General features: G+C 47.4%; 82 protein-coding genes (2 of these 82 cut by a window edge). 19 read left to right on the top strand and 63 right to left on the bottom strand.

The window, feature by feature from the left end; translation table 11 throughout:
* The 24 genes from NGAR_RS01685 to NGAR_RS01585 form a co-directional block, all read right to left on the bottom strand.
* A protein-coding gene (locus NGAR_RS01685; protein WP_015017855.1) for a hypothetical protein crosses the window boundary here: on the bottom strand, positions 1-431 show its 5' end (the start). It extends 457 nt beyond the left edge of the window; 431 of the gene's 888 nt are visible here — the first part of the coding sequence; it begins with the start codon at positions 429-431; its stop codon lies off the left edge, out of view.
* A complete protein-coding gene (locus NGAR_RS01680; RefSeq protein ID WP_015017854.1) occupies positions 432-638 on the bottom strand; it encodes a hypothetical protein in 207 nt (68 codons plus the stop codon).
* Positions 635-1342, bottom strand: a complete 708-nt coding sequence (locus NGAR_RS01675; protein WP_015017853.1) for a hypothetical protein — start codon at positions 1340-1342, stop codon at positions 635-637. The genes NGAR_RS01680 and NGAR_RS01675 overlap by 4 nt, the downstream gene beginning before the upstream one ends.
* Before the next feature lie 169 nt (positions 1343-1511).
* Positions 1512-1694: a hypothetical protein gene (locus NGAR_RS01670; RefSeq protein WP_015017860.1), complete on the bottom strand. Its 183-nt coding sequence runs from the start codon at positions 1692-1694 to the stop codon at positions 1512-1514.
* Between the two features lie 2 nt (positions 1695-1696).
* Positions 1697-2491: a hypothetical protein gene (locus NGAR_RS01665; RefSeq protein WP_015017852.1), complete on the bottom strand. Its 795-nt coding sequence runs from the start codon at positions 2489-2491 to the stop codon at positions 1697-1699.
* Positions 2492-2508: 17 nt separating this feature from the next.
* Positions 2509-3186 carry a hypothetical protein gene (locus NGAR_RS17040; protein ID WP_187147615.1) on the bottom strand — a complete coding sequence of 226 codons (678 nt, stop codon included), beginning with the start codon at positions 3184-3186 and terminating at the stop codon, positions 2509-2511.
* Positions 3187-3195: 9 nt separating this feature from the next.
* Complete coding sequence (locus NGAR_RS01655) at positions 3196-3522, bottom strand: hypothetical protein (protein WP_148680808.1); 327 nt, start codon at positions 3520-3522, stop codon at positions 3196-3198.
* 33 nt (positions 3523-3555) lie between these two features.
* The gene (locus NGAR_RS01650; protein WP_015017849.1) at positions 3556-4569 is read right to left on the bottom strand and encodes a hypothetical protein; all 1014 of its coding nucleotides are present in this window, start codon (positions 4567-4569) and stop codon (positions 3556-3558) included.
* Positions 4570-4581: 12 nt separating this feature from the next.
* Positions 4582-4704 carry a hypothetical protein gene (locus NGAR_RS18635; RefSeq protein WP_266190375.1) on the bottom strand — a complete coding sequence of 41 codons (123 nt, stop codon included), beginning with the start codon at positions 4702-4704 and terminating at the stop codon, positions 4582-4584.
* Positions 4705-4792: 88 nt separating this feature from the next.
* Positions 4793-4975, bottom strand: a complete 183-nt coding sequence (locus tag NGAR_RS01645; protein ID WP_015017848.1) for a hypothetical protein — start codon at positions 4973-4975, stop codon at positions 4793-4795.
* A complete protein-coding gene (locus tag NGAR_RS01640; protein WP_015017847.1) occupies positions 4972-5676 on the bottom strand; it encodes a hypothetical protein in 705 nt (234 codons plus the stop codon). The genes NGAR_RS01645 and NGAR_RS01640 overlap by 4 nt, the downstream gene beginning before the upstream one ends.
* On the bottom strand, positions 5673-5909 hold the full coding sequence (locus tag NGAR_RS01635) for a hypothetical protein (protein ID WP_015017846.1): 237 nt from the start codon (positions 5907-5909) through the stop codon (positions 5673-5675). Before NGAR_RS01635 ends, NGAR_RS01640 begins: the two co-directional genes overlap by 4 nt.
* A gap of 34 nt (positions 5910-5943) precedes the next feature.
* Positions 5944-6828 (bottom strand): hypothetical protein, encoded by an 885-nt coding sequence (locus NGAR_RS01630; protein ID WP_015017845.1) that lies wholly within the window; start codon positions 6826-6828, stop codon positions 5944-5946.
* A 5-nt stretch (positions 6829-6833) separates the two neighbouring features.
* Positions 6834-7010, bottom strand: coding sequence for a hypothetical protein (locus NGAR_RS17035; RefSeq protein WP_015017844.1), 177 nt, complete (start codon positions 7008-7010; stop codon positions 6834-6836).
* Between the two features lie 15 nt (positions 7011-7025).
* Positions 7026-7253 carry a hypothetical protein gene (locus tag NGAR_RS01625; RefSeq protein WP_187147614.1) on the bottom strand — a complete coding sequence of 76 codons (228 nt, stop codon included), beginning with the start codon at positions 7251-7253 and terminating at the stop codon, positions 7026-7028.
* Positions 7254-7321: 68 nt separating this feature from the next.
* The gene (locus NGAR_RS01620) at positions 7322-7942 is read right to left on the bottom strand and encodes a hypothetical protein (protein ID WP_015017842.1); all 621 of its coding nucleotides are present in this window, start codon (positions 7940-7942) and stop codon (positions 7322-7324) included.
* Between the two features lie 225 nt (positions 7943-8167).
* On the bottom strand, positions 8168-8887 hold the full coding sequence (locus tag NGAR_RS01615; RefSeq protein ID WP_015017841.1) for a hypothetical protein: 720 nt from the start codon (positions 8885-8887) through the stop codon (positions 8168-8170).
* 2 nt (positions 8888-8889) lie between these two features.
* Positions 8890-9195, bottom strand: a complete 306-nt coding sequence (locus NGAR_RS01610) for a hypothetical protein (RefSeq protein WP_148680806.1) — start codon at positions 9193-9195, stop codon at positions 8890-8892.
* 483 nt (positions 9196-9678) lie between these two features.
* Positions 9679-9855 (bottom strand): hypothetical protein, encoded by a 177-nt coding sequence (locus NGAR_RS17030; RefSeq protein ID WP_015017839.1) that lies wholly within the window; start codon positions 9853-9855, stop codon positions 9679-9681.
* Positions 9856-10246: 391 nt separating this feature from the next.
* Complete coding sequence (locus tag NGAR_RS01605) at positions 10247-10441, bottom strand: hypothetical protein (RefSeq protein ID WP_148680805.1); 195 nt, start codon at positions 10439-10441, stop codon at positions 10247-10249.
* Complete coding sequence (locus NGAR_RS01600) at positions 10438-10860, bottom strand: hypothetical protein (RefSeq protein WP_015017837.1); 423 nt, start codon at positions 10858-10860, stop codon at positions 10438-10440. The genes NGAR_RS01605 and NGAR_RS01600 overlap by 4 nt, the downstream gene beginning before the upstream one ends.
* Positions 10857-11654, bottom strand: a complete 798-nt coding sequence (locus NGAR_RS01595) for a hypothetical protein (RefSeq protein WP_015017836.1) — start codon at positions 11652-11654, stop codon at positions 10857-10859. The genes NGAR_RS01600 and NGAR_RS01595 overlap by 4 nt, the downstream gene beginning before the upstream one ends.
* 7 nt (positions 11655-11661) lie before the next feature.
* Positions 11662-13221: a winged helix-turn-helix domain-containing protein gene (locus NGAR_RS01590; RefSeq protein ID WP_015017835.1), complete on the bottom strand. Its 1560-nt coding sequence runs from the start codon at positions 13219-13221 to the stop codon at positions 11662-11664.
* Positions 13222-13376: 155 nt separating this feature from the next.
* On the bottom strand, positions 13377-13556 hold the full coding sequence (locus tag NGAR_RS01585) for a hypothetical protein (protein WP_015017834.1): 180 nt from the start codon (positions 13554-13556) through the stop codon (positions 13377-13379).
* A 124-nt stretch (positions 13557-13680) separates the two neighbouring features.
* Here NGAR_RS01585 and NGAR_RS01580 point away from each other — a divergent pair, with 124 nt between their 5' ends.
* Positions 13681-14091, top strand: coding sequence for a hypothetical protein (locus tag NGAR_RS01580; RefSeq protein ID WP_015017833.1), 411 nt, complete (start codon positions 13681-13683; stop codon positions 14089-14091).
* 24 nt (positions 14092-14115) lie between these two features.
* Here the strand turns inward: NGAR_RS01580 and NGAR_RS01575 are convergent, their stop codons facing one another.
* The 22 genes from NGAR_RS01575 to NGAR_RS01480 form a co-directional block, all read right to left on the bottom strand.
* A complete protein-coding gene (locus NGAR_RS01575; protein WP_015017832.1) occupies positions 14116-14556 on the bottom strand; it encodes a retropepsin-like aspartic protease in 441 nt (146 codons plus the stop codon).
* Positions 14522-14896 (bottom strand): DUF5678 domain-containing protein, encoded by a 375-nt coding sequence (locus NGAR_RS01570; protein WP_015017831.1) that lies wholly within the window; start codon positions 14894-14896, stop codon positions 14522-14524. Before NGAR_RS01570 ends, NGAR_RS01575 begins: the two co-directional genes overlap by 35 nt.
* Before the next feature lies 1 nt (position 14897).
* Complete coding sequence (locus NGAR_RS19180; RefSeq protein WP_407637214.1) at positions 14898-15287, bottom strand: helix-turn-helix domain-containing protein; 390 nt, start codon at positions 15285-15287, stop codon at positions 14898-14900.
* Positions 15288-15786: 499 nt separating this feature from the next.
* On the bottom strand, positions 15787-16422 hold the full coding sequence (locus NGAR_RS01560) for a hypothetical protein (RefSeq protein ID WP_015017858.1): 636 nt from the start codon (positions 16420-16422) through the stop codon (positions 15787-15789).
* Positions 16422-16718 carry a hypothetical protein gene (locus NGAR_RS01555; RefSeq protein WP_015017857.1) on the bottom strand — a complete coding sequence of 99 codons (297 nt, stop codon included), beginning with the start codon at positions 16716-16718 and terminating at the stop codon, positions 16422-16424. Before NGAR_RS01555 ends, NGAR_RS01560 begins: the two co-directional genes overlap by 1 nt.
* Positions 16706-17251, bottom strand: coding sequence for a hypothetical protein (locus NGAR_RS01550; protein ID WP_148680809.1), 546 nt, complete (start codon positions 17249-17251; stop codon positions 16706-16708). The genes NGAR_RS01555 and NGAR_RS01550 overlap by 13 nt, the downstream gene beginning before the upstream one ends.
* Before the next feature lie 21 nt (positions 17252-17272).
* Complete coding sequence (locus NGAR_RS01545; protein WP_015017855.1) at positions 17273-18160, bottom strand: hypothetical protein; 888 nt, start codon at positions 18158-18160, stop codon at positions 17273-17275.
* On the bottom strand, positions 18161-18367 hold the full coding sequence (locus NGAR_RS01540) for a hypothetical protein (protein ID WP_015017854.1): 207 nt from the start codon (positions 18365-18367) through the stop codon (positions 18161-18163).
* On the bottom strand, positions 18364-19071 hold the full coding sequence (locus tag NGAR_RS01535) for a hypothetical protein (RefSeq protein ID WP_015017853.1): 708 nt from the start codon (positions 19069-19071) through the stop codon (positions 18364-18366). The genes NGAR_RS01540 and NGAR_RS01535 overlap by 4 nt, the downstream gene beginning before the upstream one ends.
* A gap of 169 nt (positions 19072-19240) precedes the next feature.
* Positions 19241-19423 carry a hypothetical protein gene (locus NGAR_RS01530; protein WP_015017860.1) on the bottom strand — a complete coding sequence of 61 codons (183 nt, stop codon included), beginning with the start codon at positions 19421-19423 and terminating at the stop codon, positions 19241-19243.
* Positions 19424-19425: 2 nt separating this feature from the next.
* Complete coding sequence (locus NGAR_RS01525; RefSeq protein ID WP_015017852.1) at positions 19426-20220, bottom strand: hypothetical protein; 795 nt, start codon at positions 20218-20220, stop codon at positions 19426-19428.
* 17 nt (positions 20221-20237) lie between these two features.
* On the bottom strand, positions 20238-20915 hold the full coding sequence (locus NGAR_RS17025) for a hypothetical protein (RefSeq protein ID WP_187147615.1): 678 nt from the start codon (positions 20913-20915) through the stop codon (positions 20238-20240).
* A gap of 9 nt (positions 20916-20924) precedes the next feature.
* On the bottom strand, positions 20925-21251 hold the full coding sequence (locus NGAR_RS01515; RefSeq protein ID WP_148680808.1) for a hypothetical protein: 327 nt from the start codon (positions 21249-21251) through the stop codon (positions 20925-20927).
* A 33-nt stretch (positions 21252-21284) separates the two neighbouring features.
* Positions 21285-22298 carry a hypothetical protein gene (locus NGAR_RS01510; RefSeq protein ID WP_015017849.1) on the bottom strand — a complete coding sequence of 338 codons (1014 nt, stop codon included), beginning with the start codon at positions 22296-22298 and terminating at the stop codon, positions 21285-21287.
* 12 nt (positions 22299-22310) lie between these two features.
* On the bottom strand, positions 22311-22433 hold the full coding sequence (locus tag NGAR_RS18630; RefSeq protein WP_266190375.1) for a hypothetical protein: 123 nt from the start codon (positions 22431-22433) through the stop codon (positions 22311-22313).
* Positions 22434-22521: 88 nt separating this feature from the next.
* The gene (locus NGAR_RS01505; RefSeq protein WP_015017848.1) at positions 22522-22704 is read right to left on the bottom strand and encodes a hypothetical protein; all 183 of its coding nucleotides are present in this window, start codon (positions 22702-22704) and stop codon (positions 22522-22524) included.
* Positions 22701-23405: a hypothetical protein gene (locus NGAR_RS01500; protein WP_015017847.1), complete on the bottom strand. Its 705-nt coding sequence runs from the start codon at positions 23403-23405 to the stop codon at positions 22701-22703. Before NGAR_RS01500 ends, NGAR_RS01505 begins: the two co-directional genes overlap by 4 nt.
* Entirely contained in the window at positions 23402-23638 is a 237-nt protein-coding gene (locus tag NGAR_RS01495) for a hypothetical protein (RefSeq protein ID WP_015017846.1), read from the bottom strand. The genes NGAR_RS01500 and NGAR_RS01495 overlap by 4 nt, the downstream gene beginning before the upstream one ends.
* Positions 23639-23672: 34 nt before the next feature.
* Positions 23673-24557 carry a hypothetical protein gene (locus NGAR_RS01490; protein ID WP_015017845.1) on the bottom strand — a complete coding sequence of 295 codons (885 nt, stop codon included), beginning with the start codon at positions 24555-24557 and terminating at the stop codon, positions 23673-23675.
* Between the two features lie 5 nt (positions 24558-24562).
* Entirely contained in the window at positions 24563-24739 is a 177-nt protein-coding gene (locus NGAR_RS17020; RefSeq protein WP_015017844.1) for a hypothetical protein, read from the bottom strand.
* Positions 24740-24754: 15 nt separating this feature from the next.
* Positions 24755-24982, bottom strand: coding sequence for a hypothetical protein (locus tag NGAR_RS01485; RefSeq protein ID WP_187147614.1), 228 nt, complete (start codon positions 24980-24982; stop codon positions 24755-24757).
* Between the two features lie 68 nt (positions 24983-25050).
* Positions 25051-25671: a hypothetical protein gene (locus NGAR_RS01480; protein ID WP_015017842.1), complete on the bottom strand. Its 621-nt coding sequence runs from the start codon at positions 25669-25671 to the stop codon at positions 25051-25053.
* A 227-nt stretch (positions 25672-25898) separates the two neighbouring features.
* Here NGAR_RS01480 and NGAR_RS01475 point away from each other — a divergent pair, with 227 nt between their 5' ends.
* Positions 25899-27116 (top strand): hypothetical protein, encoded by a 1218-nt coding sequence (locus NGAR_RS01475; protein WP_015017779.1) that lies wholly within the window; start codon positions 25899-25901, stop codon positions 27114-27116.
* Between the two features lie 114 nt (positions 27117-27230).
* Here NGAR_RS01475 and NGAR_RS01470 read toward each other — a convergent pair whose 3' ends face one another.
* The 8 genes from NGAR_RS01470 to NGAR_RS01440 form a co-directional block, all read right to left on the bottom strand.
* Positions 27231-27950: a hypothetical protein gene (locus NGAR_RS01470; RefSeq protein WP_015017841.1), complete on the bottom strand. Its 720-nt coding sequence runs from the start codon at positions 27948-27950 to the stop codon at positions 27231-27233.
* Between the two features lie 2 nt (positions 27951-27952).
* Positions 27953-28258, bottom strand: coding sequence for a hypothetical protein (locus NGAR_RS01465; RefSeq protein ID WP_148680806.1), 306 nt, complete (start codon positions 28256-28258; stop codon positions 27953-27955).
* Between the two features lie 483 nt (positions 28259-28741).
* Positions 28742-28918: a hypothetical protein gene (locus NGAR_RS17015; protein ID WP_015017839.1), complete on the bottom strand. Its 177-nt coding sequence runs from the start codon at positions 28916-28918 to the stop codon at positions 28742-28744.
* 391 nt (positions 28919-29309) lie between these two features.
* A complete protein-coding gene (locus NGAR_RS01460; protein ID WP_148680805.1) occupies positions 29310-29504 on the bottom strand; it encodes a hypothetical protein in 195 nt (64 codons plus the stop codon).
* Complete coding sequence (locus NGAR_RS01455) at positions 29501-29923, bottom strand: hypothetical protein (RefSeq protein ID WP_015017837.1); 423 nt, start codon at positions 29921-29923, stop codon at positions 29501-29503. The genes NGAR_RS01460 and NGAR_RS01455 overlap by 4 nt, the downstream gene beginning before the upstream one ends.
* Entirely contained in the window at positions 29920-30717 is a 798-nt protein-coding gene (locus tag NGAR_RS01450; protein ID WP_015017836.1) for a hypothetical protein, read from the bottom strand. Before NGAR_RS01450 ends, NGAR_RS01455 begins: the two co-directional genes overlap by 4 nt.
* 7 nt (positions 30718-30724) lie before the next feature.
* Positions 30725-32284 (bottom strand): winged helix-turn-helix domain-containing protein, encoded by a 1560-nt coding sequence (locus tag NGAR_RS01445; RefSeq protein ID WP_015017835.1) that lies wholly within the window; start codon positions 32282-32284, stop codon positions 30725-30727.
* 155 nt (positions 32285-32439) lie between these two features.
* The gene (locus NGAR_RS01440; protein ID WP_015017834.1) at positions 32440-32619 is read right to left on the bottom strand and encodes a hypothetical protein; all 180 of its coding nucleotides are present in this window, start codon (positions 32617-32619) and stop codon (positions 32440-32442) included.
* 124 nt (positions 32620-32743) lie between these two features.
* Here NGAR_RS01440 and NGAR_RS01435 point away from each other — a divergent pair, with 124 nt between their 5' ends.
* Positions 32744-33154 carry a hypothetical protein gene (locus NGAR_RS01435; RefSeq protein WP_015017833.1) on the top strand — a complete coding sequence of 137 codons (411 nt, stop codon included), beginning with the start codon at positions 32744-32746 and terminating at the stop codon, positions 33152-33154.
* Between the two features lie 24 nt (positions 33155-33178).
* Here NGAR_RS01435 and NGAR_RS01430 read toward each other — a convergent pair whose 3' ends face one another.
* The 3 genes from NGAR_RS01430 to NGAR_RS19175 are packed head-to-tail and all read right to left on the bottom strand — an operon-like array spanning position 33179 to position 34350.
* A complete protein-coding gene (locus NGAR_RS01430; protein ID WP_015017832.1) occupies positions 33179-33619 on the bottom strand; it encodes a retropepsin-like aspartic protease in 441 nt (146 codons plus the stop codon).
* Positions 33585-33959 (bottom strand): DUF5678 domain-containing protein, encoded by a 375-nt coding sequence (locus tag NGAR_RS01425; protein ID WP_015017831.1) that lies wholly within the window; start codon positions 33957-33959, stop codon positions 33585-33587. Before NGAR_RS01425 ends, NGAR_RS01430 begins: the two co-directional genes overlap by 35 nt.
* Before the next feature lies 1 nt (position 33960).
* Positions 33961-34350: a helix-turn-helix domain-containing protein gene (locus tag NGAR_RS19175; RefSeq protein WP_407637214.1), complete on the bottom strand. Its 390-nt coding sequence runs from the start codon at positions 34348-34350 to the stop codon at positions 33961-33963.
* A gap of 553 nt (positions 34351-34903) precedes the next feature.
* On the opposite strand from NGAR_RS19175, the gene NGAR_RS01415 reads away from it, so the two are divergent.
* The 7 genes from NGAR_RS01415 to NGAR_RS01390 all read left to right on the top strand — a co-directional run bounded on the left by NGAR_RS01415 (position 34904) and on the right by NGAR_RS01390 (position 39613).
* Positions 34904-35986, top strand: coding sequence for an LLM class flavin-dependent oxidoreductase (locus NGAR_RS01415; protein WP_015017829.1), 1083 nt, complete (start codon positions 34904-34906; stop codon positions 35984-35986).
* Between the two features lie 549 nt (positions 35987-36535).
* Positions 36536-36931, top strand: a complete 396-nt coding sequence (locus tag NGAR_RS01410) for an IS110 family transposase (RefSeq protein ID WP_148680801.1) — start codon at positions 36536-36538, stop codon at positions 36929-36931.
* A 100-nt stretch (positions 36932-37031) separates the two neighbouring features.
* Positions 37032-37244 carry a hypothetical protein gene (locus NGAR_RS17010; RefSeq protein WP_015017827.1) on the top strand — a complete coding sequence of 71 codons (213 nt, stop codon included), beginning with the start codon at positions 37032-37034 and terminating at the stop codon, positions 37242-37244.
* Complete coding sequence (locus NGAR_RS01405) at positions 37238-37564, top strand: IS110 family transposase (RefSeq protein WP_015017826.1); 327 nt, start codon at positions 37238-37240, stop codon at positions 37562-37564. The genes NGAR_RS17010 and NGAR_RS01405 overlap by 7 nt, the downstream gene beginning before the upstream one ends.
* A 281-nt stretch (positions 37565-37845) precedes the next feature.
* Entirely contained in the window at positions 37846-38481 is a 636-nt protein-coding gene (locus tag NGAR_RS01400) for a hypothetical protein (protein WP_015017824.1), read from the top strand.
* Between the two features lie 92 nt (positions 38482-38573).
* A complete protein-coding gene (locus NGAR_RS18210; protein ID WP_228369250.1) occupies positions 38574-39080 on the top strand; it encodes a hypothetical protein in 507 nt (168 codons plus the stop codon).
* 248 nt (positions 39081-39328) lie between these two features.
* Positions 39329-39613 (top strand): hypothetical protein, encoded by a 285-nt coding sequence (locus tag NGAR_RS01390; protein WP_015017822.1) that lies wholly within the window; start codon positions 39329-39331, stop codon positions 39611-39613.
* Here the strand turns inward: NGAR_RS01390 and NGAR_RS01385 are convergent.
* On the bottom strand, positions 39610-40449 hold the full coding sequence (locus NGAR_RS01385; protein WP_148680799.1) for a hypothetical protein: 840 nt from the start codon (positions 40447-40449) through the stop codon (positions 39610-39612). The genes NGAR_RS01390 and NGAR_RS01385 overlap by 4 nt on opposite strands.
* Before the next feature lie 15 nt (positions 40450-40464).
* Positions 40465-41298 carry a hypothetical protein gene (locus NGAR_RS01380; RefSeq protein WP_015017820.1) on the bottom strand — a complete coding sequence of 278 codons (834 nt, stop codon included), beginning with the start codon at positions 41296-41298 and terminating at the stop codon, positions 40465-40467.
* A gap of 340 nt (positions 41299-41638) precedes the next feature.
* Here NGAR_RS01380 and NGAR_RS01375 point away from each other — a divergent pair, with 340 nt between their 5' ends.
* From NGAR_RS01375 to NGAR_RS01365, 3 genes are all read left to right on the top strand, one after another.
* Positions 41639-42439: a hypothetical protein gene (locus NGAR_RS01375; protein WP_015017818.1), complete on the top strand. Its 801-nt coding sequence runs from the start codon at positions 41639-41641 to the stop codon at positions 42437-42439.
* Positions 42440-42563: 124 nt separating this feature from the next.
* Positions 42564-43295 carry a hypothetical protein gene (locus tag NGAR_RS01370; RefSeq protein WP_015017817.1) on the top strand — a complete coding sequence of 244 codons (732 nt, stop codon included), beginning with the start codon at positions 42564-42566 and terminating at the stop codon, positions 43293-43295.
* A gap of 44 nt (positions 43296-43339) precedes the next feature.
* The gene (locus NGAR_RS01365; RefSeq protein WP_148680798.1) at positions 43340-43981 is read left to right on the top strand and encodes a hypothetical protein; all 642 of its coding nucleotides are present in this window, start codon (positions 43340-43342) and stop codon (positions 43979-43981) included.
* Positions 43982-44215: 234 nt separating this feature from the next.
* On the opposite strand, the gene tpiA is transcribed toward NGAR_RS01365, so the two are convergent.
* Both tpiA and fbp read right to left on the bottom strand, forming a co-directional pair.
* On the bottom strand, positions 44216-44875 hold the full coding sequence (gene tpiA, locus NGAR_RS01360) for a triose-phosphate isomerase (protein ID WP_015017815.1): 660 nt from the start codon (positions 44873-44875) through the stop codon (positions 44216-44218).
* Positions 44872-46029: a fructose-1,6-bisphosphate aldolase/phosphatase gene (gene fbp / locus NGAR_RS01355; RefSeq protein WP_015017814.1), complete on the bottom strand. Its 1158-nt coding sequence runs from the start codon at positions 46027-46029 to the stop codon at positions 44872-44874. Before fbp ends, tpiA begins: the two co-directional genes overlap by 4 nt.
* A 159-nt stretch (positions 46030-46188) precedes the next feature.
* Between fbp and tuf the strand changes: the two genes are divergently transcribed.
* Both tuf and rpsJ read left to right on the top strand, forming a co-directional pair.
* The gene (gene tuf / locus NGAR_RS01350; RefSeq protein ID WP_015017813.1) at positions 46189-47502 is read left to right on the top strand and encodes a translation elongation factor EF-1 subunit alpha; all 1314 of its coding nucleotides are present in this window, start codon (positions 46189-46191) and stop codon (positions 47500-47502) included.
* A gap of 11 nt (positions 47503-47513) precedes the next feature.
* Positions 47514-47825, top strand: a complete 312-nt coding sequence (gene rpsJ / locus NGAR_RS01345; RefSeq protein ID WP_015017812.1) for a 30S ribosomal protein S10 — start codon at positions 47514-47516, stop codon at positions 47823-47825.
* Between the two features lie 410 nt (positions 47826-48235).
* Here the strand turns inward: rpsJ and NGAR_RS01340 are convergent, their stop codons facing one another.
* Entirely contained in the window at positions 48236-49153 is a 918-nt protein-coding gene (locus NGAR_RS01340; RefSeq protein ID WP_015017811.1) for a cobalamin-binding protein, read from the bottom strand.
* A 127-nt stretch (positions 49154-49280) separates the two neighbouring features.
* On the opposite strand from NGAR_RS01340, the gene NGAR_RS01335 reads away from it, so the two are divergent.
* The 3 genes from NGAR_RS01335 to NGAR_RS01325 all read left to right on the top strand — a co-directional run bounded on the left by NGAR_RS01335 (position 49281) and on the right by NGAR_RS01325 (position 51278).
* Positions 49281-50105: a cupredoxin domain-containing protein gene (locus tag NGAR_RS01335; protein WP_015017810.1), complete on the top strand. Its 825-nt coding sequence runs from the start codon at positions 49281-49283 to the stop codon at positions 50103-50105.
* 124 nt (positions 50106-50229) lie between these two features.
* Complete coding sequence (locus tag NGAR_RS01330; protein ID WP_015017809.1) at positions 50230-50733, top strand: hypothetical protein; 504 nt, start codon at positions 50230-50232, stop codon at positions 50731-50733.
* Between the two features lie 5 nt (positions 50734-50738).
* Positions 50739-51278 carry a hypothetical protein gene (locus NGAR_RS01325; RefSeq protein ID WP_015017808.1) on the top strand — a complete coding sequence of 180 codons (540 nt, stop codon included), beginning with the start codon at positions 50739-50741 and terminating at the stop codon, positions 51276-51278.
* Here NGAR_RS01325 and NGAR_RS01320 read toward each other — a convergent pair.
* Positions 51275-51943, bottom strand: coding sequence for a hypothetical protein (locus tag NGAR_RS01320; RefSeq protein ID WP_148680797.1), 669 nt, complete (start codon positions 51941-51943; stop codon positions 51275-51277). The two genes, NGAR_RS01325 and NGAR_RS01320, sit on opposite strands and share 4 nt — an antisense overlap.
* Before the next feature lie 158 nt (positions 51944-52101).
* Between NGAR_RS01320 and NGAR_RS01315 the strand changes: the two genes are divergently transcribed.
* Positions 52102-52837: the beginning of a copper resistance CopC/CopD family protein gene (locus NGAR_RS01315; protein ID WP_015017805.1), read on the top strand. Its footprint extends 2186 nt past the window's final position; the window shows 736 of its 2922 coding nt (coding positions 1-736); the start codon lies at positions 52102-52104; its stop codon lies off the right edge, out of view.

Below are 52837 nucleotides of genomic sequence, written 5' to 3'. Positions count from 1 at the left end.
ATTGCGTCGTTGGTCAACGCATCGGCGTCGGCTTCAATGTTTCCGATTTTAGTGTTTACGCTTGCAAGTGTCGTCTCGCTAGCACGAGTAGATAGTGCTGTGTCAAGGTTTGGCGGATTCTGTATTTTTAGCGCATTACCAACATCAAAGGATAGTTTGTCAGTCTGTGTTTTGACGCCCGATAGCGTGGCCTCTGTAGCACGAGTAGATAGTGCTGTGTCGAGATTATCAGTTTTCGCTTTTATCAACGGCAAATTGCTAAGGTCAGATGACCAGTCTCTTGCCGTTTGTGCTACGCCACTTACCGATTTTACATTTACGTCCTGACTTGTAGTGGCTGCGCTATTTTCCTGAATTGCCACTTTGAGATTGCCAAGGGCTGATAGGTCTTGCGGTAGTTGTTGATTTGCCTTGTGATAAATGATCGCCATTTATATGCCTCCGAATAACTTTGCAAGGACAAAGCCGAGTAAAACGGCTATCCCTGCTTGTTCACCCATGCCGATCCATTGCCTTCTTTCAATGCGTCTTATGCACTTCACTATTTCTTCCCATTTTCCATACAGATCGTTGATGTCTCTGTCTTGATTTTTGTTCCGTTCTTCTTCTCTTGCAAGCCTTTCTTTGTCGCTCATCATATATTCAACATTTCCCCCTTTACTGTCACATTGGCGCCAGTAGATTGAACTCGCACCCGGTGAAAGTGATGCTGCGTGTCCAGCATAGCATCGTCACCAAATACGTATGTATCACCGGCATTGAGCACTTTCGGAAAACCAGCGTAACTAACCCATGAACCGTTGTTGTCAGATTCGGGCACCTCTCTGTGCTGAATGTCCAGGTTGATGTTCGCGGCACCACCATTCACAATAGTAAACTTGTTCTTTTTGCCGATTGTGTGTCTGAAAAACAAGTTTGTATAACTGGCTGCTATGGCCGTTACGCTGTTTGAATAGAACAAGTGTGGCACGGCAGAGCTGACACCATAATCGAAGCAAGGATCGTCGCTTGCCACGATAATCACCCTGTTCTGGTCGGGCACGAAAACGTTATCGATCTGAATGGTAATTTCTTCAATGTCGAGCGGCCTTATGATCTTGTAGTATGACATCATATCAAACTCTACTTCGGCGCCTTGATATGATAGGTGCAAGTCAGCATCCGCAAAAATGTATATTGACCTGATGCGGTCAATGTTGAGGTCATGGCCTGACCTGAAGCCCAGCTCTTTGAAAGTAGTTAGGACTTTTTGTTCTTCGTTGTCCACAGTGCCATTAAGCAGGTTGACAACATTGCGACCGCTTCTTAGCATCAGCTCTACACTAATTATTTTTGGCGCCACTATGCTAGCAACCTCCTAATGCTGATCCTACCCTTCTTTATTGCCCGCTTGATCTTGTCTCTTTGCCCTTTTGGTATCTTCCTGACCATGCGCTTTATGCGCAAACAAGTTGGACAGAAATCACCGATCCCCTTATGCACTTTTTTACAAAGTTTACACTTTGCCAATTTCATGTTCCACCTCCTATGAGTAGACCAGCGCCCAAAGCGCTGGCAAGTCCTGCAAAAAATTCGTGACTATTGACATCGTTTTTGTCGATAATATAGCCGTGTTTGTTCCAGTGATGCAACATGATAAGCACCGCAGCCGCCAGCAAACCTATCGCAAGCCCGACAACAAGATTGTTATTCATTTTTACAGAAACCCTCCAACTTTGCCAAAGATCGCTGCAATAGCTACGCTAATGATGGCAATTGCGACCAAGATTATGATTGTTGGAATTGTGGCGTTTGCAAGGCGCTTATCAATATCCTTAACCAACAAATCAAGCGACGGCATATCGCTTACTATTCCCGATAGCCCGGCGATTGTTTCGACATCCGGTATGATGTATGCCGTAAGCGTGTTTCTGTCGCCAAGATGTGGTGTCAAAAACGGCGTTGCATAATGAATTGTCAGGGTGTTATCACCGTTTATCAAAGCATCTTTTACTTCAGCGCTGATATTGTTGTGTGAAGTAGGAGCATAGTTCTTACCGTTGAGCGTTGCTTGCTCCAAAACCCAGCCCGGTTTATTAGCAAAGTTAACGACAAGTATAGCCGATTTTAGGTTTCCTAACCACGTTATTGTTTTTCTGGCTTGAGCCGGTGACGGCCCTACCTGATCACCATTGAAAAAGTATACCGGGTTGCCTCTTGTCACCACTTTAGTCCCCGGTGTCAGATTGGTCGATGTGAAAGTGGCTTCTGCAATATTGGTCGGCTTTAAACGCTCATACATTCTGACTTTGTAAGTGCCCGGCTTGAGCAGTGGATCGATAGAGATAAAGCGGTCAAACCTTCCGCTTTCGTCAGCTCTTAGGTCGTCTATCCTAAAATTGATTGCCGGCCATTCGTATACAAGTTGAGCGTTTGGCGTCCATCCTGAAGATTGCAGAGCCACCTTGTCCCCTGCTTTGCCAGAGTCGGGCGTGATTATCAGAATTGGCATGTTGTTGCTCGCCTTCCTTACCTCTTTATCGGTGCGCCAACGGCCTTTTTCACTACCTGACGGCCCGCTTTTGTTCCTGCAAATACGGCTACCAATACCATGCCCAGCGCAATGAATAGCACCGGGATCAGGTTGCGCCTAAACCATTCTTCTACTTCTTTGGCTTTGTTCATCAGATCAAATCCACTGGACGCTGAAGTCGTTATTGTTGTCGTTGTGGTCTGGCTTGGCGTGGTGCTTGTCGTTGTGGTCTGGCTTGGCGTGGTGCTTGTCGTTGTGGTCTGGCTTGGCGTGGTGCTTGTCGTTGTGGTCTGGCTTGGCGTGGTGCTTGTCGTTGTGGTCTGGCTTGGCGTGGTGCTTGTCGTCGTAGGCTGCTGGCTTGGCGTCGGTGTCGGGGCCGTGCTCTGCACAAAAACGCTCTCGATGTGCGATTCCGATCTTGCCACGTCCGGCACGTTGACAGTGTATGACCTGCCGCCCTGAACGTCCATTACTATAGATGTGTTACCGTTACCGAATTGATCAGTATTGATCGTTCCCACTCTAATAGTGTTGATATTTACCGGCAATGATGCGTTTTTTGATGCTTGCACTATGTTGACGTTGATTCTTTCGCCTTGCTTGACAACATTGCTCATTCCGGGCAATGACGCTATACGGCTGCCGTCCTGCCTTGACAGGATCATTATGCTCATTAGCACTCATCACCCTGCTACCGCTGCCGCCATCTTCTTGCCGGGTTTTGTGAACAGAGCCGCAAGAGCAAGGCCGATCAGAATCGCAAATACAACAAATACGACAAGGCCGATGTTGTCCCTGATGAATTGTTCCGCGTCCATTGCAAAGTTTCTAAATTTTGCCGTTCTTGTTGTTGTCTGGCTGCTGTCAGATGCGATCATAATGTTCCCGGTTAGCACTGGCGGAGGGCTGGTTTGCTCTATCACGGGTGGCGCTGGCGCTATCTCTGTCCTTGTGTTTGCTATCGCTGACGGACAGTCACACTTGTTTTGTGCGTCGCTTGGTGTTAGCATTTGTCAAACTAGACCTCCAATATGAAAGAGGTTCTAGATGCCAAATACCAGCTTGCCGCCGCTCTGCACGTGCTCTCTGTTTACCACATATTCTTCACTGACATAGCGGAACACAGTTGGGTTGTCGATCTTGGCTAGCAGCTTTAGCGCCTCCTCCTTCGACTCTACGAGGATACCTCGGCCGTCCATCGATACCTCTTTGTCGTAGTCAATTGCAAAGGTGCCCTTTAGAGCCGTGCCAAACTTGTAGAATGACTTGTCGTCTGCCTGCGCAGCCTTGTATCGTGCCGTGATCAGCTCCTTGGCGTCTGAAACTGGCAAGGTGCGCTTTACTTGGTATTTTTCGATCCTGTCGTCCTGTTCTACTGCCGGGTTGGCGTTGTCAAACGTGGTCACAAAGGCCCGCTTGTGCAGATTGCCGCTGCCGACGTTTAGCACTTCGGACAATTCGGTGTTTGCAACCTTGGCATCTGTCTGCTTTGCTGTGACTCTCGGCAATGCGTATCTTTCCAGCCTGTCGCCAAATATCTGCATGATCTCGCTCTTTGTAGTCTCTATCTGATCGTAGCTGATGTATGCCTTTGCTGTGTCGATTGTGGCGGTGCCTACCGTGCTGAAAAAGTCGCTCTTCGTCATCCACGTTAGATCAATGTTGAGCTGTGTAATCTTGCCAAACGGATGGACATGTCCGGCGGGCAAAACGCTTTCGTCAGCCAGAATCATGCCTTTGTTCCATCTGAGCAATGCTTCAAACTTGCCATTTGCCGCTGTGAAGTGCTCAACGCCGATCTGATCGTAATAGTTCATTATGCGAAAGTCTTTCGACTTGCCGCTATAGATGGCGTTTGCATTGTTGTATTCCAGCTTGGCATTTCGAAACACTTGCCTTGGGCTGTCGCTATGTAGGACACCGGTGCCCAGCGTGTAGGTGCCCTCTACAAAAATCCTGATCTCGCCGTAAGTTACGCCAACCGGTAGTTTTGTCGGGGTTGACTCGCCTTCTTTGATGCTCAGGACTTCATTGTGTAAGATGTTTTGCGCCCTCATGCGGATCACCTATTATTGCTGAACCTTGGTCTTTACCGCGTTCCAGTTTACCCAAAGCAGGATCATGCTTATGACAAAGGCCAAAAAGGCCATTGCCGGCACGATGTATTCTTTAACGTCGATCTTGTCTGGCATGTGTTATACCACTGTCTCCTTTTCTTCGGCTGCTACGCCGATAATGGTTGTAGTAACCATAGTAGTCAGGTCGAACCGGCGAATAAAGTCAAAAGGTCAGGGTTCGTGCAGGCACTATATATATGACTTGGATATGTCCGTTTTCCACTATTGAAATATTGAGACCGTGGACGTTGATGTAGTGCTTGCCCCGGCTGATCATTAGCCCTTGCTTGTTTTCACCTTTCAATTTCTTACCGCAGATATGGCAGAATCCGATCAGGGTTGTCATGCCTTCGCTCCTTTCAGTTGCACTATGATCGGCTTGCCCTTTGCATCAAATCGCTGGACAAACTTGCCCTTGTGGGAATAGATCACCGCTTCTATAGAGCTGGCGCCGGTGTAGATGTAGGGCCGCTTGGCCTTGAGCTGCACCGCTTCATAATGCAACTCCATTAGTTTAAAGGTCATGGGCTGGCCAAATTTTTCGTAGTACCAGGCAGTATGCCGGCTAGTTGGCTTCATAAAAAATGCAAAGATGTGATCTGCATTGTGATAAACATCGTCGTGCAATTCGAGCGGGCTTTGAGCAATGACGATCCACGATCCGCTTACGTGTCTGAATGTTTTTAAAAACACCTGCGTCGGCTTTGGTATGCTCTTGCTGTTTTGCTGTGCATGAAATTCGTCTATGGCTACGACCCTGTTTCCGAGTCTGAGAGCCACTTCCAAAAACCCGTTCAATTCTTCTTTTGATTTTTCCTGTGGTAGATACTGCATGTTGGCGTCGATCAGGGCGTCAAGGCTTCGCACGGGCGGGCCTATGCCGATAAAGCCGTTGTGGTTATAGTCGTAGCACCACTTTTTAAAAGTGCCCGGCAATTTCCTGAGCAAGTGATCTCTGGCAAAAGATGTTTTTCCTACTTTGCCGTCTCCTATTATGGCTACGTGCTCGGAGAGCTCGCCCTGACAGAAATTAATCCTATAGGTCATTCTTCACCCGATGGAGTATCCCAATAGCCTGCTACGTAGCCTACAAGGTTGAAAATACGCTTGAGCCAAACCTTTGACTCGTCCGGCGCTATGTCAAGGATCAGCGGTAGAGCATTTTCAAAAGCCGCGAATAACATCTTTTCTTGCAACGTGGGCTTTTTACCTACGGCAGCAGCCGCTTTTTCCATTTCCGATCTCAGATATTTGAAGGCATACTCGGCCTTGTCAGCCATCGGGGCGTCAGCCGGTGGAACTATCAGGGGCTCTTCATTTTTCGTCGTTGCCTAGCGCCTCCTGTATCTTTGCCTTGACCTTCTCCTTCACTTTTTCAATGTCAGCGCCTTGCTTTCTGGCTTCAAACATGCCGCTGATCCTTGGCATAAGGATCATTTCCATAGCCGCCATAGCAGCCAGAAATGAGCCCGTCTTTTTTGTCGTCGGCAAATAATCTTTGAAAATCTGCAAGAATGAATCGCCTAGCTCCTCCCTTTCGGCCTTTGACAGCGGCACCCATGCGTCAGATAGCAAGGTGCCAAAGTTGATCGGCAATGCTACGATCCTGCCAACCTTTTTTTTATCCCAAACCATCATTTCTTGGGCTTCGATCTGCTCGCCGGTCTGACTGTCTGTAGCCTTGAACCCTCCAATAGGGGCACCTACAGGAGCGCCGCCGGCGGGCGTCTCTGTGGCTGGCTGCTTTGGCCCGATGGGCTCATTTGGAAATTCGGGCTCGTCGCTAGTGTCACGGTTGCCAACTTCTACAACCTGTCGCGCTTGCTTCTCGATTGCCTGAGTAGTTACGCCGAAAATACTAGCAAGTTCACTACGGACGGCATAATACAGGTCATTACCCAGCAAGGTCACTTTACCTTGTTCATGCAAGCCCTTCAAAATCTCCCTGACTTTGAGAGCCCGGGGCTTGTCCTTGTCGGCTATAAGTTCAGCAAAGGGCTTTAGCAATTCCTTTGCAGTTTGGGCGTGGTTTGGTTCTTCCTGCCTTGACTCTTTTTCGTGCGTAACAACCTCTTTAGTTTCGCTTGCCGGGGTTATGGGTTCTGGTTGCTCCGGTTCTGTCGGTTGCTCTGGCTCGGTTGGCTCGGTTGGCTGTTCTTCTTTTTCTTTGTTTAAGTTATCGTCCTTGTTGTTTGGCATGGTCTTTAACCTAATTCTGTGGTTGGCGGTTGTTCAACGGGATCACTTTGCACGGTTATTTCCACTTCTGCGCCCATGCTTGCAAATTGCTGCCTAAATATTTCAGCCAGTTGCTTAACGTGGTCGCCACTGATTTTCTTGCCTTCGAGCGGGAATGTTGCCGTAAAAATAAGGTATTGCATGGTGGATCACTTGCTTTAAGGTTTTGGGCTCTCTGCCTTGACCGGTTGAGCTGGCACCGGGGCCTTTTCTGCCAGTGGTTGCTTTAAAGTGATCTCAACCTTTGCGCCTGACTTTATTAACTGGTCAAACCTCGGATCGTATGGAAACAGGTTTGCTATCGTGTCTCGCACGGCTTCACTGGTTACGTCCGTAATGTTGCGTTCCGTCGGTATTTCTATTTGCACTAAAATGCTGGTTGGCATGAGGTTAAGACAGTCGCGAATTTAAAAAGATAACCCTAACTTGGCAAAAATAAGGGGGGTTGAGCCTGTCAAGACTCAACCGGCGTCATAGGTTTGAATCCGTGTGCCTCGCTCCATACTCTAAAGGCCGCTTGGAATTGTGGCAAGTTCATTTTATCGGCACCCGGTATTTGCGTCGGTGCTGGTGCCTGCCTTATGGCGTCAAGATCAAAGCCCTGCAACAGCTCTTCCGGCTTTAGCATCGGGGTTCCTGTCGGGCTGTAGTATGGGATTGACTTTATGTCGATCGGTTGGCCGCTGCCGGGCTTGGCTAGCAGTTTTTCGGCCGCTGTCACGATCTCGGTGATGTCAAGCCCTGCTTCTCTGCTAGTTTCAACAAGGGCCGCCCTTGCAAGCCCTATGATATGATCAAATTCTCGCTGGTCGATCCTTCCGTCGTTGTTTGCTATGATCAGTTGTGCCACTATGCAAGATAGTCTTTCGCTGGCCCTGCGCTGTGTTTGTTCTGATGCTATGGCACCTTGCAGCTCTAGGCCTTTTTCTGCAAGTTGCTGGCTCGTAAATTTGCCGTTGCTCCATTGCTTCAAAATTATGCTAATCGTCGGGATCAGCGTGGCGATGGCGCCTAAAATAATCGCTGTCAGACTTTCGCCGGTCGGTGCTTGTTGCAAAAATAATGCTTCAAACATCAAAAATAAAACGATCCTGATTTTAAAAGGATAAAGCGGGGGTGTGTGCTTTTGGCTTGTCTCTTGATTTTGTTCTCAATAGGCGCTTACAGCAAGGGCATACCCTGAACTTCTTTTGATAGGCATAATGGCATGTCTCGCACCAATTTTCATAAATATAGTATGGGTGCCTTGTCTGTCTGAGAGCGCCTTTATGCTTGTGCTTGATGCCGGAGCAAACATGCTTCAAGCGATGGCGCCCTCCTTTACTTTCAAAACTGCGATCTTGCTGTATGTGATTATTGGGCGCTGGACATTTCTTAACCGGTATCTGAATAAAGGCAATTTCCCGTGATTGTATCGGAGCGTATATTCAGCTATTGGCTTTTTCTCAAGTTCTTTCACCTTCTTTACGCTGTGCAAGGCCATCTCATAGAACGGGTAAAAATTTGTAGTGTTTGGCGGAAAATAGATGTCTTGCCCCCTCACAAAAATGAATTTCTTTGTAACCCTTGCTAGTTCCTTCAAAATGTCAGCACTGTAAAATTCCTTTATTTGCTTTGGCGTCCTGTTCTCGTTAACTCCAAAAGCCTTCGCTCGCGGGTCTTTGCTGTCACGAGTAGGAGCAAAAGGCGGATCATACCAAGTTGCATCAGCGCATTTATTTTTCAATGGCAAGTGACTGACGTTTGCGATAAAGTCGCCCGTAGGCTTGAGATCGGAGCAGATATAGCGATAGTGCTCTTTTGCCTGTTGCTGTAGCACGGCCTTGCCCCGGCGCCCGGTGATATTGCAATAGTAGTCAAGGGCTATGGTACTTGATTTTTTCAGCCATGAGAATTGATAATTTTTTTCTCCGCAAGTAGGATCGTAAATCACGCCGCCGTCCGGTAGATAGAATTTGAGCAAGGCTTTTGTTGTATCATCTAGCGAATTGTTGATACTGAAAAATCCGCTGTAGCTCATGACTAGATTGCACCGGGGAATACTGCGATCCTGTCGGTTGGTATACTCGGTATACTACTTTTGATGCGCTTGGCATAGATGCCATAGGGCACTTTAGAAAATCGCTTTGTTCCTTTTCTCACGTAGCAGGTTTTTTGTTTCGCTTTTGGTTGCATTGCAAGGCTTGAATCGGTGAATGTCATTTGCTGGCTATCTTGAATTGATGCCGGATGCTTGAGCTCAAAATGGCCGTCCATTTTGTAGGCATAGCCCTGCTTACCGCATACAGGGCATGGCCGCCAACCGATCCCTTGATAGCGCTTGCTCAAGGACTGATCAACCTCCGGCAAACTTCCATAAGCCAGCCTAGTCCTTCATCATCGATTTTGCCCTCTCGTTTTAGATGTCGTAGCAAGTCGGCTATTTCTTCGAGTCCGTGTTTTGTGCATCGTAGGCCATAGCTGTATTTTATTGTCGATGGCTCTAAGCAGCGGTCGCAACTACTGGCATTATTCCCGCTCATCTAATTCGCCCTCGTCCACTTTGGATGATTCAGCCAGAGCCAAATCCACTTTAGCGGGTCTTGTCCGTAGTATAGCATCTTGTTCGTAACAGTGTTTGCACGATTGAGTTTCATGCCTGATCCTCCGATTGCATTTTTTCGACTTGCCGTCTGACCGCTTCGCTATGCCAGCTCTTGATGTGTTTAATCATGGCATTTTTCTGCGTTCTGAACGCTCCACAAAACTGGCAATAGTAGCCAGCCCTGTAGAACAGATCATAAACGGTTTGTAGCCCTGTCAATGAATCAGTCAAGCAAGCGATCCCTCCTTCAGTGATAGCAATTGCTCTGCGATCCGCTTCAAACCGCTGTCCGTCTTGGCGAATTTGTCACACTTCTTGGCATGGTTGACGAAATTGAGCACATGCTTGAAGGCTTGGCCGCACTTACAAATTACGCCTATTTCTATTGGTATTTCTTGGCTCAATTTTCACCAGCTCCGTAGGTCGGAATTGAAGGCAGTTGCAAGTAATCTCGAAAGTGCTATTTCCCTCAGCAACATACTTTCGATTGTAGCACTTTCCGATCCTGTGGCCGTGTGCCGAATTTGGACAGCCGCAACCGGCGCATTTTTCGTTAGCAGGGTGCAGCTCTGCCACTGTCGGGCTGTAGCTGGGGTTAAAGCCGATCCCGGTTTTTCTTTTTGGCATGTCAACTCACTGGCCCTCCTTGGTGCTTTTTGCAAAGCCAAAAATGACAGCGGCGACATGGCGTCAATTCGCTTTGTTCGTAGAGCGGCCATCCTGCCCTTGCAAGCGGGTATTTTTGCAAGTATTCTTCGGTGCAGACACGGCAGCCGATTGTTTGTAATTCAGCGGTCATGTTACGGCAACCGCCCTCCTTGTCTGAACCCAACCGCACGTTCTACAGTAAACGATCCGATTGTCGCCCTTGCCCTTGTCGTTGAGCCCTTGACTGTTGTCTTTTAGCCTGTTTGCACCACAAGCCGGGCAATCGTCAAGGATGCTATAGTATCTGCGCTCTTTGTGGAGTATGCCGTGCTGCTGACTCAATTAAGCGGCCTCCTTTGGTAGAACTGCTCGATTATTGGATCGACGTAGCGCTGAACGTTTAGCACGTCCTCAAGTTTGAAGTGCTTTATCATCCAGTCTGCTACCGCTTTGCGGTATTCCTTGCCGGCGTGCCTTGCGTTCCAGTGTAGAATCCAGCGCTTGAGCGTGATTTCAAATTCTTCATGGTCGCGCTTGCGATAGTAGTAAGACAGCAAGCCCGCCGCTTCGGTGCATTCCGCACATATCTTGCCGTTAGGCGTTTTGTATGGGTGTTTGCCGCCGTGCGCTTCTGTAACTATGCAAGTTTGATAGTCATAGATCAGCTCTTTGTTTTCGGCTATGATGCGTGGCTCTGCCTTCTTTCTGAGCCGATGCGCCCATTTTGGCGCTATATCTTTCAGTGTTAGCAGTTTGATCATGCCTGCTCCTCCTGCGCTTCATATGGCGTCAGATTGCGATTGTGAACTGTCTTGACGTGTGCGGCCATCTCTGATTTGTCAGTGTACTTTATGCCACAATCACAATACCGGGGTTCCCACCGCTTCTCTTGCCTTGTTGTCGATACTGGCGCTTGTGTTCGCAGTTTTGGCTCATAGTTAGGGCAATCATGGGTTTTGCGTTCTTCCAAGTTATCCAGCGGAATGTGTTTGCCACTTGAACTTTTCACGCTCTTGTGATAGTAAACAGTTTGCCCGCAGCGATAACAAGTCGATTGCCAGCCTTCTTTTTTGGCGCTGACACGAGTTGTTGCTTTCACCATTGTAGTAGTAGCCGCTTCATGTCGTTCCTGTGGCGTGTCAGTGGTCGGCACGCTTACGATTGTTTGAACTTCTGCATTTTCGAGTGCTTCTCTGAATAGGTTAGTGTAGCGGGTCTTTAGTTTGTAAACCACTTTATCGTGGTCACGCCAAGGACATTTAGCGCAGAACTTTGCCAGCTCTTCGCCGTTTTCGGCCTTTTTCAATGCAGGGTAGATTTTTTTTATGGGGCAGTTGGTATCTGCAACATTGGACAGCGGATCAACGTCTTTTAGTCCAAAAATGCAGGCGTCAGATTCTTGGCCTTTTAGTAGCGTGTTGACTTCGACGAGCTGACCGGCGTCGAATTTTCTTTTGAGATCAAGTGCGTTTTCTATCGCTTTCCTTTTGTCTCCCAGTGTCTCCAAAAAGTCAGCGAATGCGTCACCGATTCTAATGGAAAATGCTCGTGCCATGAGCTGATCACCTATGAAGCAGTTTGTCCTTTAGCGACGCCTTACCTCTGTGACCGTACCATGTCCTCAGTGTAGCAGTGTCGTTCCATCCGTGCTCTGCGACATAATCATAATCATAGTCGCTCCGCTCCAGCATCAGCTGGGCGCCGCAATGCCTGAGCGTGTATAGTGGTTGCTTGAACATATATGCGTCAGTCTTGCCAAGGTGGCGATATAGTGCCCGGAGGTTTTCGCGAAAATTGTATTGAGCGTTGACCTGTTCTAGTATTCCGCCCTCTTGTGTTTCGTCCGGATTGATGTCGTGGCCGTCATAGAAAACGTATCTGTAGCCCTCATGCCTGTTGCCTTCGCTGTCAATCCAGCTTACGCCGGGCGCATTTCTTCTCTGTTCGATCCATGTTTCAGCTGCTTGCACTAGCGCCGGGGTAATGATGTAGGTTTCCCATTCGTCGCCCGTCTTGGTTTCAAGGTGCTTTACAACTGCGATCCTGCGCGTGACGCGCTCGAATCTTACAACGCCATCAGGCAAAGCCAAAGCCAGCGCATGAAGCATTTGTAGTTGGTCGGGATCACGGACAGGTTTGGCGTAGTTTTTGAGCCATGCCTGCTCGATTACCTGATCTTCAAAAGATACGTCTTCCACTTCTATGAGCATACCACGTTCTGATCTAGGCATTGCTTCCATGTTGAAGGCTAGCAGGGCCAGCATCTGCAAGTTAAGCGGCTCCGGTAACGATTTACAATACTCGATCGCCTTGTCAAGTTCGCCGTCTTCTTCCGATATTTTGATGTCGCCATGGGCGCCAATGTTCTCTTTTTCGCCGTCGATGCCTATTTGTATCAAAAACGGGTTCTCACGCAGCGGGATGCCAAGGCAAACGCCAAGGAATGTTCTGATTGATTGTCGTACTCCATAGGGTGGCTTTTTCCTGCCAGTCGCTGCCTTGTATTTTTCGGCAAATTCTCTGGTTGTTTCCTTGTATTGCCAGTTCTCAGGATTGCACTTGAAACCCGGAAGATAGATGCCAAGGCAAATATTTCGGAAACAAGAAAATTCTCGGCGCTCGCCTCGGCTTGGGTTGTCGCCCAGTTTTTCGATCCACGGCTTCAATATTGGTAGTTGTCCAAATTCTTCTTCGCTCAGATTTTCTACAAGAACTTGAGCCACTTGCGCCGCCGTCAGGTTCTTCTTTTTCCACATGTGGCCGTCTTTTTCGATCTTGCCTTCCTTGGCCAGTTTGCTAGTGTAGCGGTTGATGTTCATGCGGCTGTAGCCTGTCAGTTTGCATAGTTCCCGTGGCGTGCGTGGCTTGGTTTCAATGAGCTGTAGAATGTGTTCCTTTACTGCGTTTGTGTCATCAAAGGTCTTGCCGCCGACGCTGCGGTAATTTCTCCTAACGCCATCAAGGCGCCCGCCTGTCCTAACCTTCTTAACCTTCTTTTGCGAAGTAATGGCGCGCTGCGGTGTCGATGTTGTCTCCATGCTCGTAGCACTGACAGCGTCGATCTCTGTTTGCGTGGGCGCTGGCATGGCGGCCGGCGGTGTGGAAACTGTGACGGTCGCCATGTTACGCCTTCACTCCTCTGACAAGGGTCTTGTGTCCTGTCTCCAGTTCGTGTTTGAATTTTAGATGTTTTGCAATACCGCGACGTGATGTTAGAACGACACACCTACCAGATACTTGGCAGATGGCTTTCCATTGCATGTTCTGATCCTGCATCTTACGCCTTCCTCCTATCAACTCTGACCGTTTGCGTTTGTTCGTTGTCGATCTCGGGCACGCCTGCATTTTTCAAAATCCAATCAAGCTGGCCCGTGATTGACCTCCCTTCTCTCTCGGCAGCCTGTTTCAAGCCATTGTATCTCTTTACAGAGATAGTAGCCGATGTGTATTCTCCCATACCTTTACTGGATTTTACAGTAACTTATAAACATTATACAGTAAATTACTTTATAGGAAGTTACAGTAAAAGTTGACAAACTAATATCTTTATAATAATGTATTATACAGTAAAATGCAGTAGTATGGCGAAGGGCTGGACGGTATTAACTGTACGGGATCAGGTCAAGAGCCGACTTGAAGAGATTTATGAAAAAGATACAAAGCGCCCAAAGAATCAAAAATTTACTGCCTACCTTGACAACTTGTTAACTCAGTATATCGATTATCACGAGAAATTACAGCAATATGGCCCCTTCATCGAATACAAAGACAAGCGTGATAATTATGTCGAGCTCTACGACCACAGAAAGCGTCAATATGTCAACGTCTATATCAACGATCAGGAAAAACAATTATTTTGTGAGTTTGACAATAGTGCCGACTGCTGCCATGTTGGTTTTTGCTTTGCAATTAAAGAGGTATATGAGATATTAATCGATCATGGTTTCAGACCTCCCAAAATTAGGGCGTCCAAGGGTTCAGCGACCGATTGATTTAATTCCCATGTGCCGAATTACTCAATGCACCAAAATTGTCCTTCTGGTCCTTGCCTGCAAGTTAACATCAAAATAATCAAAAACATCGAGCCTTCCAAGCAGCGACATTTTCAATTCGTTTTTCTTTGCGAATGCAATTCTAACGTCAGGGACAACTATGCCATTAAAAGCGATATCAACCCTATGTATTCGGGCTTCGATGGCACTACCCCCTGCTGCTGTCAGTTCTATTCTTTCGCCAGATTCAAAGTCAGAAATACCGAGCATTTCAGCAACAATTTTGTTCATAGTGGTAATGTCAGCACCGCTATCTATCACGAATAACCCAGATAACCAGTTGTTTGAATGACCATATCGCACTGCGATGTTGGCAACAGGATAATACAAAACATCAAAATATCTTGTTCTGTAAGGCAGCCAAGGATATTCAAGTATTTGCTGTTTTGGCAATTTTAAATCCACCAATAAAGCCTTCTTGTGTCGGCACGCCCATAATCGTTGGGTTTGAATCAGGCACTTTTTTCCTAGCCGCATCCAACGCCTCACCCTCGTGTCTACCCACTCCAATTATTTCATGCTTCCAAATTGCAATGTATTTTCCGGCATAAGGAACAAGAAAATCTGGCCCTTGTCGGACTAGCCAGTCCAATTCACTTTCCTGTTTTTTCGAGCGTTCTTTTTCTGCAACCATGCTTGCAACTACATCATTGAATGTTTCCCCATTCTTTTTAGTCTTTTCGAGGGCCTTGTATACATCCCTGCTTACTGTAATTGAAGTCCACTTGTCACTATGGTTGCCCATGTCAGAATGGCGGCCCTCCAAGCAATCGCACTGTAAAAGTATTGTAACGATCAAAGTCACTGATATTTGTCGGTAGCCATCGGATATCATTTGTTTCTTCAAATTTCCTGCGCAAATATTCAATCACAGGCCAGCGCGAATGTTTGATTTGTTTAATGGCCTTGCGAGCAGCCAGTCTAATCCGATCATTGATTTTCCGCATGTCGTAAAACTGTTGGCCTTCAACCTCAGCAAACTTGTGTATCCAATGTGAGACTGTACGAGTGCTGCACTTTAACCGCTTTGCTATGTAATGTATCGACAGTTGCCTTTTACGCAGTTTCCAAATTAGTTGGCGTTCTTCCGGGGTCAAAAATTTCCTGCTAGCAGTTTTTGTGACAAACTGACCCATCTTGTGATCAAAGTAAGTATACTGATTTGTCGGCATGGCGCAAATCAGATATTGCAATTGTCACCTATAAACATTTTTACGCAGATTTTTCAAGAGATTGACGCTTTAGATGCCTACTGTAGGTCTACTGTAACGAAAACCAAAAAAACCGTAACCAAACCTAGGATAATCGACAATTGCACCGTACACGTTTTTTTGTAACGTGTACACGTTCCTGTGTACGGTTTTAACCAAAGTGTACACGCACAAAAGTTACGCACAAAATACGTAACAAAGAAATGTTACAGCGATTGTTACAGTAATGTAACAATCCCACGTTCAATTTAGGTCATTTTGGCGTTTCTGGAAACCCCTAAGTCGTAACATTCCCCGAAGCCTAAAATGTGAACTTTGTTACAAAATAGGACTTTCGGACAAAACCAAAAGATAGGGGCAAAAAAGCGGCCGAAATAAGGTTTTGCGCCCAGCGCCCGCAGGGCGCCAAATTGTGTATATGTGCTCATTTTATTTGCCTCACCACTATGACAACCGCAATAGAGATCATGGCTACAACTGCAAGCACGATCAAAGTTGTCACATCCTCATACCATTGTTTTGGCGTGGTGCTTGTCGTTGTGGTCTGGCTTGGCGTCGGTGTCGGGGTCGGTGTGGGTGTTGGCGTCACTCCCGGTATTGTTGGCTGACTGATCGCCTCTGTCGGTGTCGTGCCTTGGTTCTGGCTCTGGCTTGGCGTGGTGCTTGTCGTTGTGGTCTGGCTTGGCGTCGGCTCTTGGCTCGTAATTTTATAGAATTGATAAGGTTGTTTTAAAGGATATCCTGTTGCAACCCATGACCGCGATAAACAATCTGGGCAGCGAGTCGTTCCGTGGTCAATAACAAAGTCCATACCACCCCACCAAGCCTCTGGCGGCGCTGTGACACCCGGCCGCTGATATACGCCTAAGGGCCGTATGCTCCAACTACCATCAGAATAAATTGATGCAAAAAATATATCCGCAGTAACCACCGATGGCGACAGGTCTTGGCGCGGAAAGGCGAAGAAAATTTTCTCGCCGTCGGCGGGTGCATGTTCTGCCAAACTTTTAATTTTGATTGCAACGCTGTCTTTCAGTAACGCATAGGGTATTGCCGACATTAGGCGCTGTCAGCCTCCCACCCCATGAACTCAACCCACGATGCAATTTCATTTTTGATAGTCTGCTTTTGTCCCTCTGTCATTAATGCTGTATTTGGCGTGTTTATTTCGATCGTCACAAGCCCTGTTGTATCATCGTACGTTATAGCGCCCAGCACGTATTGTGCCTTTTTAGTCTCGTCTGCCATCTGTGGATACTTACCTTTAAGCCGCCGCCTTACCTCATCACTGTCAAAAAAAGTGCCTTTGCCCTTGATATTAAACCCCGGTGGAATTCTGAATTTTATAACTGACACGTTCCCGACCCTCCTGTCAAACTTGCGGCGTGAGTATCGCTGCCTGATAATGTAACCGGCTTGGCACAGCCGCCCGCAAATATGCTCCGCACTTCGCTAGTGCTACCTTGAAATGTAATGCTGTATGTATGTTGTGCTACAGATTGATTTACCAACGTGATCTCAATTGCTCTTGCAGAATCGGCCGTATTAACGGCCAAAGATGCACTGGTTACGCTTGCTAATGTTATTGTGTTCTCTTTCAACCTATACGTGATTGTTCCGGCATTTGCGGTTTTATAGCCTCTTACGAGCGCACAGACATAAATTAAATTAGTTGCTCCGCCCGGAGTAACAGCAGCAAGAATATATGCCGTGTTTTCCACAGTGTTTGCCCACGCATCATACACGTTCGCATTTATTGTGTTACCGGTGCCGCTTGACCCTCCGGCGCTGGAAGGGTCATTACCAAGAGCATGTGTGTCATTGCCTGTCAGGCTTGCGGCGTGCGTGTCACCTACCACCGTACCAGGACCAGATGATGGACTTTTCACAAAATTGCCCAATCTGCACTACTACACCTCTGCAAACAGTAGTCCAGCCTGAAATATTCCAGCGCCAGCACCAACATTGGTTATTGTTATGTTTGTGCTTGCATCGGCGCCCAGCCCTTCATTTACCGGCGTTTTGTCTGTGAAGAACATAGTGCCCTTTGATGCATGCACTATCCTGATACTTTTTGCTACTCCTCCACTTGTCCAGTTGATTTTAAAGTCTCTGGCTTCGGCGGACGTGATGTAAAATCCATAGATAAAGCCCGTTTTCGCTGCGCTTACTGCCTTTGTCACAAGAGCGGTACCGTCTGCAGGATTGGTAGTCTCGGCGCCATGAACCCACGCTGGCTCGATGTTCTTGCCCCAGCGTTCCAACTTTAATTGATCTTGTATGTCCACAAGCCTGGCAAGAACTGTTTTACCAGTGTTATTTGCCGGCGTTGCGCCCGCATCACCGAGCGTGCGCAGAACTCCTTTAATTGCGTCGTTGGTCAACGCATCGGCGTCGGCTTCAATGTTTCCGATTTTAGTGTTTACGCTTGCAAGTGTCGTCTCGCTAGCACGAGTAGATAGTGCTGTGTCAAGGTTTGGCGGATTCTGTATTTTTAGCGCATTACCAACATCAAAGGATAGTTTGTCAGTCTGTGTTTTGACGCCCGATAGCGTGGCCTCTGTAGCACGAGTAGATAGTGCTGTGTCGAGATTATCAGTTTTCGCTTTTATCAACGGCAAATTGCTAAGGTCAGATGACCAGTCTCTTGCCGTTTGTGCTACGCCACTTACCGATTTTACATTTACGTCCTGACTTGTAGTGGCTGCGCTATTTTCCTGAATTGCCACTTTGAGATTGCCAAGGGCTGATAGGTCTTGCGGTAGTTGTTGATTTGCCTTGTGATAAATGATCGCCATTTATATGCCTCCGAATAACTTTGCAAGGACAAAGCCGAGTAAAACGGCTATCCCTGCTTGTTCACCCATGCCGATCCATTGCCTTCTTTCAATGCGTCTTATGCACTTCACTATTTCTTCCCATTTTCCATACAGATCGTTGATGTCTCTGTCTTGATTTTTGTTCCGTTCTTCTTCTCTTGCAAGCCTTTCTTTGTCGCTCATCATATATTCAACATTTCCCCCTTTACTGTCACATTGGCGCCAGTAGATTGAACTCGCACCCGGTGAAAGTGATGCTGCGTGTCCAGCATAGCATCGTCACCAAATACGTATGTATCACCGGCATTGAGCACTTTCGGAAAACCAGCGTAACTAACCCATGAACCGTTGTTGTCAGATTCGGGCACCTCTCTGTGCTGAATGTCCAGGTTGATGTTCGCGGCACCACCATTCACAATAGTAAACTTGTTCTTTTTGCCGATTGTGTGTCTGAAAAACAAGTTTGTATAACTGGCTGCTATGGCCGTTACGCTGTTTGAATAGAACAAGTGTGGCACGGCAGAGCTGACACCATAATCGAAGCAAGGATCGTCGCTTGCCACGATAATCACCCTGTTCTGGTCGGGCACGAAAACGTTATCGATCTGAATGGTAATTTCTTCAATGTCGAGCGGCCTTATGATCTTGTAGTATGACATCATATCAAACTCTACTTCGGCGCCTTGATATGATAGGTGCAAGTCAGCATCCGCAAAAATGTATATTGACCTGATGCGGTCAATGTTGAGGTCATGGCCTGACCTGAAGCCCAGCTCTTTGAAAGTAGTTAGGACTTTTTGTTCTTCGTTGTCCACAGTGCCATTAAGCAGGTTGACAACATTGCGACCGCTTCTTAGCATCAGCTCTACACTAATTATTTTTGGCGCCACTATGCTAGCAACCTCCTAATGCTGATCCTACCCTTCTTTATTGCCCGCTTGATCTTGTCTCTTTGCCCTTTTGGTATCTTCCTGACCATGCGCTTTATGCGCAAACAAGTTGGACAGAAATCACCGATCCCCTTATGCACTTTTTTACAAAGTTTACACTTTGCCAATTTCATGTTCCACCTCCTATGAGTAGACCAGCGCCCAAAGCGCTGGCAAGTCCTGCAAAAAATTCGTGACTATTGACATCGTTTTTGTCGATAATATAGCCGTGTTTGTTCCAGTGATGCAACATGATAAGCACCGCAGCCGCCAGCAAACCTATCGCAAGCCCGACAACAAGATTGTTATTCATTTTTACAGAAACCCTCCAACTTTGCCAAAGATCGCTGCAATAGCTACGCTAATGATGGCAATTGCGACCAAGATTATGATTGTTGGAATTGTGGCGTTTGCAAGGCGCTTATCAATATCCTTAACCAACAAATCAAGCGACGGCATATCGCTTACTATTCCCGATAGCCCGGCGATTGTTTCGACATCCGGTATGATGTATGCCGTAAGCGTGTTTCTGTCGCCAAGATGTGGTGTCAAAAACGGCGTTGCATAATGAATTGTCAGGGTGTTATCACCGTTTATCAAAGCATCTTTTACTTCAGCGCTGATATTGTTGTGTGAAGTAGGAGCATAGTTCTTACCGTTGAGCGTTGCTTGCTCCAAAACCCAGCCCGGTTTATTAGCAAAGTTAACGACAAGTATAGCCGATTTTAGGTTTCCTAACCACGTTATTGTTTTTCTGGCTTGAGCCGGTGACGGCCCTACCTGATCACCATTGAAAAAGTATACCGGGTTGCCTCTTGTCACCACTTTAGTCCCCGGTGTCAGATTGGTCGATGTGAAAGTGGCTTCTGCAATATTGGTCGGCTTTAAACGCTCATACATTCTGACTTTGTAAGTGCCCGGCTTGAGCAGTGGATCGATAGAGATAAAGCGGTCAAACCTTCCGCTTTCGTCAGCTCTTAGGTCGTCTATCCTAAAATTGATTGCCGGCCATTCGTATACAAGTTGAGCGTTTGGCGTCCATCCTGAAGATTGCAGAGCCACCTTGTCCCCTGCTTTGCCAGAGTCGGGCGTGATTATCAGAATTGGCATGTTGTTGCTCGCCTTCCTTACCTCTTTATCGGTGCGCCAACGGCCTTTTTCACTACCTGACGGCCCGCTTTTGTTCCTGCAAATACGGCTACCAATACCATGCCCAGCGCAATGAATAGCACCGGGATCAGGTTGCGCCTAAACCATTCTTCTACTTCTTTGGCTTTGTTCATCAGATCAAATCCACTGGACGCTGAAGTCGTTATTGTTGTCGTTGTGGTCTGGCTTGGCGTGGTGCTTGTCGTTGTGGTCTGGCTTGGCGTGGTGCTTGTCGTTGTGGTCTGGCTTGGCGTGGTGCTTGTCGTTGTGGTCTGGCTTGGCGTGGTGCTTGTCGTTGTGGTCTGGCTTGGCGTGGTGCTTGTCGTCGTAGGCTGCTGGCTTGGCGTCGGTGTCGGGGCCGTGCTCTGCACAAAAACGCTCTCGATGTGCGATTCCGATCTTGCCACGTCCGGCACGTTGACAGTGTATGACCTGCCGCCCTGAACGTCCATTACTATAGATGTGTTACCGTTACCGAATTGATCAGTATTGATCGTTCCCACTCTAATAGTGTTGATATTTACCGGCAATGATGCGTTTTTTGATGCTTGCACTATGTTGACGTTGATTCTTTCGCCTTGCTTGACAACATTGCTCATTCCGGGCAATGACGCTATACGGCTGCCGTCCTGCCTTGACAGGATCATTATGCTCATTAGCACTCATCACCCTGCTACCGCTGCCGCCATCTTCTTGCCGGGTTTTGTGAACAGAGCCGCAAGAGCAAGGCCGATCAGAATCGCAAATACAACAAATACGACAAGGCCGATGTTGTCCCTGATGAATTGTTCCGCGTCCATTGCAAAGTTTCTAAATTTTGCCGTTCTTGTTGTTGTCTGGCTGCTGTCAGATGCGATCATAATGTTCCCGGTTAGCACTGGCGGAGGGCTGGTTTGCTCTATCACGGGTGGCGCTGGCGCTATCTCTGTCCTTGTGTTTGCTATCGCTGACGGACAGTCACACTTGTTTTGTGCGTCGCTTGGTGTTAGCATTTGTCAAACTAGACCTCCAATATGAAAGAGGTTCTAGATGCCAAATACCAGCTTGCCGCCGCTCTGCACGTGCTCTCTGTTTACCACATATTCTTCACTGACATAGCGGAACACAGTTGGGTTGTCGATCTTGGCTAGCAGCTTTAGCGCCTCCTCCTTCGACTCTACGAGGATACCTCGGCCGTCCATCGATACCTCTTTGTCGTAGTCAATTGCAAAGGTGCCCTTTAGAGCCGTGCCAAACTTGTAGAATGACTTGTCGTCTGCCTGCGCAGCCTTGTATCGTGCCGTGATCAGCTCCTTGGCGTCTGAAACTGGCAAGGTGCGCTTTACTTGGTATTTTTCGATCCTGTCGTCCTGTTCTACTGCCGGGTTGGCGTTGTCAAACGTGGTCACAAAGGCCCGCTTGTGCAGATTGCCGCTGCCGACGTTTAGCACTTCGGACAATTCGGTGTTTGCAACCTTGGCATCTGTCTGCTTTGCTGTGACTCTCGGCAATGCGTATCTTTCCAGCCTGTCGCCAAATATCTGCATGATCTCGCTCTTTGTAGTCTCTATCTGATCGTAGCTGATGTATGCCTTTGCTGTGTCGATTGTGGCGGTGCCTACCGTGCTGAAAAAGTCGCTCTTCGTCATCCACGTTAGATCAATGTTGAGCTGTGTAATCTTGCCAAACGGATGGACATGTCCGGCGGGCAAAACGCTTTCGTCAGCCAGAATCATGCCTTTGTTCCATCTGAGCAATGCTTCAAACTTGCCATTTGCCGCTGTGAAGTGCTCAACGCCGATCTGATCGTAATAGTTCATTATGCGAAAGTCTTTCGACTTGCCGCTATAGATGGCGTTTGCATTGTTGTATTCCAGCTTGGCATTTCGAAACACTTGCCTTGGGCTGTCGCTATGTAGGACACCGGTGCCCAGCGTGTAGGTGCCCTCTACAAAAATCCTGATCTCGCCGTAAGTTACGCCAACCGGTAGTTTTGTCGGGGTTGACTCGCCTTCTTTGATGCTCAGGACTTCATTGTGTAAGATGTTTTGCGCCCTCATGCGGATCACCTATTATTGCTGAACCTTGGTCTTTACCGCGTTCCAGTTTACCCAAAGCAGGATCATGCTTATGACAAAGGCCAAAAAGGCCATTGCCGGCACGATGTATTCTTTAACGTCGATCTTGTCTGGCATGTGTTATACCACTGTCTCCTTTTCTTCGGCTGCTACGCCGATAATGGTTGTAGTAACCATAGTAGTCAGGTCGAACCGGCGAATAAAGTCAAAAGGTCAGGGTTCGTGCAGGCACTATATATATGACTTGGATATGTCCGTTTTCCACTATTGAAATATTGAGACCGTGGACGTTGATGTAGTGCTTGCCCCGGCTGATCATTAGCCCTTGCTTGTTTTCACCTTTCAATTTCTTACCGCAGATATGGCAGAATCCGATCAGGGTTGTCATGCCTTCGCTCCTTTCAGTTGCACTATGATCGGCTTGCCCTTTGCATCAAATCGCTGGACAAACTTGCCCTTGTGGGAATAGATCACCGCTTCTATAGAGCTGGCGCCGGTGTAGATGTAGGGCCGCTTGGCCTTGAGCTGCACCGCTTCATAATGCAACTCCATTAGTTTAAAGGTCATGGGCTGGCCAAATTTTTCGTAGTACCAGGCAGTATGCCGGCTAGTTGGCTTCATAAAAAATGCAAAGATGTGATCTGCATTGTGATAAACATCGTCGTGCAATTCGAGCGGGCTTTGAGCAATGACGATCCACGATCCGCTTACGTGTCTGAATGTTTTTAAAAACACCTGCGTCGGCTTTGGTATGCTCTTGCTGTTTTGCTGTGCATGAAATTCGTCTATGGCTACGACCCTGTTTCCGAGTCTGAGAGCCACTTCCAAAAACCCGTTCAATTCTTCTTTTGATTTTTCCTGTGGTAGATACTGCATGTTGGCGTCGATCAGGGCGTCAAGGCTTCGCACGGGCGGGCCTATGCCGATAAAGCCGTTGTGGTTATAGTCGTAGCACCACTTTTTAAAAGTGCCCGGCAATTTCCTGAGCAAGTGATCTCTGGCAAAAGATGTTTTTCCTACTTTGCCGTCTCCTATTATGGCTACGTGCTCGGAGAGCTCGCCCTGACAGAAATTAATCCTATAGGTCATTCTTCACCCGATGGAGTATCCCAATAGCCTGCTACGTAGCCTACAAGGTTGAAAATACGCTTGAGCCAAACCTTTGACTCGTCCGGCGCTATGTCAAGGATCAGCGGTAGAGCATTTTCAAAAGCCGCGAATAACATCTTTTCTTGCAACGTGGGCTTTTTACCTACGGCAGCAGCCGCTTTTTCCATTTCCGATCTCAGATATTTGAAGGCATACTCGGCCTTGTCAGCCATCGGGGCGTCAGCCGGTGGAACTATCAGGGGCTCTTCATTTTTCGTCGTTGCCTAGCGCCTCCTGTATCTTTGCCTTGACCTTCTCCTTCACTTTTTCAATGTCAGCGCCTTGCTTTCTGGCTTCAAACATGCCGCTGATCCTTGGCATAAGGATCATTTCCATAGCCGCCATAGCAGCCAGAAATGAGCCCGTCTTTTTTGTCGTCGGCAAATAATCTTTGAAAATCTGCAAGAATGAATCGCCTAGCTCCTCCCTTTCGGCCTTTGACAGCGGCACCCATGCGTCAGATAGCAAGGTGCCAAAGTTGATCGGCAATGCTACGATCCTGCCAACCTTTTTTTTATCCCAAACCATCATTTCTTGGGCTTCGATCTGCTCGCCGGTCTGACTGTCTGTAGCCTTGAACCCTCCAATAGGGGCACCTACAGGAGCGCCGCCGGCGGGCGTCTCTGTGGCTGGCTGCTTTGGCCCGATGGGCTCATTTGGAAATTCGGGCTCGTCGCTAGTGTCACGGTTGCCAACTTCTACAACCTGTCGCGCTTGCTTCTCGATTGCCTGAGTAGTTACGCCGAAAATACTAGCAAGTTCACTACGGACGGCATAATACAGGTCATTACCCAGCAAGGTCACTTTACCTTGTTCATGCAAGCCCTTCAAAATCTCCCTGACTTTGAGAGCCCGGGGCTTGTCCTTGTCGGCTATAAGTTCAGCAAAGGGCTTTAGCAATTCCTTTGCAGTTTGGGCGTGGTTTGGTTCTTCCTGCCTTGACTCTTTTTCGTGCGTAACAACCTCTTTAGTTTCGCTTGCCGGGGTTATGGGTTCTGGTTGCTCCGGTTCTGTCGGTTGCTCTGGCTCGGTTGGCTCGGTTGGCTGTTCTTCTTTTTCTTTGTTTAAGTTATCGTCCTTGTTGTTTGGCATGGTCTTTAACCTAATTCTGTGGTTGGCGGTTGTTCAACGGGATCACTTTGCACGGTTATTTCCACTTCTGCGCCCATGCTTGCAAATTGCTGCCTAAATATTTCAGCCAGTTGCTTAACGTGGTCGCCACTGATTTTCTTGCCTTCGAGCGGGAATGTTGCCGTAAAAATAAGGTATTGCATGGTGGATCACTTGCTTTAAGGTTTTGGGCTCTCTGCCTTGACCGGTTGAGCTGGCACCGGGGCCTTTTCTGCCAGTGGTTGCTTTAAAGTGATCTCAACCTTTGCGCCTGACTTTATTAACTGGTCAAACCTCGGATCGTATGGAAACAGGTTTGCTATCGTGTCTCGCACGGCTTCACTGGTTACGTCCGTAATGTTGCGTTCCGTCGGTATTTCTATTTGCACTAAAATGCTGGTTGGCATGAGGTTAAGACAGTCGCGAATTTAAAAAGATAACCCTAACTTGGCAAAAATAAGGGGGGTTGAGCCTGTCAAGACTCAACCGGCGTCATAGGTTTGAATCCGTGTGCCTCGCTCCATACTCTAAAGGCCGCTTGGAATTGTGGCAAGTTCATTTTATCGGCACCCGGTATTTGCGTCGGTGCTGGTGCCTGCCTTATGGCGTCAAGATCAAAGCCCTGCAACAGCTCTTCCGGCTTTAGCATCGGGGTTCCTGTCGGGCTGTAGTATGGGATTGACTTTATGTCGATCGGTTGGCCGCTGCCGGGCTTGGCTAGCAGTTTTTCGGCCGCTGTCACGATCTCGGTGATGTCAAGCCCTGCTTCTCTGCTAGTTTCAACAAGGGCCGCCCTTGCAAGCCCTATGATATGATCAAATTCTCGCTGGTCGATCCTTCCGTCGTTGTTTGCTATGATCAGTTGTGCCACTATGCAAGATAGTCTTTCGCTGGCCCTGCGCTGTGTTTGTTCTGATGCTATGGCACCTTGCAGCTCTAGGCCTTTTTCTGCAAGTTGCTGGCTCGTAAATTTGCCGTTGCTCCATTGCTTCAAAATTATGCTAATCGTCGGGATCAGCGTGGCGATGGCGCCTAAAATAATCGCTGTCAGACTTTCGCCGGTCGGTGCTTGTTGCAAAAATAATGCTTCAAACATCAAAAATAAAACGATCCTGATTTTAAAAGGATAAAGCGGGGGTGTGTGCTTTTGGCTTGTCTCTTGATTTTGTTCTCAATAGGCGCTTACAGCAAGGGCATACCCTGAACTTCTTTTGATAGGCATAATCAGTACTTGGCAATAACGAGTTTGTGAGCAGCTTTTTAGTCGATTGTTGAAGGGCGTCCCTGGCAACAGCTAAAGCTGCCACCAGAGACGCATGGTTTGTGAGAACCCTGCCAATCCAGTGCGGTACATTTACCCAAGAACCTACCGACAAACATTTTTTGACACATGAGAGAGTACTTGGTAATGCAGTAAACGTACTGCTGCCAGTCTTCAGGCCAGCCGATTTCAGAAAAAGGCGGTATTCAGTAGTCGATATAGCAAATTCTGTGGTCTATGCCTGTACCGGTGGGACATCCATAACACAAGCCTGCTGTACTCTGGCCAGCACCCCGTCCAGGAGGGATGTCCAGTACCACGTGTCCAAGATTGACATTTCGTGGATTCAGTCGGCCGCCAACAGGCTGCTGCAGAAAAGGGTGGCGGAGACCCTGCACAATCGAGCTGTCGACATAGCCATCGACATGACAGACGTTCCCTACCACGGCGAGCCTGAGAATGAGGGGGATGTCAGACGCGGCAGGGCCAGGAGCGGCACGACCCACTTTTTCACGTACGCCAGCGCCTACGTGATGCTCCATGGAAGGAGGTTCACCTTGGCCACCAGGTACATCCGGGAGGGGGAAGCACTGGTTGGAGTAGTCAGGTACCTGCTTGCAGAGGTACAGAAGGCGAGCATCGTGATAAAATGCCTGTTCCTTGACAAGGGGTTCTTTACAGCAGCTGTAATGAGCTACCTCAATTCCATGCGTATCCCGTACATCATAGCCGCTTTTCCAAGAGGCAGGAAAGGCGGCACGTTATCCAGACTGACCCGGAAAAGAAGGGATAGTTTCGTCGTACCGGACTGCGAAATGACAGATTCTGCCACCGGCGAGAAATGCACATTCAGGCTGTATGCCGTTGCCAAATACCGGAAGAAAAGGTACAGGAAGAAACGCGGCGTCCAGTACATGTACTATGCCGCAGGCCTTGTCAATATCCCGGTAGGGCGGATGTTTGACGAGTACCGGAGGAGATTTGGCATAGAATCGTCATACAGGGCGATGGGAAAGAGCAGGGCCAGGACGTCATCCAGGAGTCCAGCACTGCGCTTCCTCTATGTTCTGGCATCGCTTGTTATACAGAATGAGTGGGTGTACATCAAGTGGCAGTACCTCAGCAAGGCGACGCGCGGAAGGTACGGGAGAAGATACGATGCAGAATTTACGTACTTTCATATGCTGCTTTTTCTGCGGCTGGGACTGGAGCAGAAATACGGCGCGGTGTACTCGGTACAGATCAAAAACAGCAGGTCAGTTATAATTGATGGTGGCTAATTGCCAGGTACTGATAATGGCATGTCTCGCACCAATTTTCATAAATATAGTATGGGTGCCTTGTCTGTCTGAGAGCGCCTTTATGCTTGTGCTTGATGCCGGAGCAAACATGCTTCAAGCGATGGCGCCCTCCTTTACTTTCAAAACTGCGATCTTGCTGTATGTGATTATTGGGCGCTGGACATTTCTTAACCGGTATCTGAATAAAGGCAATTTCCCGTGATTGTATCGGAGCGTATATTCAGCTATTGGCTTTTTCTCAAGTTCTTTCACCTTCTTTACGCTGTGCAAGGCCATCTCATAGAACGGGTAAAAATTTGTAGTGTTTGGCGGAAAATAGATGTCTTGCCCCCTCACAAAAATGAATTTCTTTGTAACCCTTGCTAGTTCCTTCAAAATGTCAGCACTGTAAAATTCCTTTATTTGCTTTGGCGTCCTGTTCTCGTTAACTCCAAAAGCCTTCGCTCGCGGGTCTTTGCTGTCACGAGTAGGAGCAAAAGGCGGATCATACCAAGTTGCATCAGCGCATTTATTTTTCAATGGCAAGTGACTGACGTTTGCGATAAAGTCGCCCGTAGGCTTGAGATCGGAGCAGATATAGCGATAGTGCTCTTTTGCCTGTTGCTGTAGCACGGCCTTGCCCCGGCGCCCGGTGATATTGCAATAGTAGTCAAGGGCTATGGTACTTGATTTTTTCAGCCATGAGAATTGATAATTTTTTTCTCCGCAAGTAGGATCGTAAATCACGCCGCCGTCCGGTAGATAGAATTTGAGCAAGGCTTTTGTTGTATCATCTAGCGAATTGTTGATACTGAAAAATCCGCTGTAGCTCATGACTAGATTGCACCGGGGAATACTGCGATCCTGTCGGTTGGTATACTCGGTATACTACTTTTGATGCGCTTGGCATAGATGCCATAGGGCACTTTAGAAAATCGCTTTGTTCCTTTTCTCACGTAGCAGGTTTTTTGTTTCGCTTTTGGTTGCATTGCAAGGCTTGAATCGGTGAATGTCATTTGCTGGCTATCTTGAATTGATGCCGGATGCTTGAGCTCAAAATGGCCGTCCATTTTGTAGGCATAGCCCTGCTTACCGCATACAGGGCATGGCCGCCAACCGATCCCTTGATAGCGCTTGCTCAAGGACTGATCAACCTCCGGCAAACTTCCATAAGCCAGCCTAGTCCTTCATCATCGATTTTGCCCTCTCGTTTTAGATGTCGTAGCAAGTCGGCTATTTCTTCGAGTCCGTGTTTTGTGCATCGTAGGCCATAGCTGTATTTTATTGTCGATGGCTCTAAGCAGCGGTCGCAACTACTGGCATTATTCCCGCTCATCTAATTCGCCCTCGTCCACTTTGGATGATTCAGCCAGAGCCAAATCCACTTTAGCGGGTCTTGTCCGTAGTATAGCATCTTGTTCGTAACAGTGTTTGCACGATTGAGTTTCATGCCTGATCCTCCGATTGCATTTTTTCGACTTGCCGTCTGACCGCTTCGCTATGCCAGCTCTTGATGTGTTTAATCATGGCATTTTTCTGCGTTCTGAACGCTCCACAAAACTGGCAATAGTAGCCAGCCCTGTAGAACAGATCATAAACGGTTTGTAGCCCTGTCAATGAATCAGTCAAGCAAGCGATCCCTCCTTCAGTGATAGCAATTGCTCTGCGATCCGCTTCAAACCGCTGTCCGTCTTGGCGAATTTGTCACACTTCTTGGCATGGTTGACGAAATTGAGCACATGCTTGAAGGCTTGGCCGCACTTACAAATTACGCCTATTTCTATTGGTATTTCTTGGCTCAATTTTCACCAGCTCCGTAGGTCGGAATTGAAGGCAGTTGCAAGTAATCTCGAAAGTGCTATTTCCCTCAGCAACATACTTTCGATTGTAGCACTTTCCGATCCTGTGGCCGTGTGCCGAATTTGGACAGCCGCAACCGGCGCATTTTTCGTTAGCAGGGTGCAGCTCTGCCACTGTCGGGCTGTAGCTGGGGTTAAAGCCGATCCCGGTTTTTCTTTTTGGCATGTCAACTCACTGGCCCTCCTTGGTGCTTTTTGCAAAGCCAAAAATGACAGCGGCGACATGGCGTCAATTCGCTTTGTTCGTAGAGCGGCCATCCTGCCCTTGCAAGCGGGTATTTTTGCAAGTATTCTTCGGTGCAGACACGGCAGCCGATTGTTTGTAATTCAGCGGTCATGTTACGGCAACCGCCCTCCTTGTCTGAACCCAACCGCACGTTCTACAGTAAACGATCCGATTGTCGCCCTTGCCCTTGTCGTTGAGCCCTTGACTGTTGTCTTTTAGCCTGTTTGCACCACAAGCCGGGCAATCGTCAAGGATGCTATAGTATCTGCGCTCTTTGTGGAGTATGCCGTGCTGCTGACTCAATTAAGCGGCCTCCTTTGGTAGAACTGCTCGATTATTGGATCGACGTAGCGCTGAACGTTTAGCACGTCCTCAAGTTTGAAGTGCTTTATCATCCAGTCTGCTACCGCTTTGCGGTATTCCTTGCCGGCGTGCCTTGCGTTCCAGTGTAGAATCCAGCGCTTGAGCGTGATTTCAAATTCTTCATGGTCGCGCTTGCGATAGTAGTAAGACAGCAAGCCCGCCGCTTCGGTGCATTCCGCACATATCTTGCCGTTAGGCGTTTTGTATGGGTGTTTGCCGCCGTGCGCTTCTGTAACTATGCAAGTTTGATAGTCATAGATCAGCTCTTTGTTTTCGGCTATGATGCGTGGCTCTGCCTTCTTTCTGAGCCGATGCGCCCATTTTGGCGCTATATCTTTCAGTGTTAGCAGTTTGATCATGCCTGCTCCTCCTGCGCTTCATATGGCGTCAGATTGCGATTGTGAACTGTCTTGACGTGTGCGGCCATCTCTGATTTGTCAGTGTACTTTATGCCACAATCACAATACCGGGGTTCCCACCGCTTCTCTTGCCTTGTTGTCGATACTGGCGCTTGTGTTCGCAGTTTTGGCTCATAGTTAGGGCAATCATGGGTTTTGCGTTCTTCCAAGTTATCCAGCGGAATGTGTTTGCCACTTGAACTTTTCACGCTCTTGTGATAGTAAACAGTTTGCCCGCAGCGATAACAAGTCGATTGCCAGCCTTCTTTTTTGGCGCTGACACGAGTTGTTGCTTTCACCATTGTAGTAGTAGCCGCTTCATGTCGTTCCTGTGGCGTGTCAGTGGTCGGCACGCTTACGATTGTTTGAACTTCTGCATTTTCGAGTGCTTCTCTGAATAGGTTAGTGTAGCGGGTCTTTAGTTTGTAAACCACTTTATCGTGGTCACGCCAAGGACATTTAGCGCAGAACTTTGCCAGCTCTTCGCCGTTTTCGGCCTTTTTCAATGCAGGGTAGATTTTTTTTATGGGGCAGTTGGTATCTGCAACATTGGACAGCGGATCAACGTCTTTTAGTCCAAAAATGCAGGCGTCAGATTCTTGGCCTTTTAGTAGCGTGTTGACTTCGACGAGCTGACCGGCGTCGAATTTTCTTTTGAGATCAAGTGCGTTTTCTATCGCTTTCCTTTTGTCTCCCAGTGTCTCCAAAAAGTCAGCGAATGCGTCACCGATTCTAATGGAAAATGCTCGTGCCATGAGCTGATCACCTATGAAGCAGTTTGTCCTTTAGCGACGCCTTACCTCTGTGACCGTACCATGTCCTCAGTGTAGCAGTGTCGTTCCATCCGTGCTCTGCGACATAATCATAATCATAGTCGCTCCGCTCCAGCATCAGCTGGGCGCCGCAATGCCTGAGCGTGTATAGTGGTTGCTTGAACATATATGCGTCAGTCTTGCCAAGGTGGCGATATAGTGCCCGGAGGTTTTCGCGAAAATTGTATTGAGCGTTGACCTGTTCTAGTATTCCGCCCTCTTGTGTTTCGTCCGGATTGATGTCGTGGCCGTCATAGAAAACGTATCTGTAGCCCTCATGCCTGTTGCCTTCGCTGTCAATCCAGCTTACGCCGGGCGCATTTCTTCTCTGTTCGATCCATGTTTCAGCTGCTTGCACTAGCGCCGGGGTAATGATGTAGGTTTCCCATTCGTCGCCCGTCTTGGTTTCAAGGTGCTTTACAACTGCGATCCTGCGCGTGACGCGCTCGAATCTTACAACGCCATCAGGCAAAGCCAAAGCCAGCGCATGAAGCATTTGTAGTTGGTCGGGATCACGGACAGGTTTGGCGTAGTTTTTGAGCCATGCCTGCTCGATTACCTGATCTTCAAAAGATACGTCTTCCACTTCTATGAGCATACCACGTTCTGATCTAGGCATTGCTTCCATGTTGAAGGCTAGCAGGGCCAGCATCTGCAAGTTAAGCGGCTCCGGTAACGATTTACAATACTCGATCGCCTTGTCAAGTTCGCCGTCTTCTTCCGATATTTTGATGTCGCCATGGGCGCCAATGTTCTCTTTTTCGCCGTCGATGCCTATTTGTATCAAAAACGGGTTCTCACGCAGCGGGATGCCAAGGCAAACGCCAAGGAATGTTCTGATTGATTGTCGTACTCCATAGGGTGGCTTTTTCCTGCCAGTCGCTGCCTTGTATTTTTCGGCAAATTCTCTGGTTGTTTCCTTGTATTGCCAGTTCTCAGGATTGCACTTGAAACCCGGAAGATAGATGCCAAGGCAAATATTTCGGAAACAAGAAAATTCTCGGCGCTCGCCTCGGCTTGGGTTGTCGCCCAGTTTTTCGATCCACGGCTTCAATATTGGTAGTTGTCCAAATTCTTCTTCGCTCAGATTTTCTACAAGAACTTGAGCCACTTGCGCCGCCGTCAGGTTCTTCTTTTTCCACATGTGGCCGTCTTTTTCGATCTTGCCTTCCTTGGCCAGTTTGCTAGTGTAGCGGTTGATGTTCATGCGGCTGTAGCCTGTCAGTTTGCATAGTTCCCGTGGCGTGCGTGGCTTGGTTTCAATGAGCTGTAGAATGTGTTCCTTTACTGCGTTTGTGTCATCAAAGGTCTTGCCGCCGACGCTGCGGTAATTTCTCCTAACGCCATCAAGGCGCCCGCCTGTCCTAACCTTCTTAACCTTCTTTTGCGAAGTAATGGCGCGCTGCGGTGTCGATGTTGTCTCCATGCTCGTAGCACTGACAGCGTCGATCTCTGTTTGCGTGGGCGCTGGCATGGCGGCCGGCGGTGTGGAAACTGTGACGGTCGCCATGTTACGCCTTCACTCCTCTGACAAGGGTCTTGTGTCCTGTCTCCAGTTCGTGTTTGAATTTTAGATGTTTTGCAATACCGCGACGTGATGTTAGAACGACACACCTACCAGATACTTGGCAGATGGCTTTCCATTGCATGTTCTGATCCTGCATCTTACGCCTTCCTCCTATCAACTCTGACCGTTTGCGTTTGTTCGTTGTCGATCTCGGGCACGCCTGCATTTTTCAAAATCCAATCAAGCTGGCCCGTGATTGACCTCCCTTCTCTCTCGGCAGCCTGTTTCAAGCCATTGTATCTCTTTACAGAGATAGTAGCCGATGTGTATTCTCCCATACCTTTACTGGATTTTACAGTAACTTATAAACATTATACAGTAAATTACTTTATAGGAAGTTACAGTAAAAGTTGACAAACTAATATCTTTATAATAATGTATTATACAGTAAAATGCAGTAGTATGGCGAAGGGCTGGACGGTATTAACTGTACGGGATCAGGTCAAGAGCCGACTTGAAGAGATTTATGAAAAAGATACAAAGCGCCCAAAGAATCAAAAATTTACTGCCTACCTTGACAACTTGTTAACTCAGTATATCGATTATCACGAGAAATTACAGCAATATGGCCCCTTCATCGAATACAAAGACAAGCGTGATAATTATGTCGAGCTCTACGACCACAGAAAGCGTCAATATGTCAACGTCTATATCAACGATCAGGAAAAACAATTATTTTGTGAGTTTGACAATAGTGCCGACTGCTGCCATGTTGGTTTTTGCTTTGCAATTAAAGAGGTATATGAGATATTAATCGATCATGGTTTCAGACCTCCCAAAATTAGGGCGTCCAAGGGTTCAGCGACCGATTGATTTAATTCCCATGTGCCGAATTACTCAATGCACCAAAATTGTCCTTCTGGTCCTTGCCTGCAAGTTAACATCAAAATAATCAAAAACATCGAGCCTTCCAAGCAGCGACATTTTCAATTCGTTTTTCTTTGCGAATGCAATTCTAACGTCAGGGACAACTATGCCATTAAAAGCGATATCAACCCTATGTATTCGGGCTTCGATGGCACTACCCCCTGCTGCTGTCAGTTCTATTCTTTCGCCAGATTCAAAGTCAGAAATACCGAGCATTTCAGCAACAATTTTGTTCATAGTGGTAATGTCAGCACCGCTATCTATCACGAATAACCCAGATAACCAGTTGTTTGAATGACCATATCGCACTGCGATGTTGGCAACAGGATAATACAAAACATCAAAATATCTTGTTCTGTAAGGCAGCCAAGGATATTCAAGTATTTGCTGTTTTGGCAATTTTAAATCCACCAATAAAGCCTTCTTGTGTCGGCACGCCCATAATCGTTGGGTTTGAATCAGGCACTTTTTTCCTAGCCGCATCCAACGCCTCACCCTCGTGTCTACCCACTCCAATTATTTCATGCTTCCAAATTGCAATGTATTTTCCGGCATAAGGAACAAGAAAATCTGGCCCTTGTCGGACTAGCCAGTCCAATTCACTTTCCTGTTTTTTCGAGCGTTCTTTTTCTGCAACCATGCTTGCAACTACATCATTGAATGTTTCCCCATTCTTTTTAGTCTTTTCGAGGGCCTTGTATACATCCCTGCTTACTGTAATTGAAGTCCACTTGTCACTATGGTTGCCCATGTCAGAATGGCGGCCCTCCAAGCAATCGCACTGTAAAAGTATTGTAACGATCAAAGTCACTGATATTTGTCGGTAGCCATCGGATATCATTTGTTTCTTCAAATTTCCTGCGCAAATATTCAATCACAGGCCAGCGCGAATGTTTGATTTGTTTAATGGCCTTGCGAGCAGCCAGTCTAATCCGATCATTGATTTTCCGCATGTCGTAAAACTGTTGGCCTTCAACCTCAGCAAACTTGTGTATCCAATGTGAGACTGTACGAGTGCTGCACTTTAACCGCTTTGCTATGTAATGTATCGACAGTTGCCTTTTACGCAGTTTCCAAATTAGTTGGCGTTCTTCCGGGGTCAAAAATTTCCTGCTAGCAGTTTTTGTGACAAACTGACCCATCTTGTGATCAAAGTAAGTATACTGATTTGTCGGCATGGCGCAAATCAGATATTGCAATTGTCACCTATAAACATTTTTACGCAGATTTTTCAAGAGATTGACGCTTTAGATGCCTACTGTAGGTCTACTGTAACGAAAACCAAAAAAACCGTAACCAAACCTAGGATAATCGACAATTGCACCGTACACGTTTTTTTGTAACGTGTACACGTTCCTGTGTACGGTTTTAACCAAAGTGTACACGCACAAAAGTTACGCACAAAATACGTAACAAAGAAATGTTACAGCGATTGTTACAGTAATGTAACAATCCCACGTTCAATTTAGGTCATTTTGGCGTTTCTGGAGACGGATGACGCAGTTCCGATTTTACTTGGTGATTCAAGCACTGTTGACAGTTTGAATATATTATATTGACAAGCTGGTGTGCACGATTCTGCTGTAAAATTTGGCTTGAGCATTCAAATACTTAAAATACACCCTCAAGTTGACTGTAGTGTAAAATGGGTACTGATGACAACTATCATCTCATGTTCGCTGGAGGATTTGCTATTTGAAGGTAAAATTTGGCTTTACGCAGGGGCTCAACGTCGCCAGGCTTGGGCTTGACGAACAGCAGATCATGACTGCCGCCCAGATGGCAGACAGACTGGGGTACGACTCGATATGGGCAATGGACCATTCCAACGTGCCACAATGGAAGAACGCAATAGTCAACGATGCATGGCTCATGCTAGCCGCACTTGGCGCGATCACAAGAAACGTCGAGCTTGGCACGTGTGTCACAGACGCAATTAGGAGGCACCCGTCTGCAATCGCGCTTTCTGCGATCACGCTTGACCGCATAACTCTTGGCAGAGGCATCCTTGGCATTGGGGCCGGCGAGGCGCAGAACGTGGTTGACTTTGGCATCGAATTTAGCAAGCCCGTGACAAAGTTCAAGGAGCAGCTTGAAGTCATCGAGCGGCTGTTCGAGTCGGATCCTGATCATCGCGTCAACTACAACGGCCAGTACTACAAGCTGATAAACGCATGCCTGCAGGCAAAGAGCATAAGGAAGCCAAGGCCGCCAGTATACATTGCGGCAGGCGCGCCCAAGACACTGGAACTGTGTGCAACATATGGCGACGGCTGGATCCCGATAGGCTACACTCCAGAGCTCTTCAAGCACCACGCAAACGTGATCAGGAACCACGCAAAGGAGCTGGGCAGAGACCTTTCCAACTTTCAGTTTGCAAACGACGTCGACGTGTATTTCACCGATGACGGAGAGGAGGCGTGGAACAAGATGAAAAACGCTGTCAAGGTCAGTCTCTTCAAACCTGAATTGCTAAAGGTGCACAACATCGAGCAGGACTCGGAGTTTGACTTTCGCAAGTACTTTACTGAGTATGCCATGAACAAGCCGGAGCTGATGGAGCAGATGAAGCGCGCCGCAATGAAGATTCCTGACAGCGTCGCAAGAACTGCAATCGGGGTTGGCAAGCCTGACGACGTGATCCAGATGCTCGAGCGCTTTATCAAGGCAGGGACCAACCACTTTATCATCAGGTTCTGGGGAGAGGGCTACTTTAGAAGCATCGAACAGTTTGGTAACAAGGTCATTCCATACTTTAGAGAGCAGGCGAAAAAGTAGTAGGCGCATGTATGCGTTTCCAGTGGAGCATGTACGTGTGGAGAAAAAATGATGCAGCATGTAGCATTTTACGCATGAAAAATGCTACAATTTGGGAAATGCGCTTGCAGTGAGAAAAAATGGTGCAATTCCAAATGCTCTTATTTCTGCCAGCATCAGGGGAACTAGTTTTCTTTCATAGCCGTTTTAAAAGAATTAATTATTTGGGAAAACCGTTTCCTGCAAGCGTCTAATGCACCAAAAGCGTTGCATAACTTGTTGCATAGTCGCACGGTTCAAAATAAACTCTGAAAATATACAAATACTAAACTTTTTCTTCCGCAAATATCAAGTACTGCTAACAATTTTTCCGACTTTATTATTTGACGACATGAAAATCTCCTACCCCTGCGCAAGGCTGCACGTTGGCTAGGCCCGTCAATAACATACTCCATAGAGAGTGATTATTTGACTGGGCCGGGATTCTGAGCGGCTGTCAAAGTACCTGCAAAGGGTGAATGGATGTAGGCCGCCTGCAAGCCAACGACCGAAAGAGTGAGAAGAAAAGATATGGAAAGAGAATACAACAACCTCGCCATTGACGTAGGAAAAAGGAAGTGCAGGGCTGCGGTAAAGGACAGCGATGGAAACATCTTGGATGAGTTCTTTTTTGCCAACGATCTGGACGGAAGGACGCGGCTTGTCGAAGCTGCTCACAAGTACTACCCGTGCAGAGCTGTACTGGAGTCGACAGGGAACATGTGGATCAAGGTTCACGATGCCTTGGAAGAAAGCGGCATAGACACAAAGGTAGCACACCCGTACAAGACAAGGATAATAGCAGAAGCCAGGATAAAGTCTGATAAGCTCGACGCCCGTATACTGGCCGACCTGCTGAGGGCCGACTTGATATACGGATCGTACGTACCGCCAAAGGAGTTCCGCGAAAAAAGAGGGCGCTTGTGAGGCACCGGATAGCGCTCACTAGGAACAGGACCATGTTTGAAAACACAGGGTACACTCGCTCCTGGACAAGTACGACTACACCACCACCGACCTGACAGACATGTTCGGCAAGTCCGGTTTGCAGTGGCTCAAGTCGCTGCAGCTGTCTCTGATAGACAAGGTGATAATCATGGACACGTCCATTGCTGCCATAGAAAGCATCAACTGCCAGATAGACATCGTGTCAAAAGAGATATGCAAGTACGCCTGGGACAGCGAAGATGTCAGGATAATCCTGAGCATGACAGGCAAGGGATATTCTCTGCGATGCTGATATCTGCAGAGATAGTGGACATACGCCGCTTCCCTACACCCTGGAAGCTGGTAAGCTACGCAGGCCTGGCTCCAGGTACCAGAGAGTCAGTAGCAGGAAAGTCAAAGAAGGGCTGGATAACAAAGCAAGGGTCTCCCTGGCTTAGGTGGACCATGGTGCAGTGCGCACAGGTCGCGGCAAGGCACGACCCACGTATGAAGGCGTTCTACGAAAGGCTGAGGAGCAAGAAAGGTGCCGCAAAGGCCATCACGGCTGTGGCCAAGGAGATGCTCGTCATCCTCTGGTACATGCTCACAAGACGCCACTCTACAACGGCGTAAAGCAAGAAAGATACGAAGAAAAGCTTGCCCAGCTCAGGCGGATGGTACAAGGAAGCAGCGTTTCAACATAAGCATGGTCTGGGATTCCTGTGTCAGGGATGTCCCTAGCTGGGGCCATCTTTATTACCCACAATTCCAATCAAAAAGTGGCTTTGCAGGCCAGTCAGGGAAGCCGGCGTGCAGAGTAGATTTTCATGGATGTTATATGGTATATCTATCCCCCTACCACGTCACTGGCGTTAGTTCTGAGCGGTGTTACAATCAAGGAGATAGATACCTAAGTGGCTCAGACGTTTGTACGAAGAAAGAGCCGTCTGAGGGTCAAGGGGTTAAAGGTCAAGGATAGAGAAAAGGTCAAGGAAGCAATTGCAATCAGCATCCAAAACGGTAACTATACTACCAGAGATATCGGTGTAGACGTAGGCAAAGACCATAGCACGATATCGCGATATCTCGCTGAAATGGAAAGAGAAGGTGGATGGGGAATTAAGCGCGATACCAATGGGAACATTGTCGTCTCGTTACAGAAACAGCTGGCACAGCAATACAGACAATTAGACAAAGAACCATTCAACCAGCTGCCATCGATTCAGAAGTGGATAACATTTCTTAAATCTGGCAAAACTCCAGCTAGCAGAATACGTTATGTTGTAAGCGTAGTATATGGAATATCCAACCAGCTGAAGGTGATGCCAGAGACCATCATAAGCTATGGCATACCTATTGATGCTGCAAAACGTAAGGAAATTGCAATAGAATACTGGCAGAATTTCCTAGCATGGTTCAATACCGCGTATCCACAAATGCAAAGGACCAATACTATCAACGCTTACCGAAGCTTTCTGGCAGCCCATAACATCAATTTCGCTCATGGTGAAGGCAAGAGATACGTTTGTCAACTACGCCGGAAAGATTAGGAGAATACAAGGATATCATGCTGACGCCTGATCAGATTGACAGGATAAACAAGCGTCTTGAGAATGAAGGTGAATGGGAAACATGGTCTTTCATGAACATCGATCTGCATATAGGCGCAAGAGCATTTGCTATGGCATCGACGATGTGGGACAAGATAGCACTATCCCCATTATTCAGAGTAGAGCAGTTTGAATCTAAGATAAAGAAGGGTTCATGGTTCTTGACGAGGGATGGTAAATGGTGGATCAAGTACCCAACAAATGAGTGCAGGGTAATCGTGGAAACCACCTACGATAGGCTACCAAAAAGAAAGTTTGTGTTCTTTGATGATGCAGGAAGTGACAAGGCAAACTGTCTACAAGCGACTTATTTTATGCACAAGATGGCAGTCAGATTCAAGAAGATATTCAACGAATTGGACAAAAGCAGTTGGTTGAATGAAAAGACTAGAATCTATGCATTAGGCGATGGACTATACTTTACAGGTCATCCTTTGCATCTATTCAGGCATACAATGGCTCAGTACTATTTGGCAGCAACAAACTGGTCTCTTGCTTATGTTGCTAGCTTGGGGGATGGGAAAATACAGAGGTATTGAACAAGTGCTATGGTGGAATTCCTGAACATATTAAAGCACAGATAGCAAGATCAATTCATGTCAGATTTGATAGACTTGATCTGAAATACAGTAGCGCCTTGCAACAGAAATTCATAATATAATGACTTATAGCCATCCTTTTTGGCTTTTATATATTCCAAAGAGGATAAAGGAGTTAACCGGCTAGTTAACTTTCGGTTAACTCTTATAGTACGTTACCTGTAATAACTACAGGGAGTAGTGAATACATGCAAACTAACAATACTGTATCACCATCATTGTTTCTAGGAGGTACACCAAAGAAGATTGGGAAAAAGGCATTTGTCAGCCAAGTAAAAAAGGTTCTAGAGTCTGCCGAAGTATCTTGGCTTACAACTGATATTCGCTCTTTTGAATGGTCAGAGATTAATCTGGATAAACGGAAATTCCTAGACGAATTATCATCTTTGAACTTCAAAACAGCACACATAGGAATATTCTATCCAGAAAGCAAAAAGACCGAATACAACGTATTCCAGATTGTTGCTGCCTAAAAGAATACATCATTTTGCAGATTTGATGGTGCTTGAGCCAGCATTTGCTCTAAGAGGGCTATTTCGTTAGCGTTAAGCATAGAAATTGAAGAAGGATCAACCGATCGTATCCTTGCGAGTCCATCTATAAACCCCTCTCTGAGCCACTGGATGCATAGGTCTCTATTAGCGCCGGCAATTAGCCTTTGAATATTTTGGCTCATAGTCATTGCAATATCATTGACACCTATGAAACGGCCCGATGAATCAAGAGGTCCTTCTTCATTGTCAACCGAATGGAGAATTTGGGTATTCTTGGTAAAAATGAAATTCATAGCATGCCTATCACGTACTCCAAAGAATATGTTGAAAGCTGTCCAGCTTCCGTATGAGTGGCAAAATGACTGCATATTGGCAATTTTAGCTCGCGTCAAATCTCTGAGGTTTATGATGTCAGAGGGATTGCCAAAGTCAATCACCAATAAGGGTTTGTTCTCCCATCCTTGGGTAAGCGTGCAGCTATTTTTGGTTAAAGTATTTCTAAGCTTTAGACCATCTATCTTAAACATGTTATAAGATGGAAACATCAATTTCCTTTTGGCATCAGCTATTACCAACTCCCTTCTCAGGAACTCTGAGTTATCGTAACACCTCTTGAGCGCTACGCGTCGGCTTCCGTTTATAGTGCAATAAAGCATGTGCGATCCAGAGCTGCGGGACTGTGTATCAGGCTTGTCTACGAATATTCTATCTTTTGTTGGATCGAGCTTCTGACCTATGCATTTTGAAATTATTTCATAGAAGACAAGTGCATCTTCATCCACAACATTCTCTTGGTTTCTTCCAATTGTGAGCAAATTCATATCCTATCATCATTGAGTTGTTGTTTGTACGAACACGCTTGCTCCTACACTAAAGTTAATCTTATCAACATCAAGCGAAGACTTGTGGGCTGCTTTCTTTATAGGTTCGGTCAGTCCATCAAAGATTCTTCTCAGATAGAAGTCTATTGTATGTTTGTACACTTTGGTATAAGCATCTCTTTCAGGCAATTCAAGGCTCTTGAGAATTTCCATAGCTTCCATCTGTGACCAAAGGTAATCACGAACTAGGAAGAATAGCTTGTCACGTAACAGAAGGGCAGTATACAATTCATCTTTGTTGTTGATTGAAAACTGAAGCTTGTCAAACACCTTTTGCAACCGCAGCAAGAAGTCACTGTCGGTAAAGTTTGGTTTTTCTCTGGATAGAGCTCTTACCAGAATTTTCAGGTCATCAGGCTCCATATTGGAGGCAACAGCTATTGCTTGATGAATGATAAAGTTAGTATCATCTTGACTAAAGTACTTGACATATAGTGGGAATTTTGCTACCATCATTGAGTGGATATTCTTACTATCAATAATAGTGCGTACAAACTTACTTGACAAGAATTGCCGATGTCTACCATTTGCGGCAAAGGCAAGGAATAGGTTGATAAAAATATCGGAGCTGGAAGCTAAGATAAACCCCTTTTCAAGGGCCATTGCCTTAATGTCACATACTTTCATTAAGCGATCTCTCATTTTTGTAATGGCAGGCTTAGTCTTCTCGGCCCGCTCGGCCAGATCCGTTGCCCTTACTGGCTCAGGATATGCCTCTACTAGTACTGCGAGATAATCATAGAGCGCTATCAACTCTTTTACAGACAAGTCCTTTTTTACCATCTACAGTAGTTAACCACTGGTAAATTAATAAACATTGTGTTAACCGATCATGTCAACAATAGCTAACAATTAAAATTCAATAAAAATGAGGTCTCGCTCTTCGAGCAAAAAGAAAAACTCCGGGTCAGTTATAGCCTACCTGCTTATAAGTAACCAAGAGATCTCTAGTAAAACACGATGATTCCTCAAAACATTACCAAAGAACATATCTTGAAAGCGATGCAAGAAATTGATAAAAATGGAGTTCCTGAGGAACGTCTATCTACAAAATATTATTTGCAATACAATGGCAAGAATTATCCTCCAAAGTATACTATTTCCTTAGCTAACAAGTATGCAAATGGCAGAGCTGGACCCATCGACATTTAGCGGTGGCGATGAAACTAACCCATTTTTGAAAGCGCGTGGATTCGACATTGTTCTAATGTCTGACGCACTAGATACAGAGGAGCTTAAAGAGGCTCTTCAAGAGCAGGAGCATGACTTTGCGCCTGTTCTTAAGAGATATTTAGAGGACAAGTTTTCGATTAAAGTAAATAAAATTGGAAGGGCAAACCTCCAATTACCCTCTCGCACAGTTATCCATGGCAAAGGTTCTAAAAACTACTCAAAAGATCCAAGAACCAAAATTTACTGGTTCGGTCTCGATGAAGACATTTTTAATGAATTCATTACAAATCCAAAGTTTTTTCTTTGCATATTGTTGGATAATCCCGCAACGACCTATGTTTTACCAAAGAATATTGTATTAAAGATCTTCAAAGGAAAGCCTACAAAGAAGAGGCCGGGAAGAGATACCGAACGTTGGCTGTTTGCAATAAGGATTAAGGAAGATAAGTGTATTCTAAAGCTGAATAATGTTGATGAAGTGAACGATATTACACCATTCTTGAATAAATGGGATCAAATAGATGATTTCAAGAATTCAGGAATTCAATCCGAAGCGCAAAGTCCATCGTCAGATACATATCTTCTCTTAAGGAAAGAGAAGCCGATTGATTACAATGATCCTGAATTTGATGCAGGTCCAGATAATCCCAATCGGTCTAGGCTAAAAATAGGAGCATATGTTGTTGTTGCGGGCCGTAAAGGTGAACAAACTGTTCTTTACGGATACGGTCAAATCAAATCAAATCATTGATCACAAAGAATCCTGATTCCTGGATATGAACCTTGGACTAATAAGTACCGACCAAATTTGCCTAACTTTAGACGCGCTTTGGATGAACTACTAATAGATGCTGAGATAATATAGGGTTTCAACAATGAGTAAGCAGCTTCTTCTTAATGAAATCGAACGCCTTTACATCGAGGGAATCGAACCTAAAGAAAACTTGAGAGATGAGCTTTATGTAAAGAAAAATTATCCTCATCTTGATAGTCTGTTCGCCCAATACCGATCTGAAAATGAAAAATGGGAACAACTTGTTAGAGAGGTTCTATTTTATGACAAACAAGATATCACATACATGTATAACAGAACAATGTTGCTAGTTAGACGATTTGGTCAAGCAACAACAGATTACTTCCGATCCAGTAGTCCAACAGGAACATACATTCTACCTGATAGGCTATCTGATCTCAATAGAATGTTTGAGCTCTATCATGAATTCTTCTCTGATATCTATCCTGGAATAATCAATGAACTGAATTTTGGTATTTACGCGCATGAAAGAATTTCGAATGAAATATCTGGCGTCATTAATTGGAATAAGACAATACTCTACTCATTAGAAAGAGGAACTGCAAGGGTCCCGATAGAATTTGCTACCTCCGTTCCGAAGCCTGATTTTGAAACCCCAGAAAATCAATTATTGATAATATCAATACTCCGTATGCGATATGATGCAACTTTTCTTTTAACTTATCCTTTCAGCGAGGAATTGTCTTTACAAGAAAAGGAAATCCTAACTCGGATTTCTACTGGGTGTAGCAAAATCCTAAAGAATACTATTTTGCATGAGCTGATCCCAAAATCGTCAAATATCTTTTGCTAGACCCTTTTGACACCCGGCTAAAATCATTAGAGAATCAAGTCAGTTTGCGAATTAAAGAAGGTGTAATAAGAAAGAGAGCATATAAGCAACTCTTTGAATGGACAATTAAATATAGAGAATTAAATCTAAGAACTGTTTCGGCAAATAAGACTAATTTTCCTATAGACAGACTGCAAAATCTTGACACAATGTTTGAAGTATGGATCCTCTTTGAATTCTTGGATTTCCTTAGAAATAAAGGAGCTGTAATTGATTCTAGCAGCTTTAGAAAAGATAAGGGCTTTTCAATTGTTTTTGATGGAATTGAATTCAGGCTTTTTTATGAAAAGGAGGGAGGCTATTTAGGGTGGGCATCTAATGCTTTTCCAGATTTCACGATCGAAGTTAACGGGCACTTGAAAGTAGTAATGGACGCAAAAAATTGGTTACAGCAAAAGGATGAGGCAGTCTATAAGATGTTAGGCTACCTTGATAATCTTGATTGTGAACTGGGGGTTCTATTCTTTTCTAATGGCAAAAAACTAGCGCGCTCTGGAATTATAAAGCCTACAACTCCACTAAAAAATCACCTTAATCAATGTTTAATTAATGTTGTAACACCCTTCTCAAATTTGCCTGATAATATAGAAGTGAAACAAAGATCATTAGAGAGCCTGTTTGATCAGATCATTGAATATATCAAGTAATGTCAATTTACTCATTTAGAATGTCTTTCAGCTCGATGCACTCCATCTTCTTATCGTATCTCTACCTTTGACGGTCCCACCTTATCATAGAATAATCTTACATTGTCCATCTCCACCATATTCTTTTCCCCTTACAAAAATGGGTTCAATAAAATTTGGCTCCAATGCTTTTGTTGCATATAATATTACCCCTAGTCTCACTGCCTCTTATTATACAACAAAATCGAAAGATAATTATTTCATGCCGGCTGCAAGCTCGGCTATCTTGGCGGGCCACGAGCTAGCCTTGATTATGCCGCTTGCCACGAGTATGCCGTGCGAGCCAAGCTCCATCGCCTTGGCCACGTCATCCTTGCCGCTGATGCCGGCGCCGCATATAACCTTTGAGCGCGACGCTGCTGCCTCTATCGACTTTGTTATTATCGCTGGGTTTTCCTTTGACACCGCCCGGCCAGTCCCGATCAGCTCTGGCGGCTCGATCGCGATAAAGTCTGGCTGAAAGAGTGATATCTCCATGACCTCCCACGGCTCGCGGGCGCACACTATCGAGGTCATGCGCAGGCTGCGGAGGCGCTCTACCAAGTTGGCTATATTCTTCATTTCCATCCTGTGCTCGCTGTGGTTTATCAGCGAGCCAACCGCGCCATACGACTTGGCTATTTCGGGCAAAAAGTAGCCGGTGCTTGAACCCACCTTTTCGTCGTCAACGTGCTGGCTGATGACAGGCATCCTGACGCTTTTTGCAATGACTGCAAGCGCTGGCTGTGGGGGCGCAACTACTATTTCCACCTTTAGCTTTTTTGCGACTGCCTGCGCGGCCTTGGCCAGCTTGATAGCCTTGTCTCCTGATACTTCTGCGTAATTTTTGAAGTTGATGATCAGTGGCCGCTTCAACGCTTGCTGCCAGCTTCTTTTGCTTTTGTTGCCGCCTTCTTTGTCTTGCCGTTCATGATGTCTTCGAGGTTCCTGAACTTGCTTTCCAGCTTTGACATCCTTGCCTCATAGCCCTTGTTGTATTCAAGCTCGTCAGGCACAAGCGTGGCTGGATGGATAAAGCCTTGGTTGCGCATTATCATAGCCCGCTCAGCTGCCCACATCCTCTGGAGGTCCCAGTCGGCAGTGCCAAAGCCGTCGTGCGGCCCGGTGAGCTTGCCATTATGCATGCTGAAGAGCAGACATGAGACGATAGGGATAGAGTAGTTCAGGCTTGCGGCAGAGTTGAGCTTGACTGGCATGAGTGGCATGTGGTGGCTGCCTCTCGTGTTGCCGGCGACATAGTGAGGGTCGTTGAAAGCGCTTCCTGCCTCCTCCGTGGCCGGAAAGTTCTTTTGCGTCCTGACTATTGCAATGGGGTCGTCCTTGCCGACGTACGTGCCGGCGATGTTGTGCAAGCGGTCGGTGGACGCCGACACTATCTGGTCCGTGCCGTCAGCCGAAACAACAGAATGAACGACGTAGCGGCCGGGGTACATCAGCGCGGCTTCAAGCTCGGCCTTGTCCTGCCACATCTTTAGTTCTGCGACCTTGCCAGTCATGACGTCCATTATCCTGAAAACGACGCCTTCTGCAAGGCGCTCGTTGATCAGGAGGCCAGAGTTGCTACGCGCGTCCACGAACATGCGCCAGAGCGGAAAGTTGAACGCGCCCGGCTCTGTCTTGTCGGCTGCAAAGATGCAAAACACTTCGCTTGGGCGCTCCTCCATTTCAATTTCAGCCACGCCCGGCCCCATGCCCTTGACATTGCCGGAGAACGAGTCCTTCAGCAGGTCCTGGCCGGCGCCGTAAAGCCCCTGTTCCTTTGCGGTCTTGGTTCCCTCTGTAAAGGCATCCCACGCCAGCTTGTGGATCTTTTCGTCATCCACGCCACGCGTATGGGTCATTATGATGTGTATATCGTCGCCGGTGTACCCGATGTAATGATCGATAAGCAGGCCCTTTGAGTTTTTGGCAACAAAATTTCTGACGGTCTCGAGGAGTTCATCGCTTGGGCGGGTGTGGCCCCCGATCCCCCCAATATCGGCCTTGATTGCACTAACTGTGATCTGCATACTGAGACAGACTCACGACCTTCGGTTTAAAACCTTTCCGATAACTTGTTAGCTAGGACTGGACTACATTTTGCTGCGCAAATGATCAGCTGAGAGGGCTCGATTTTTGCCCTGATCACGGGCGAAATACAAATAAAGCCCATGAAGCGTTCTTGCTCTATGAGCGCTAGTAAAAAGCCACACATGAACCTAGTGGTTACAGGTCACGTCGATAATGGTAAATCAACTACTGTAGGTCATTTGCTGGTTGATCTGGGTGCCATTGACCAGAGAACCATAGACGCATATGCAAAGGAATCAGAAGCAACAGGCAAGGGTGACACTTTCAAGTACGCTTGGGTGCTGGACAGCATCAAGGACGAGCGCGAAAGAGGTATCACCATCGATCTTGCTTTTCAAAAGTTTGAGACGCCAAAGTACTTTTTTACGCTGATCGATGCTCCAGGCCACAGGGACTTTATCAAGAACATGATCACTGGCGCGTCCGAAGCAGACGCAGCCATTCTGGTCATTTCTGTCAAGCCAGGTGAGACAGAAGCGTCAATCGAGCCGGGAGGACAGGGAAGAGAGCACGCTTTCCTTGCAAGGACCCTTGGCGTCAACCAAATAGTAGTTGCGCTGAACAAGATGGACGATGTAGGATACCAAGAAGCCCGCTACAAGGAGGTCAAGGACAACGTCGAAAAGATGTTGAAGATGGTAGGCTACAATACTGCCAAGATCAACTTTATTCCAATCTCCGGATGGAAGGGCGACAATTTGGTCAAGCAGTCAACAAACATGCCGTGGTACAAGGGCCCGACCCTTGCGCAGGCGCTTGACGCGCTCGAGCCGCCAGAGAAACCGGTGGGCAAGCCGCTGAGAGTCCCGATACAGGACGTATACTCGATCACCGGTGTCGGAACCGTGCCGGTGGGCAGGATCGAGACAGGCAGGATGAAGGCAAACGACAAGGTAATTGTCATGCCTTCTGGCGCTGTCGGAGAAATCAAAAGCATTGAAACTCACCACACCCAGATGGAGTCTGCCGAAGCAGGCGACAACGTCGGCTTTAACCTAAGAGGTGTCGACAAGAAGCAGATCAAGCGCGGCGACATGATCGGCCCAGCAGACAACCCGCCAACCGTTGCAAAGGAATTTGAGGCACGCCTCATTGTTATTCACCACCCAACTGCGATTGCTCCTGGATACACACCAGTCCTGCACACCCACACTGCGCAGGTAGCGGCTACGATCTCGGCATTCGTGTCCAAGATCGACCCGAGGACAGGTGCGACAACTGAGCAGAACCCGAAGTTCCTCAAGACAGGTGACGCGGCAATCGTCAAGATCAAGCCAGTCAGACCGCTTCCGATAGAGACATTCAAGGACTTTCCAGAGATTGGAAGGTTTGCACTCCGAGACATGGGAACGACAATTGGCGCAGGCGTTGTCCTGAACATTACAGAGAAGTACGACCCCAACAAAAAGTAAGTGAACTGTAGATGCCGCAGGCAGCAAGAATAAAACTCACTAGCACGAACCTTGCGACGTTGGAAGGCGTCTGCACAGAGATAAAGGGCATGACTGAAAAGTCGGGGATAAAGCTCAAGGGCCCTCACCCTCTGCCAACGAAGAAGCTAAAGGTGGTGACCAGAAAGTCGCCATGTGGCCAAGGGACCAACACCTACGACAAGTACGAGATGAGGATTCACCGGCGCGTGATAGACGTTGGGGCCGACGACAGGGCCATCCGGCAACTTATGCGCCTCAAGATCCCAGACGACGTTTACATCGAAGTTTCCCTGACCCAGTAGTAATTTTTGGACTGTCCATATTATAGGCGTAAATGCCTATCTTCTTCTTTCTGTTTTGATAAAAAAGATTATTGAGATATTGAGAGATTTTTGTATGCCGTCAAGAATAGGCTAAATGCTATTTGAAGTGAGTTTAACCTGGCTTTCAATCTCGTTCTTAAAGCATTGAGAGCACAGCAATTTGCTGTTAAACTCGGCAAACAGACCTACTTCGCCATTTCCGCAACCACCGCATAATACGTTCCTTTGCTCAAGCTGTAATGCGCTCATGATAACCTGATTTTCGTCAATAGATTAATGAAACATGGTGTGCAATTAGTTGAGCTATTATCATGAACAAAGCTGGCTTTTGGTAAAAACTAGGTTTTTTCACACACGCTTGCTATGCCTCATCTTTGGCCAGCAGTTTTTCATGATATCTTCAGGTACGAACCTTTCGGGACCCGGATGTGCCGCGAAGCCTCAGGATGCAGGATTTTTGCCAGAATCTCAAGCCCTACCACGGTCCGCGGTCCGGGCTTGCTGAAATACGCGTTTGCGTTGACAGCATAGACGTTATTGCTCTTGACTGCCCGAAGCGACTTCCACTTTTCATTGCGCGCAAGGGCAGGCAGCTCCTTGAGCGTGCGTGGAATTTCAAAGCCGCAAGGCATCAGCACAATAATGTCCGGATTGAACTGCACCGCTTCATCGATCTCCATTCTACGTGATGGCTCGCCGGCGACGCTGATGCCATTTATGCCGCCGGCGTACTCGACCATCTGAGGCACCCAGTGGCCTGCGGTGAAAAGCGGGTCGAGCCACTCTATGCAGAGCACCCGCGGCCTGCTCTTTGTTATTATCTTCATGTTCCGCACCACGTCGATTCGCTTTTGCAGCGACGCGACGAGCCTTCTGCCTTCCCTGACCCGGCCCACCTTTTCTGCAACATCCATTATGCTGACAAGTATGTCGTCAAGGTCATGCGGGTCAAGCACCAGAACGTCAGGCCGGCCCCCAAGGACGCTTACGGCCCTGCTGATCTCTTTGGTAAATGGCGAGCAGACTTCGCACAGCCCCTGCGCGACTATCAGGTCAGGGCTTGCCTTTTTTAGGACCTTGTCGTCAACTATATAGATGTCCTTGCCTGAGCGCATCAGCTCAACTATCTTGCTATCGATCTGCCGGCCCGTCATGTGCTCCGGGTCAAACGAGGGCCGTATCACCTTTGGCTTTTTCCTTGCTTGGGCAGGGAACTTACACTCGTGTGTCACGCCCACTATCTGGCCGCCGGCACCCAGCTGGTACAGCGTTTCGGTGGCGCTTGGGAGGAACGAGACTATACGCACGGAAAAGCTGTAAAAATTGCATTCTTAAAAACCTGCCTTAAACGTAGGATTGTTAGCTTAGAATCCTATGTAGCGGGTGTTCTGTCAACCAAAACCATTTTATGGCTTAAAATATTGTCCATAGCCAATGGACTCTAAAATTGCAGTCGCTGTCGGGCTTGCAGCAGTCCTTGCTGCAGTACTAGCACCAATATCGACACTGGCGCCAGCCTTTGCAGCTGAAATAGCTGCAGATGTGACAACGGCCTCGTCAAGCAAGACGACCGATGCCTACTCGCCAAACCCGCTAAACATCAACGTTGGCGATACCGTAACATGGACCAACAGGGACTCTACGGCACACACAGTCACATCGGGCACTGGGGTGAACGATCCAAACAAGGGCAAAGCATTTGACTCTTCTCCAAACTTTAACCCGCTGCTGGTTCCACAAGGTACATTCAGCCACACGTTCACTGAAGCAGGCGAGTTCCCATACTTTTGCGCGCTCCATCCAAACATGGTAGGCACAGTGGTAGTGTCAGCCGGAGGCGGTAACGGAGGCAATGGCGGAACAACAACACCATTTTCAGTCACTGCAACAGCGGATGGCACTGAATATCCAATAACCGGCACTGGAGCCGCAACAGCAACAGCAGCAACAATCAACCCAGGCCAATCGGTAGAGATCGAATTTGAGGGCTCAGGAGCAGTAGAACTGACGCTGCCAAAGAACATGATTCGCGATATTACCATGGTGAATGGAGAACCAGCAACGATAGTAAGCCAGAATGACACATCGACCACGATCTCGTTTGAGGTACCAGAAGGGGAAAGCACTGTCACAATCCAAGCTGGTTTTGTAGTTCCTGAATTCCCGGTCATTGCAGCAATACTGGCAGCAACAATCGCAGGAATCACAGGCTACACTAGATTCGCAAGAAACGGCACAGCGTTCTTTGGAAGAGCCTAAAGGCCTTCCCTTCCTTTCTTCTTTCTTTTTATTATTATTCGCCCATTACCAAGGCTGCACCATCAACCAAATAGAGATACAACTCAATAGATTATTATCTGGCGCGCGCTTGATACCAAGTCGTTTGCATAACGTTATTCTGGCCTTTGTATTACTGCTGCTGGCGAGTCTTCTTCTAGCCTGCAATAATCAGGCAGCAGCGGCTAAAGAGCAGATCGTGCTAGAGGCTGCAAGCGATCAGGGCACATTCACAGTCGAAATAATGTGGACGCCGGATGACATCGGCAGCGCCAACGCGTTTGACATACGCTTTATCGAGCCGGAGACTGGCGAGGAGATCGAAGACATGACATACGATATCTCGATCTACAAGGGCGGCGACCGCGAAGTACTGCGGAGCGACCAGACTGCAACCCGTCAAGAGTTTACATTTGACGAGCCCGGATCATACACGATAATGATAGATGATATTGATGGGTTGGGCGAGTGGGTGGAAATACCAATACAGGTGACGCCAGAGTTCCCGGCAGGTGTGCTTGCGCTAATTGTCGCATTTGGCATAGTTGTGGCGGTTATCGCAAGGCGCAACAATAATAGTAAGAATTTATTTAGTCAACCGACTAATTAATAGCAATGGCAAGCAACAACATATTGTTCTTCATTGCACTGTTGCTGGCAGCTACTACTATTGTCAGCATTCCGGCGGCTGTTGCTTATGCTCAGGAAGGAATGAGAAGGCCCATGAGCGGCAACTCGCTTGACGTACTTGTAGAGCCACAATGGAGCGAAGATGGCCAGGCTAGATTCAAGGTAAGCTTCTTGAGGCCAGGCACAGACACGATACAGGTACATATTGACTATGGCTTTGTAATAAAGCAAGGCGGCCAAGAAATATTCAATGCCGTACCACCAGGTCAGCCGTTGCTCCATACTGCAGAAGGAGTTGTGACAATACCCCAAACATCATCACAGCCTTTCAAGTTCCCAGCCAACGGAGAATATGAGATCGAGGTATCGGTAGCTGGCATCAACTTTGTGCCAATGAACGTCGAGACTGCCACGTTCCCTGTCACCGTGACGCCAGAATTCCCGGTCGGAGCTGCGGGCGTCATAGCTGCTGCGGTCATGACTGCAACCACTGTTGCGCTTGCGCGTTACCGCAAGCTCTTCTAAACTTTTTCCCTGCGAAGAGCAGCGACTCCAATGACGATGCCGGCGACGCCGACTCCTATCCCGATCATTCCAAGCAGGTAGGCGCTGTTCACTGTGCTGCTGAGCTCTGCTGCGGAATCTGCGGCGGCCTTGGCCTCGCTTGCTGCAACGTTGGCCTCTTCTACCTGCGTGGTAAGGTCGTCTATCACAGCCTGAAGCTGCCTTATTGCTTCCTGAGAAATGCCATCCCCGCTGGCCTGCGGGAACTCTATCAGGCTTGTATCCCCGACGTCTTCGACCTTGGCAATGTCATCAAAAGCCTGCCCCCCAATCGTGCCTCCCAATACCAGTGAAAACTGGCCCGTCTGGGTAGGCAGTATTTCAGCAGCATAAACGCCCGGCTCCTCTTGCGGCCGGAAGTTCAGCTGCTTGGCGGTGGTGCCCTTTGTAAGGCTGATGTCAGCTTGAGCAAGCGCGTTTGTAATGGGCTGGCCGTCCGATATCCTTGTCACCTCTAGCACTATGGTGTTGAGCTGACCTACGAGCGGAGGCTCGTTCCCCCAACCCACCACAACCTGCACGTCCCCGCGCGCTATTTCGGTATGTGCAAGTGCAGGGATGAAATTGAAAGCAGCAAGCATAACAAGGAGGAAGGCAAGAGGCAGGAGAACGATGACTTTTCCCATCAAATAGAAATTGTCTTTACAATGCTTATAATCTTTAGGCGTATTTCGGGTTTTGTACCACAAAACAAGCAAGAGTCAAATATGGTGCACGGCATATTTTTCACGTGCTGGGCAAACGCCGGATTTTCGGCCTTTTCGCGGCATTCGCCGTCCTGCTGATGATGCTTGCATCTGGCATTCTTCAGCAACAGTCGTTTGCCCACCCTGTCACCACAGATTCTTCGCCAAAGGCGTTTGAAGGTGTGCGGTCGCCGCCCAGAGAAGTCAATGTGTTCTTTAGCGAGCCGATAGAGCTCAGCTACAGCAAGATATCCGTGATAGGGCCAGACGGCAGCAGAGTCGACAACAACGATCCCCACCACGTAGATGGCGACACCGCCTCAATAGGAGTAACGCTCAAGCCCGATCTGCCCGACGGCGAATACACGGTAAGTACATCAGTGCTTTCTGCAATTGACGGGCACGTCGTCCCCGGCACTTTTGTCTTTGGCATAGGCACCATGCCACAGCAGGGTGGAGGACAGGTAGGTGAACAGCAGCAGGACGTACTGGCTCCGGGCTATTCCGCATCAAGGTTCCCCGGGATGGTCGGGCAGGTAATGGTAGTCGGCGCGGCGTTTGGCGCCCTCTGGCTTTGGAAGCCGCTTGCAAGAGTGCCGTGGCTTTCAAGCACGCTGTCGCAGACGCGCGTTTCAATAGACAGGAGCATGATGCGTATCATGATAATCGGAGTAGCCCTCGTCCTTGTTTCCGGCGCAGCCATGATAGTAGTGCAGGCGATTTCGATCGGTTCAGGCATCCCAGAGGCGATCTTGACAAAGTTTGGCAATGTGTGGGTTGCAAGGATGCTCCAGTCGTCCATCCTCATGGGCATCGTGTTTGCAGTGTATCGCA

This window comes from Candidatus Nitrososphaera gargensis Ga9.2 (assembly GCF_000303155.1).
Lineage (GTDB): Archaea > Thermoproteota > Nitrososphaeria > Nitrososphaerales > Nitrososphaeraceae > Nitrososphaera > Nitrososphaera gargensis.
Note: the sequence above shows the minus strand (reverse complement) of the source record. Positions and strands in the feature narration are given on the sequence as shown.

Coding starts and splice junctions, on each gene's coding strand:
- NGAR_RS01615 (WP_015017841.1), bottom strand. CDS start 8,887: ATGAGCTACAGCGGATTTTTCAGTATCAACAATTCGCTAGATGATACA.
- NGAR_RS01495 (WP_015017846.1), bottom strand. CDS start 23,638: ATGGCTGACAAGGCCGAGTATGCCTTCAAATATCTGAGATCGGAAATG.
- NGAR_RS01570 (WP_015017831.1), bottom strand. CDS start 14,896: ATGGGCAACCATAGTGACAAGTGGACTTCAATTACAGTAAGCAGGGAT.
- NGAR_RS01425 (WP_015017831.1), bottom strand. CDS start 33,959: ATGGGCAACCATAGTGACAAGTGGACTTCAATTACAGTAAGCAGGGAT.
- NGAR_RS01370 (WP_015017817.1), top strand. CDS start 42,564: ATGAGTAAGCAGCTTCTTCTTAATGAAATCGAACGCCTTTACATCGAG.
- NGAR_RS01390 (WP_015017822.1), top strand. CDS start 39,329: ATGCAAACTAACAATACTGTATCACCATCATTGTTTCTAGGAGGTACA.
- NGAR_RS01545 (WP_015017855.1), bottom strand. CDS start 18,160: ATGGCGATCATTTATCACAAGGCAAATCAACAACTACCGCAAGACCTA.
- NGAR_RS01530 (WP_015017860.1), bottom strand. CDS start 19,423: ATGAATAACAATCTTGTTGTCGGGCTTGCGATAGGTTTGCTGGCGGCT.
- NGAR_RS01435 (WP_015017833.1), top strand. CDS start 32,744: ATGGCGAAGGGCTGGACGGTATTAACTGTACGGGATCAGGTCAAGAGC.
- NGAR_RS01580 (WP_015017833.1), top strand. CDS start 13,681: ATGGCGAAGGGCTGGACGGTATTAACTGTACGGGATCAGGTCAAGAGC.
- NGAR_RS01525 (WP_015017852.1), bottom strand. CDS start 20,220: ATGCCAATTCTGATAATCACGCCCGACTCTGGCAAAGCAGGGGACAAG.
- NGAR_RS01480 (WP_015017842.1), bottom strand. CDS start 25,671: ATGTTTGAAGCATTATTTTTGCAACAAGCACCGACCGGCGAAAGTCTG.
- NGAR_RS17020 (WP_015017844.1), bottom strand. CDS start 24,739: ATGCAATACCTTATTTTTACGGCAACATTCCCGCTCGAAGGCAAGAAA.
- NGAR_RS01680 (WP_015017854.1), bottom strand. CDS start 638: ATGATGAGCGACAAAGAAAGGCTTGCAAGAGAAGAAGAACGGAACAAA.
- NGAR_RS01635 (WP_015017846.1), bottom strand. CDS start 5,909: ATGGCTGACAAGGCCGAGTATGCCTTCAAATATCTGAGATCGGAAATG.
- NGAR_RS01405 (WP_015017826.1), top strand. CDS start 37,238: ATGCTGATATCTGCAGAGATAGTGGACATACGCCGCTTCCCTACACCC.
- NGAR_RS01335 (WP_015017810.1), top strand. CDS start 49,281: ATGGACTCTAAAATTGCAGTCGCTGTCGGGCTTGCAGCAGTCCTTGCT.
- NGAR_RS01470 (WP_015017841.1), bottom strand. CDS start 27,950: ATGAGCTACAGCGGATTTTTCAGTATCAACAATTCGCTAGATGATACA.
- tuf (WP_015017813.1), top strand. CDS start 46,189: ATGAGCGCTAGTAAAAAGCCACACATGAACCTAGTGGTTACAGGTCAC.
- NGAR_RS01620 (WP_015017842.1), bottom strand. CDS start 7,942: ATGTTTGAAGCATTATTTTTGCAACAAGCACCGACCGGCGAAAGTCTG.
- NGAR_RS01485 (WP_187147614.1), bottom strand. CDS start 24,982: ATGCCAACCAGCATTTTAGTGCAAATAGAAATACCGACGGAACGCAAC.
- rpsJ (WP_015017812.1), top strand. CDS start 47,514: ATGCCGCAGGCAGCAAGAATAAAACTCACTAGCACGAACCTTGCGACG.
- NGAR_RS01630 (WP_015017845.1), bottom strand. CDS start 6,828: ATGCCAAACAACAAGGACGATAACTTAAACAAAGAAAAAGAAGAACAG.
- NGAR_RS01515 (WP_148680808.1), bottom strand. CDS start 21,251: ATGCTAACACCAAGCGACGCACAAAACAAGTGTGACTGTCCGTCAGCG.
- NGAR_RS01455 (WP_015017837.1), bottom strand. CDS start 29,923: ATGATCAAACTGCTAACACTGAAAGATATAGCGCCAAAATGGGCGCAT.
- NGAR_RS18630 (WP_266190375.1), bottom strand. CDS start 22,433: ATGCCAGACAAGATCGACGTTAAAGAATACATCGTGCCGGCAATGGCC.
- NGAR_RS01440 (WP_015017834.1), bottom strand. CDS start 32,619: ATGGGAGAATACACATCGGCTACTATCTCTGTAAAGAGATACAATGGC.
- fbp (WP_015017814.1), bottom strand. CDS start 46,029: ATGCAGATCACAGTTAGTGCAATCAAGGCCGATATTGGGGGGATCGGG.
- NGAR_RS01595 (WP_015017836.1), bottom strand. CDS start 11,654: ATGGCACGAGCATTTTCCATTAGAATCGGTGACGCATTCGCTGACTTT.
- NGAR_RS01600 (WP_015017837.1), bottom strand. CDS start 10,860: ATGATCAAACTGCTAACACTGAAAGATATAGCGCCAAAATGGGCGCAT.
- NGAR_RS01380 (WP_015017820.1), bottom strand. CDS start 41,298: ATGGTAAAAAAGGACTTGTCTGTAAAAGAGTTGATAGCGCTCTATGAT.
- NGAR_RS01585 (WP_015017834.1), bottom strand. CDS start 13,556: ATGGGAGAATACACATCGGCTACTATCTCTGTAAAGAGATACAATGGC.
- NGAR_RS17025 (WP_187147615.1), bottom strand. CDS start 20,915: ATGAGCATAATGATCCTGTCAAGGCAGGACGGCAGCCGTATAGCGTCA.
- NGAR_RS18635 (WP_266190375.1), bottom strand. CDS start 4,704: ATGCCAGACAAGATCGACGTTAAAGAATACATCGTGCCGGCAATGGCC.
- NGAR_RS01640 (WP_015017847.1), bottom strand. CDS start 5,676: ATGACCTATAGGATTAATTTCTGTCAGGGCGAGCTCTCCGAGCACGTA.
- NGAR_RS01625 (WP_187147614.1), bottom strand. CDS start 7,253: ATGCCAACCAGCATTTTAGTGCAAATAGAAATACCGACGGAACGCAAC.
- NGAR_RS01590 (WP_015017835.1), bottom strand. CDS start 13,221: ATGGCGACCGTCACAGTTTCCACACCGCCGGCCGCCATGCCAGCGCCC.
- NGAR_RS19180 (WP_407637214.1), bottom strand. CDS start 15,287: ATGGGTCAGTTTGTCACAAAAACTGCTAGCAGGAAATTTTTGACCCCG.
- NGAR_RS17035 (WP_015017844.1), bottom strand. CDS start 7,010: ATGCAATACCTTATTTTTACGGCAACATTCCCGCTCGAAGGCAAGAAA.
- NGAR_RS01410 (WP_148680801.1), top strand. CDS start 36,536: ATGGAAAGAGAATACAACAACCTCGCCATTGACGTAGGAAAAAGGAAG.
- NGAR_RS01325 (WP_015017808.1), top strand. CDS start 50,739: ATGGCAAGCAACAACATATTGTTCTTCATTGCACTGTTGCTGGCAGCT.
- NGAR_RS01650 (WP_015017849.1), bottom strand. CDS start 4,569: ATGAGGGCGCAAAACATCTTACACAATGAAGTCCTGAGCATCAAAGAA.
- NGAR_RS01645 (WP_015017848.1), bottom strand. CDS start 4,975: ATGACAACCCTGATCGGATTCTGCCATATCTGCGGTAAGAAATTGAAA.
- NGAR_RS18210 (WP_228369250.1), top strand. CDS start 38,574: ATGAACATCGATCTGCATATAGGCGCAAGAGCATTTGCTATGGCATCG.
- NGAR_RS01490 (WP_015017845.1), bottom strand. CDS start 24,557: ATGCCAAACAACAAGGACGATAACTTAAACAAAGAAAAAGAAGAACAG.
- NGAR_RS01655 (WP_148680808.1), bottom strand. CDS start 3,522: ATGCTAACACCAAGCGACGCACAAAACAAGTGTGACTGTCCGTCAGCG.
- NGAR_RS01445 (WP_015017835.1), bottom strand. CDS start 32,284: ATGGCGACCGTCACAGTTTCCACACCGCCGGCCGCCATGCCAGCGCCC.
- NGAR_RS01500 (WP_015017847.1), bottom strand. CDS start 23,405: ATGACCTATAGGATTAATTTCTGTCAGGGCGAGCTCTCCGAGCACGTA.
- NGAR_RS01505 (WP_015017848.1), bottom strand. CDS start 22,704: ATGACAACCCTGATCGGATTCTGCCATATCTGCGGTAAGAAATTGAAA.
- NGAR_RS01320 (WP_148680797.1), bottom strand. CDS start 51,943: ATGGGAAAAGTCATCGTTCTCCTGCCTCTTGCCTTCCTCCTTGTTATG.
- NGAR_RS01540 (WP_015017854.1), bottom strand. CDS start 18,367: ATGATGAGCGACAAAGAAAGGCTTGCAAGAGAAGAAGAACGGAACAAA.
- NGAR_RS19175 (WP_407637214.1), bottom strand. CDS start 34,350: ATGGGTCAGTTTGTCACAAAAACTGCTAGCAGGAAATTTTTGACCCCG.
- NGAR_RS01560 (WP_015017858.1), bottom strand. CDS start 16,422: ATGTCGGCAATACCCTATGCGTTACTGAAAGACAGCGTTGCAATCAAA.
- NGAR_RS17040 (WP_187147615.1), bottom strand. CDS start 3,186: ATGAGCATAATGATCCTGTCAAGGCAGGACGGCAGCCGTATAGCGTCA.
- NGAR_RS01510 (WP_015017849.1), bottom strand. CDS start 22,298: ATGAGGGCGCAAAACATCTTACACAATGAAGTCCTGAGCATCAAAGAA.
- NGAR_RS17010 (WP_015017827.1), top strand. CDS start 37,032: ATGTTCGGCAAGTCCGGTTTGCAGTGGCTCAAGTCGCTGCAGCTGTCT.
- NGAR_RS01670 (WP_015017860.1), bottom strand. CDS start 1,694: ATGAATAACAATCTTGTTGTCGGGCTTGCGATAGGTTTGCTGGCGGCT.
- NGAR_RS01450 (WP_015017836.1), bottom strand. CDS start 30,717: ATGGCACGAGCATTTTCCATTAGAATCGGTGACGCATTCGCTGACTTT.
- NGAR_RS01665 (WP_015017852.1), bottom strand. CDS start 2,491: ATGCCAATTCTGATAATCACGCCCGACTCTGGCAAAGCAGGGGACAAG.
- NGAR_RS01375 (WP_015017818.1), top strand. CDS start 41,639: ATGGCAGAGCTGGACCCATCGACATTTAGCGGTGGCGATGAAACTAAC.